This window comes from Chitinophaga pinensis DSM 2588, assembly GCF_000024005.1.
Classification (GTDB): Bacteria; Bacteroidota; Bacteroidia; order Chitinophagales; family Chitinophagaceae; genus Chitinophaga; species Chitinophaga pinensis.
This window is the reverse complement of sequence record NC_013132.1, coordinates 7,438,534-7,496,204: the sequence shown is the minus strand read 5'-3', so window position 1 is coordinate 7,496,204 and position 57,671 is coordinate 7,438,534. Positions and strand designations below refer to the sequence as shown.

The 57,671-nt window shown below is 45.5% G+C and carries 45 protein-coding genes and 1 tRNA gene (2 of these 46 only partly in view); 25 read left to right on the top strand and 21 right to left on the bottom strand.

What is annotated here, in order from left to right; all coding sequences use genetic code 11:
* Positions 1-326, top strand: partial view of a hypothetical protein gene (locus tag CPIN_RS29185; protein ID WP_012793484.1) — the 3' portion only. Its footprint begins 91 nt before the window's first position; 326 of the gene's 417 nt are visible here — the last part of the coding sequence; its start codon lies beyond the left edge, outside the window; the stop codon is at positions 324-326.
* An 87-nt stretch (positions 327-413) separates the two neighbouring features.
* Here the strand turns inward: CPIN_RS29185 and CPIN_RS29180 are convergent, their stop codons facing one another.
* Genes CPIN_RS29180 through CPIN_RS29155 form a run of 6 tightly spaced genes read right to left on the bottom strand, consistent with a single transcriptional unit; the run spans position 414 to position 9,982 of the window.
* Positions 414-1,529: a hypothetical protein gene (locus tag CPIN_RS29180; protein ID WP_148230667.1), complete on the bottom strand. Its 1,116-nt coding sequence runs from the start codon at positions 1,527-1,529 to the stop codon at positions 414-416.
* 24 nt (positions 1,530-1,553) lie between these two features.
* Complete coding sequence (locus CPIN_RS37470; RefSeq protein ID WP_012793482.1) at positions 1,554-5,447, bottom strand: PAAR-like protein; 3,894 nt, start codon at positions 5,445-5,447, stop codon at positions 1,554-1,556.
* A 7-nt stretch (positions 5,448-5,454) separates the two neighbouring features.
* Positions 5,455-6,237 carry a hypothetical protein gene (locus CPIN_RS29170; protein WP_012793481.1) on the bottom strand — a complete coding sequence of 261 codons (783 nt, stop codon included), beginning with the start codon at positions 6,235-6,237 and terminating at the stop codon, positions 5,455-5,457.
* A 6-nt stretch (positions 6,238-6,243) separates the two neighbouring features.
* The gene (locus CPIN_RS29165; protein ID WP_012793480.1) at positions 6,244-6,732 is read right to left on the bottom strand and encodes a hypothetical protein; all 489 of its coding nucleotides are present in this window, start codon (positions 6,730-6,732) and stop codon (positions 6,244-6,246) included.
* Positions 6,729-8,126 (bottom strand): DUF3289 family protein, encoded by a 1,398-nt coding sequence (locus CPIN_RS29160; protein ID WP_012793479.1) that lies wholly within the window; start codon positions 8,124-8,126, stop codon positions 6,729-6,731. Before CPIN_RS29160 ends, CPIN_RS29165 begins: the two co-directional genes overlap by 4 nt.
* Positions 8,127-8,140: 14 nt before the next feature.
* Entirely contained in the window at positions 8,141-9,982 is a 1,842-nt protein-coding gene (locus tag CPIN_RS29155) for a type VI secretion system Vgr family protein (RefSeq protein ID WP_187294704.1), read from the bottom strand.
* 187 nt (positions 9,983-10,169) lie between these two features.
* Here CPIN_RS29155 and CPIN_RS29150 point away from each other — a divergent pair, with 187 nt between their 5' ends.
* The gene (locus tag CPIN_RS29150) at positions 10,170-10,796 is read left to right on the top strand and encodes a hypothetical protein (protein ID WP_012793477.1); all 627 of its coding nucleotides are present in this window, start codon (positions 10,170-10,172) and stop codon (positions 10,794-10,796) included.
* Between the two features lie 424 nt (positions 10,797-11,220).
* Positions 11,221-12,276 (top strand): hypothetical protein, encoded by a 1,056-nt coding sequence (locus tag CPIN_RS29145; protein ID WP_012793476.1) that lies wholly within the window; start codon positions 11,221-11,223, stop codon positions 12,274-12,276.
* 59 nt (positions 12,277-12,335) lie between these two features.
* On the opposite strand, the gene CPIN_RS29140 is transcribed toward CPIN_RS29145, so the two are convergent.
* The 6 genes from CPIN_RS29140 to CPIN_RS29115 form a co-directional block, all read right to left on the bottom strand.
* Complete coding sequence (locus CPIN_RS29140) at positions 12,336-12,755, bottom strand: XAC2610-related protein (protein ID WP_148230666.1); 420 nt, start codon at positions 12,753-12,755, stop codon at positions 12,336-12,338.
* 329 nt (positions 12,756-13,084) lie between these two features.
* Entirely contained in the window at positions 13,085-13,591 is a 507-nt protein-coding gene (locus CPIN_RS29135) for a hypothetical protein (protein ID WP_012793474.1), read from the bottom strand.
* A gap of 44 nt (positions 13,592-13,635) precedes the next feature.
* Positions 13,636-14,259, bottom strand: a complete 624-nt coding sequence (locus CPIN_RS29130) for an FMN-binding negative transcriptional regulator (protein ID WP_012793473.1) — start codon at positions 14,257-14,259, stop codon at positions 13,636-13,638.
* Between the two features lie 3 nt (positions 14,260-14,262).
* Entirely contained in the window at positions 14,263-14,682 is a 420-nt protein-coding gene (locus CPIN_RS37170; RefSeq protein WP_012793472.1) for a 4-fold beta flower protein, read from the bottom strand.
* A 65-nt stretch (positions 14,683-14,747) separates the two neighbouring features.
* Positions 14,748-15,527, bottom strand: coding sequence for a (Fe-S)-binding protein (locus CPIN_RS29120; RefSeq protein ID WP_012793471.1), 780 nt, complete (start codon positions 15,525-15,527; stop codon positions 14,748-14,750).
* Positions 15,528-15,554: 27 nt separating this feature from the next.
* The gene (locus CPIN_RS29115; RefSeq protein ID WP_012793470.1) at positions 15,555-16,877 is read right to left on the bottom strand and encodes a 4Fe-4S dicluster domain-containing protein; all 1,323 of its coding nucleotides are present in this window, start codon (positions 16,875-16,877) and stop codon (positions 15,555-15,557) included.
* Between the two features lie 119 nt (positions 16,878-16,996).
* Here CPIN_RS29115 and CPIN_RS29110 point away from each other — a divergent pair, with 119 nt between their 5' ends.
* Positions 16,997-17,494 carry a phosphoribosyltransferase family protein gene (locus CPIN_RS29110; RefSeq protein ID WP_012793469.1) on the top strand — a complete coding sequence of 166 codons (498 nt, stop codon included), beginning with the start codon at positions 16,997-16,999 and terminating at the stop codon, positions 17,492-17,494.
* 79 nt (positions 17,495-17,573) lie between these two features.
* On the opposite strand, the gene CPIN_RS29105 is transcribed toward CPIN_RS29110, so the two are convergent.
* On the bottom strand, positions 17,574-19,298 hold the full coding sequence (locus CPIN_RS29105; RefSeq protein ID WP_012793468.1) for a phospho-sugar mutase: 1,725 nt from the start codon (positions 19,296-19,298) through the stop codon (positions 17,574-17,576).
* Between the two features lie 199 nt (positions 19,299-19,497).
* Between CPIN_RS29105 and CPIN_RS29100 the strand changes: the two genes are divergently transcribed.
* Positions 19,498-20,154 (top strand): protein-L-isoaspartate(D-aspartate) O-methyltransferase, encoded by a 657-nt coding sequence (locus CPIN_RS29100; RefSeq protein ID WP_012793467.1) that lies wholly within the window; start codon positions 19,498-19,500, stop codon positions 20,152-20,154.
* Here the strand turns inward: CPIN_RS29100 and CPIN_RS29095 are convergent.
* Together CPIN_RS29095 and CPIN_RS29090 are read right to left on the bottom strand one after the other, a co-directional pair.
* Positions 20,149-22,629 (bottom strand): TonB-dependent receptor, encoded by a 2,481-nt coding sequence (locus CPIN_RS29095; RefSeq protein WP_012793466.1) that lies wholly within the window; start codon positions 22,627-22,629, stop codon positions 20,149-20,151. The two genes, CPIN_RS29100 and CPIN_RS29095, sit on opposite strands and share 6 nt — an antisense overlap.
* A gap of 94 nt (positions 22,630-22,723) precedes the next feature.
* On the bottom strand, positions 22,724-23,284 hold the full coding sequence (locus CPIN_RS29090; RefSeq protein ID WP_012793465.1) for a DUF445 domain-containing protein: 561 nt from the start codon (positions 23,282-23,284) through the stop codon (positions 22,724-22,726).
* Between the two features lie 107 nt (positions 23,285-23,391).
* On the opposite strand from CPIN_RS29090, the gene CPIN_RS29085 reads away from it, so the two are divergent.
* The 5 genes from CPIN_RS29085 to CPIN_RS29065 all read left to right on the top strand — a co-directional run bounded on the left by CPIN_RS29085 (position 23,392) and on the right by CPIN_RS29065 (position 26,892).
* A tRNA-His gene (locus CPIN_RS29085) sits at positions 23,392-23,465 on the top strand.
* 91 nt (positions 23,466-23,556) lie between these two features.
* The gene (locus tag CPIN_RS29080) at positions 23,557-23,772 is read left to right on the top strand and encodes a hypothetical protein (RefSeq protein ID WP_012793464.1); all 216 of its coding nucleotides are present in this window, start codon (positions 23,557-23,559) and stop codon (positions 23,770-23,772) included.
* A 140-nt stretch (positions 23,773-23,912) separates the two neighbouring features.
* Positions 23,913-24,800, top strand: a complete 888-nt coding sequence (locus CPIN_RS29075; protein WP_012793463.1) for an OmpA family protein — start codon at positions 23,913-23,915, stop codon at positions 24,798-24,800.
* A gap of 161 nt (positions 24,801-24,961) precedes the next feature.
* Positions 24,962-25,582: a hypothetical protein gene (locus CPIN_RS29070; protein WP_044219963.1), complete on the top strand. Its 621-nt coding sequence runs from the start codon at positions 24,962-24,964 to the stop codon at positions 25,580-25,582.
* 413 nt (positions 25,583-25,995) lie between these two features.
* Complete coding sequence (locus CPIN_RS29065; RefSeq protein ID WP_012793461.1) at positions 25,996-26,892, top strand: glycosyltransferase family A protein; 897 nt, start codon at positions 25,996-25,998, stop codon at positions 26,890-26,892.
* A 55-nt stretch (positions 26,893-26,947) separates the two neighbouring features.
* Here the strand turns inward: CPIN_RS29065 and CPIN_RS29060 are convergent, their stop codons facing one another.
* Positions 26,948-27,286, bottom strand: a complete 339-nt coding sequence (locus CPIN_RS29060; protein WP_012793460.1) for a winged helix-turn-helix transcriptional regulator — start codon at positions 27,284-27,286, stop codon at positions 26,948-26,950.
* Positions 27,287-27,399: 113 nt separating this feature from the next.
* On the opposite strand from CPIN_RS29060, the gene CPIN_RS29055 reads away from it, so the two are divergent.
* The 4 genes from CPIN_RS29055 (at position 27,400) to CPIN_RS29040 (ending at position 30,718) form a co-directional block, all read left to right on the top strand.
* Positions 27,400-28,398: a YhdH/YhfP family quinone oxidoreductase gene (locus CPIN_RS29055; protein ID WP_012793459.1), complete on the top strand. Its 999-nt coding sequence runs from the start codon at positions 27,400-27,402 to the stop codon at positions 28,396-28,398.
* A 53-nt stretch (positions 28,399-28,451) separates the two neighbouring features.
* Positions 28,452-28,649 (top strand): hypothetical protein, encoded by a 198-nt coding sequence (locus tag CPIN_RS29050; protein ID WP_012793458.1) that lies wholly within the window; start codon positions 28,452-28,454, stop codon positions 28,647-28,649.
* Positions 28,650-28,681: 32 nt separating this feature from the next.
* Positions 28,682-29,206 carry a class I SAM-dependent methyltransferase gene (locus CPIN_RS29045; protein ID WP_012793457.1) on the top strand — a complete coding sequence of 175 codons (525 nt, stop codon included), beginning with the start codon at positions 28,682-28,684 and terminating at the stop codon, positions 29,204-29,206.
* A 366-nt stretch (positions 29,207-29,572) separates the two neighbouring features.
* On the top strand, positions 29,573-30,718 hold the full coding sequence (locus CPIN_RS29040; protein ID WP_012793456.1) for a glycosyltransferase family protein: 1,146 nt from the start codon (positions 29,573-29,575) through the stop codon (positions 30,716-30,718).
* A 49-nt stretch (positions 30,719-30,767) separates the two neighbouring features.
* On the opposite strand, the gene CPIN_RS29035 is transcribed toward CPIN_RS29040, so the two are convergent.
* The gene (locus CPIN_RS29035; RefSeq protein ID WP_012793455.1) at positions 30,768-31,298 is read right to left on the bottom strand and encodes a hypothetical protein; all 531 of its coding nucleotides are present in this window, start codon (positions 31,296-31,298) and stop codon (positions 30,768-30,770) included.
* 158 nt (positions 31,299-31,456) lie between these two features.
* On the opposite strand from CPIN_RS29035, the gene CPIN_RS29030 reads away from it, so the two are divergent.
* Positions 31,457-33,406: a heparinase II/III domain-containing protein gene (locus tag CPIN_RS29030; RefSeq protein ID WP_012793454.1), complete on the top strand. Its 1,950-nt coding sequence runs from the start codon at positions 31,457-31,459 to the stop codon at positions 33,404-33,406.
* Positions 33,407-33,624: 218 nt separating this feature from the next.
* On the opposite strand, the gene CPIN_RS29025 is transcribed toward CPIN_RS29030, so the two are convergent.
* Positions 33,625-34,863, bottom strand: coding sequence for an IS4 family transposase (locus tag CPIN_RS29025; protein ID WP_012792032.1), 1,239 nt, complete (start codon positions 34,861-34,863; stop codon positions 33,625-33,627).
* A gap of 129 nt (positions 34,864-34,992) precedes the next feature.
* A complete protein-coding gene (locus CPIN_RS29020) occupies positions 34,993-35,976 on the bottom strand; it encodes a fatty acid desaturase (protein ID WP_012793453.1) in 984 nt (327 codons plus the stop codon).
* 705 nt (positions 35,977-36,681) lie between these two features.
* On the opposite strand from CPIN_RS29020, the gene CPIN_RS29015 reads away from it, so the two are divergent.
* From CPIN_RS29015 to CPIN_RS28985, 7 genes are all read left to right on the top strand, one after another.
* Positions 36,682-37,875: a Gfo/Idh/MocA family protein gene (locus tag CPIN_RS29015; protein WP_012793452.1), complete on the top strand. Its 1,194-nt coding sequence runs from the start codon at positions 36,682-36,684 to the stop codon at positions 37,873-37,875.
* A 16-nt stretch (positions 37,876-37,891) separates the two neighbouring features.
* The gene (locus CPIN_RS29010) at positions 37,892-38,479 is read left to right on the top strand and encodes a phage tail protein (RefSeq protein WP_012793451.1); all 588 of its coding nucleotides are present in this window, start codon (positions 37,892-37,894) and stop codon (positions 38,477-38,479) included.
* A 59-nt stretch (positions 38,480-38,538) separates the two neighbouring features.
* Positions 38,539-39,129, top strand: coding sequence for a phage tail protein (locus CPIN_RS29005; protein WP_012793450.1), 591 nt, complete (start codon positions 38,539-38,541; stop codon positions 39,127-39,129).
* A gap of 6 nt (positions 39,130-39,135) precedes the next feature.
* Positions 39,136-40,299: an ABC transporter substrate-binding protein gene (locus CPIN_RS29000; RefSeq protein ID WP_012793449.1), complete on the top strand. Its 1,164-nt coding sequence runs from the start codon at positions 39,136-39,138 to the stop codon at positions 40,297-40,299.
* A gap of 9 nt (positions 40,300-40,308) precedes the next feature.
* Positions 40,309-49,992: an Ig-like domain-containing protein gene (locus tag CPIN_RS28995; protein ID WP_012793448.1), complete on the top strand. Its 9,684-nt coding sequence runs from the start codon at positions 40,309-40,311 to the stop codon at positions 49,990-49,992.
* Between the two features lie 20 nt (positions 49,993-50,012).
* Positions 50,013-50,936, top strand: coding sequence for a PorP/SprF family type IX secretion system membrane protein (locus CPIN_RS28990; RefSeq protein WP_012793447.1), 924 nt, complete (start codon positions 50,013-50,015; stop codon positions 50,934-50,936).
* 181 nt (positions 50,937-51,117) lie between these two features.
* Entirely contained in the window at positions 51,118-52,707 is a 1,590-nt protein-coding gene (locus CPIN_RS28985; RefSeq protein WP_012793446.1) for a hypothetical protein, read from the top strand.
* A 63-nt stretch (positions 52,708-52,770) separates the two neighbouring features.
* On the opposite strand, the gene CPIN_RS28980 is transcribed toward CPIN_RS28985, so the two are convergent.
* Positions 52,771-54,126, bottom strand: coding sequence for a right-handed parallel beta-helix repeat-containing protein (locus tag CPIN_RS28980; protein WP_012793445.1), 1,356 nt, complete (start codon positions 54,124-54,126; stop codon positions 52,771-52,773).
* 177 nt (positions 54,127-54,303) lie between these two features.
* Here CPIN_RS28980 and CPIN_RS28975 point away from each other — a divergent pair, with 177 nt between their 5' ends.
* Both CPIN_RS28975 and CPIN_RS28970 read left to right on the top strand, forming a co-directional pair.
* Positions 54,304-54,765 carry an NUDIX hydrolase gene (locus CPIN_RS28975; RefSeq protein WP_012793444.1) on the top strand — a complete coding sequence of 154 codons (462 nt, stop codon included), beginning with the start codon at positions 54,304-54,306 and terminating at the stop codon, positions 54,763-54,765.
* A gap of 140 nt (positions 54,766-54,905) precedes the next feature.
* Positions 54,906-55,346, top strand: coding sequence for a YbhB/YbcL family Raf kinase inhibitor-like protein (locus CPIN_RS28970; RefSeq protein WP_245552044.1), 441 nt, complete (start codon positions 54,906-54,908; stop codon positions 55,344-55,346).
* Positions 55,347-55,475: 129 nt separating this feature from the next.
* On the opposite strand, the gene CPIN_RS28965 is transcribed toward CPIN_RS28970, so the two are convergent.
* Entirely contained in the window at positions 55,476-56,000 is a 525-nt protein-coding gene (locus tag CPIN_RS28965; protein ID WP_012793442.1) for a YciE/YciF ferroxidase family protein, read from the bottom strand.
* Between the two features lie 203 nt (positions 56,001-56,203).
* Between CPIN_RS28965 and CPIN_RS28960 the strand changes: the two genes are divergently transcribed.
* Positions 56,204-57,671: the 5' portion of an SAM domain-containing protein gene (locus tag CPIN_RS28960; RefSeq protein ID WP_012793441.1), read on the top strand. 203 nt of this gene lie beyond the right edge of the window; the window shows 1,468 of its 1,671 coding nt (coding positions 1-1,468); the start codon lies at positions 56,204-56,206; its stop codon lies beyond the right edge, outside the window.

Below are 57,671 nucleotides of genomic sequence, written 5' to 3'. Positions count from 1 at the left end.
TGGAGGCAGGAACTAAGCGGATCATAACAGGGGAATTAATGCCAACTCGCGGTTCGTCTGATAAAATAGCCTATGTAATAAGAATTAATGCACCATTTGTGGGGAATTATTCTTTCAGCTTTTTAAAAATTGAACATAGTATAGCACTTTACCCTGTTACTGTATATAATATAGTCGAAGGGGTTACCTATAATTGTGCCAACGAATCAGAATTTAAAGCTGAGTTGAAGCATATTTTTAGTAGTGAAAGGGTTAAGGGGATTCTGACAAGTCTGTTGTCACAAAGCAGATCGTCCACGATCATATTTGATGAGCCAATGGAATAGGCAACAAAATATAAAACTCAGGACTGATTGACTGGGAAGGTCAATCAGCTCTGAGTTTTATATTTCAGATTAATAGAGCGACTGAATTTACAACCTCGCGCCTATTTCCTTCTTCAGATATTCCTTCGAGAAATAATTATTCTTAGCGATATATTCTTCCAGTCCCTGGTCATATACTTTCAGGTTATCTATCAGATTCGCTACTGACCATTTACCCGGATTCGCTGCTGCATATTTCTCATTTAATGGCATCCAGGTATTGATAATATAAGCAGCTATCTTCCGCTTTTGTTCCTTATCCCAATAGGTATTAGGATTGTTTTTCAGGCTACGTGCGGCGTCATTGCTATATAATGAGGTGGCGTAGTCATAAATAGCCAGCGCCATGCTGTTCTCATTCGCGTCTGAATGATCGGTGATCCATTGCAGCAGACCTTCCCGTATCTGCAATTGTCCTTTACAGTCTTTTACAAATATATATTCACAAACTTTCGCGATCTCCTCGTCATTTGATCTCCCGATGTCATTCATTGCGACATCATTCAGTTTCTGGTCGGCGGTATATCCGAAGCGCAGTACCAGGCTTTTGATGAAAAGGGTATCTTCTGCCAGGAGGTATGCCAGGTCCGCTTTGCTGTCATTCAGCAGGTAACGGTTTCTTGCTACCAGTACCTGGGAAAGGTTGATCTTATAATGTATATTATCAGTGAAAGTGACAAAATCACCCAGGAATGGCATCGAGAAGAGGAAATTGTTCTCTTTGGAGACCATGATATTGTCTTCCGTATAATCAAATTCATCTCCGTGCTCTTTCGCCAGCAAAGTATAGAATTTGTCGTGTTGCTTTACGCCACAATAGTTAGCCTGTAATACCTGATCGCCAAAGAGACTACGGATCTTTTGCTGAAACGCCTCATTGGAGGGCTGCACAAACTTCTTTTCTTTCAAGGCTTCAGCCAGGAGGGGGATGGCAATATCTACATCTGCGTCTGTATAATTGGTCCGGTTGTTTTCATCTTCCAGGTGCTTCTGCAGCTCCATGTGTTTTTTTATTGCCGCCACATTCATGTCATATAGTTTTTCGTCTGGCTTGATCGTGTCTACTAAATGAGTGTTGGCGGTACTGTCTGTATGAGTGCCAGTCCCGGCGGACTGACAACTTGCACAGTATGCCAGGCTCATTATGATTAACAATTGTTTCATATATCGTTATTGATCATTTATCTGCTATCTCAATCCAATATGGAAGTGGTTCTGGTGCACGCTATGCGCTGCATCTTTTGTGTTTTTGATACCTGATTTATAGGCATAGTTGGTATTAAAGCCCCACTTTGAAGCAATACTAAGGATATTTTCCAGCGCTTCCACAAATTTTTCTTCACTCGGGTAACTATCCTTCGCTTTCGACCATAATACTTCCCCGGCTTCATCAGTACTACCCGGATAACGGATATCAATGTCATCTCCGTTTACGTGTCCTTTATGCCCCAGATTACGTTGGTTGCTGGCAGACATGTCATTGAAGTACAATTTACCCGTGTAGCCATTCTTTGGCAATGAATAAAAGAAGCCAAGTGCAGCCGCAGCTACTTTCGGATCGGAGTAGTTATCATCTCCACCGTCTCTGCCGCCGAAACGACCCCAGTTAGGTCCGCTGTCAGGGAAAGGCAGGAGCTTCTTGTCATTGACATTCTTCAGGACGGTAGCCGTCAGTTTTCCCCCGATATAAATATCAAACTGATACTGTTTGGAAGCGTCGTTTTTCTTCACCAGTTCATATTTGAAAGCATCCACATCAATCTTGTAGAGATTGTTGTCTCCTTCGGGTACCAGACCGTAAGTACACTGTTTTACCTTAAAGAGTAAAGATGTGTTTTTATCAAACGCTTCTTTCTTTTCCGTATAGGCATCTGTACCGTCGGGGCGTGTCACATTTTTTCCGACTTTGGTACTGATCGGTTTTACTTCCATCTTGCCATTGGCGAGCTGCTGCAATCCTTTCCATTTCCAGAATGCCATAGACGAGAGTACGGCAATCCTGACATCAGATACTACCAGGTCCGGATTGGCCACAATATCTGCATTCTCCTTCTTGGTATAGGTATTGGCATACTCATAGGCCGTACGACCTGTCAGCTGTATCAATCCCTTTCCGCGGAAATCCCAGCCGTCATTAGCGCCGGTATTGCCAAGCTCCTTTCCTTTGGCAGCGTCAGGACCATAGGCGTAATTGGCGATGTTTTTCTCATTATCCTTTGTTACACCCGGAATGGCAGGTTTTCTTACTGCACGGCCCCAGAGTTGTGCTTTTTCTTGTCCGGCAGTAGTTCTGAATGGTGGGAAAAGACCGTCCAGATCTTCCCAGTAATAGTTAAAGCTTTCACCGCTTTTCAGGTGAAGAGACGGGCCGGATTCGACGAAGGTCTGTGCAAAGAAGTGCGCTTTGTTCCAGCAGGTGTTCATCCCGATCTCCCGCATATATTTATTGTAGGTATCTGCTACGCTTTTGAGGGTGGCATCGTCTGCCTGTTTGAAGACCTGTTTCAGCATGGCTGGCGTAATATCTTCATTACAACGCGGACAACCGGTTTTGTTTTCTTCCTTTTCAAGGGCTTCACCCAATACGGTAGGGGCGATATCCTTGGTCAGTTTATTCAGCGTGTCTGCTGATGCATTGGACAGCTTGATGTGCTGATAGAAACTGACATTCTTTGGGTCAAAAGTATTGGCGTCCGCTACTTCTTTCGGGAATTTGAAAGTGTCACCGTTTTTCTCTTTGATGAGGGCGAAGTAACTGCGCAGACCATCATCGATTTTTTTATTGCCGCTTTTCAGTTTATTGGTATCCAGTTCTACTTCCCATAATTCTTTGTCATCCGGTTTACCCTGGAATTCCAGGACCATCTTATCTTCCTGTTTATATCCATTGTGCCAGATCTGCAATGTCAGATCCTGCGCAGCCAGGTTACGGGTTTGTACACGGATCTTTATCTTTTCTCCGTATTTGTAGACCTTATATGCAGGGTAATTGGTACTGTCGATGAAATTGACACTGACTACCTCTTTTTCCGAATTGATATAGACATATTTGCCTAGTTCACTACCACGCTGGTTGCTCTGTTTTTGCGGAAAGAGGAAGGATTTGCCATCTGCCTCTACGGTCTTCATGCTGGCGAATTGTATTCCATTGGGCTTCGACTGGATGGCGAATAAAACATCATACTCCTTGCCTTCAAAATAGAGTTTATTCAGCATGGGTTTGATGTCGTTGGTATTCAGATCTGCTTTCAGTTCGCCGTTCGCATCAAATTTACAATTTGGTATTTCCTTGATGTAATTGAAGCTGGATCTGTCGGCTTCCAGTATGTGTACATTTACAGTTTCTCCGGCAGCGGCAGGGCAATTGATAATGAGCTTTAGTGTTTCATTCCAGCCGGCGCGTGGTTTATACACGCCATCTTTATCACCAAAATACCAGCGGGTGATTTCAGCTGTATCCGCCTCTGCTTCCAGGCTTTTAGTCTTTCCATTCAAGGTGGCTGTTACGGCTACCTTACCTTTATGTGTTGCATAGATGCCTGTGGCTTTATTGGTATGGCTACCAGCGGGGGACCAGGTGATAGGTCCATCCTGCGCTGCCTGGTAAGGCATCAGGGTCAGTGCTTCCAGGTTATAGCGTTTACCGACCACCCATTTAGCGCCACCGTTTTCTACTTTGATGGCGGTGACTTCGTTCTTCTTCACGGCGAAACGGCAATCATCTTTCTGGTGACGGGAAGAAGGAGCGCCTTTCTTTGCATCCCAGGCATCTGCTTTCATGACATAGGCTTCTATGACATAGTTACCTTCCCGTGAGAAATGTTCTCCACCGAGACTAATGGATTGTCCGGTGCCGACGTCTTTACCGTTCAGTTGCCATTTGATACCAGTGGTTTCAAACTCCTGCAGTTGTGTGAAGTAGGTCATTTCTGTTACCTGGAAGCTCATAGCGGTACCAGGTCTGACTACTTCTGCGGCAGGATTACTTTTGATAGCTACCACACCATTCCCTTCGGATGTCAGTTCCCTTGTAATGATCTGTCCATCCATACTGATGGTCACTTTATAGGTGGCTGCGCCGTTGGCGGGAGTGAAGGTGATGGTATCTTCTCCCTGTTCTCCGGCGGCCAGAATAGTGCCATTCATATCTGTGACCTGCATACTCACCAGCTGTTTTTCTTCCGCGAGGGCAGGTTCTATTTCATATTTCGCAGCGATGTTTACGGGTACGCCTCTTCTTACACGATAGTCTTTTCCCACGATACGACCCATACCAGCGCCGAGTTCGATATCACCTTTGAGTCTGTTTACTGTTACAGCAACGTCTATCGTACAGCGAACATCCGTTCCGTCCGTACCATAGGCCATCACGCGGTAACTGCCTACGGCATCGAAGTTCATCTGTAGTTCGGGACCTACTTCTTCAAAGGACATGGCTTCTGACTCAAAATTGTGTCCTTTGTAGATCTTCCAGCTGACTTTATCCTTGTCTGCTTTTGCGGTATTGTAGTAATCCTTTACGGTGAACTTCAGCTGTTCGTTGACACGGGCCGTCATCATTGGCACCACCTTACTACTCGGGATTTCCAGGGAAGGTCTACGTGTTTCTATTTTACCACTGATGGATTTTACTTTAGGTATTTCCTTGCCACTGGCAGGTTTAGGCGCCATCGGATTAAGGGCCGCCATTGTCTGCACTTCGACATTATCGAAGTGGGTGCTGGTGACGGCGGCTGTTTGTCCGTGGAAGGTGATGGATATACAAGGAGATCCGGAGACGGAACAGATCGCTTTACTTTCTTCTGTCAGGATCTTACCCCCGTTAGTCAGTGTTACTTTTTCATAAACGCTCTGCCATTGTGTGATAGAAGGGCTACAGGAGCTCCTGGTGATGGAACAGTTGCCGAAGGTTTTTGCCTCCAGCGGTTGTCCTAAATCTTTATTACTGGCAATGGGTTTGGCGCTGCCATCTCCATCATTGATATAATCGCGGTCGTTGGCGGATATTTTCAGTTTATCCGGGGCGCCACCGAAGTTGCATTTACATGCGGCTCCCTGTACAACAAAGTGTTTTTCGGCCATACTACAATTAGTTTATACGATGATCGTCGCTATTGATGCAGGAGGCTGTCAGCGTTATCTGAGCGGCCTGTTTTCCTCTCTCTGCGTCCAATTGCGCCTGCAATGACTGAATCAGACCATGTATTTTGTGAAAAGTGTATTTTATTTCGAGCTTACCGTTTCCTGTTTCTTCCTTTCCGGTTTGCCGGAGATTATTCATCATCCTGTTACCCGTAGGGATTACATCATATACAACAGGGGCTTCAAAAGGAAACAGGTAATAGGAAGTTTTGAAACTATCCCGGTTACCGGCACATTGCACCTGGAAGTAGGCGGAGAGGAAGATATCCTGTCTGATAGCGTTCAGCAAGGTATTTGCCTGTCCGAGTGTATCGCCGGTAGCGTCGATATAATCATGTGCTTCCGGTCCGGTGAAATATTGTTTTAACCGGATTTTCTTCTCTTCCCAGCGTTGCAGTATTTCAGGATGATTGAGGATGGACTGCATTGTACCATCTTGTCCGACTTGTACCTGCAGGGGATAGAGTACGTTACCACATTGAGCCGCCAGATCGGAAGCGATGTAATCAGCAGTATCTTCATCATTGACCCTGACATCAGACCGGGTGATCTGGAAATACTGAGTGGTATCATCGCCGACTGTCATCCGGCTGATCTCCGTATTGAATTTTAGGCGTGTATCGGCATCTCCGTGATAGGTTAACGTAACAGTATAGATGTTCGGGTCATGTACCGTTACTTTCTTCTCTGTCTTGCCGGTAAACATTTTTCTGACAGAAAACAGGGGCATATCGGGTTAGTTTTTGCAGTTATTCTGTAAGGTATCGCGTCTGAACACGTCGCCGGATTTTACTTCTACACTCCACACGCCTTTCAGGGTATCTGTCTGACAGGCTTCATAGCGATATTCTCCCCGGTAGTCTTCCATTTCCTGTGAAATGTCGTTGTGCAGGTCAAAGAAGTCGTCTTTTCCCTGCATATAACTTTTCGTTTTATCAGAATAGTTGAAGAACTGGATGAAGTAACGGGCATAACGTCCTTCTACATTTGATTTATGTACCATACTGTCGCAGTAGCGGACGATGACCTTTTGCAGACTATCTATATTTTCAGGAGGATTTTCCAGCAGGGCATACTGGTACCATACGGGTTTCAGTTGAAGGTCAATATCTGCAATGCCTTTGTGGTCCAGCTTCTCCAGGTAATTGACTTTTGTACTGTTGTTACTGTCTGTACAGCTACACCATAACAGGGTGCAGCATAATATAATAAGACTGATTCTCATTTTGTTCTTTTATTTTTCCTTTCCTGGGCGCCTTCGGTGATATTGCCGGTGAATTCCTTTTCAAATCTTACTTTGGTCAGAAAGGGTTTGTAACCTCTCAGGTGCTGCAGGAGGAACCATGCTCTGAAGCCTGCGCCATAGGAATAAAACTTCTCCATATCAGGCAGGTCTAGACCAAAGTGATCCCAGAGCTGTACCTCATATTTCGCCTTATAGTTATTGCCGGTGATCTTGAAATAGGTCATTGTGACTTTATAACACCATACGTCATTGATAGCGATGGTCAGACCTTTCACGAGGTTGTAGTCACGACTGTAAGGAAAGGAGGGATGGCCGTAGGTGTGCTTTTTATTGTAATCCGCTTCCTTGCCATAATAGATCTTCTTGTCCTCCATGGTGATCAGTTCACCAGCTGCTTTTTTGATACGATCGGCCATTTCATCCTCGATACCAGTACAGAACCGTATTGTGGATGGATTGGCCATCACGGCTGATGTCAGTTTCGCATTTTCATAGATACCGCCTTCGTTCCTTTCGAACTTGTCGATCATGTTGTGAATGTTGTCATTCAGGTCACTTCTCGCCATGAGATCCACCATATCCCTGAACTGCCGGAAGAGGCTATTGTTGTCGGAATAGGCATTGGAAAATTGCATTAATCTGCCGGTAGCGAGGATCTGTTTTTCATTATAGATACTCTTGTTACCAGCGCCGCTGTTGGCATATTTCGCATCTCTGGCAATGTCAAATCCTTTATCCAGGTAACTGGTTTTGTAGGAGGTGAGTTCGCCGGCGTTGTATACCGGTTTCGCGGTCGTTCCTTTACCATAAGCCATATCATTGGCAATATCCGAGCCGTCTTCATTCAGACCGGGTATGCGATAGGCGTCTACTACCAGCGGAAGGTAGATGACTTTAGAAGTGACTTTGACATTGGTATCCGGCTTGCGGAAATAGGCATATACGGTGACTTCTTTATCCACGGTATTGCCGTCAACGGTGATCAGTTTATATGCAATTCCCTTTTCAGCGCGGGTGGTACCGGTTTTAAAAGGTTCTATTGTTTTACCACCATCAAATGAATAGGCCCAGTGTACCAGCATCAGCTGGTTATCGGGTACTTTTTCGCTGAAAGCGGTAGCACTGAATTCGTAGGTATTATGATTGACTACGCTTTTGGGGCCTGTTACCTGTAGTACTTTGATGGGGGTAGCAGCATTCAGGTTGACAGGATCGTTTTTATGAAAGGTGACGCCATCCTGTTTGCCTGCCATCCGGATACGTTTACCTGATTGCAGATTTGTTTCACCCGCGCTGTTCCAGCGGATGTTCTCACCGTTTTCAGTATAATTTTTACTGATGATAACGAGGTTACCAACATTATTTTCGCTCATAGGACACGATTGGATCAGAACAATTTGGATTTCTCTGCGCTCTTGATGGCAACAGACTTGCCGGAGTTGATAGTCATCTCTTCTTTTGAGCTGTCTACCTTCATCTGCTCGGCGGTCTTCTCAATTTTCTTTGCCTGCACATCCATGTTTTCCATGGCGATTTTTGTAATGTTGGTAGCACTCAGCCGGTAGTCATTTACGGAGTACTGGCTCATGCTATCGCCTGCATTGTGCAGTATATTCATGCCTGCGGAGTGGGTCATATTCATACCGGCAGCATTCGTGATATGCATACCTGCATTGACGTCGATACTCTCTGTGGCCTGGAAGGTAATATTACGGGCATTGATGCTGATATGTTCCTGGGCAGAGATGGAGATGTTTTGTCCGTTGGTATCCATGACAATCGTATTACCACCTTTATCTGCAATTGTGATAAATTCCTGTCCGCTGGAATCATCCAGTTTGATGGTATGTCCGCTGCGGGTACTGATCACTTTTACATTGTTCATGGTATCACCGAAGTTGGTCTTCGCAGTGCCATTGTAAGCGGCGCCGGTGGCGAAAGGCGCTTCCGGATTCCCTCCTTCAAAATCTACCCATACTTCTTCGCCTACTTCGGGAATGAAATAGAAGCCTTTATCGCCGCCTCCATGTGGTTGCATCAGGCGGATCCAGGGAGAAGTACCATTCTGCCAGCTGAATCTTACGCGTATACGTCCCAATCCTTTCGGATCGAAGTTTTCTACGACAGTAGCGCTCTGGGCTTCCGCAAAAGGGTAGTTGTCCAGGTCCAGCGGAGGTACGGCTGCAGCTACAGGCGTTCCTTCAAAGAGGTTATGGTATTCACCGTTACCATCACAATAGTGTTCCAGGGCGGTGACCATATATTCGCCATGATCTTCGTTGGAGAAGATATTTTCCTGTATGCTGATGGTATCGCCTAATCGCAGGGCGGTACTCTTGCTTTTTCCCGTTACTACGACCATTTGAGACATCTGGGCCTGTTTCTGGCGTTTAGTCAGCAGTTCCAGTTCTTCTTTGGCATTGCTGCTGAAAGCGTAGGGGAGTTTATACTGGGAAGGTTTGGTATATAATTTATCGCTTTGTGCCTGGGCGTGTTGGGTCAGACTGTCTACACCGCCTTCGGCTATACTGCCGGTGTTGTTTTCCACGAAGGAGTACTGGCGGTATTCCATTCCTTTAAGGGCAATCCTGTTGGGAAGTGTGCGCAGGGTCAGACTGAAATCGACGAGATTGACCTGGTGATACAGAATGGTTTTCTGCGGGCTATATTTCCCGAAAATGATTTGCTGACCATTGTAGAAGAACCATTCACCATAGCGTTGAGCGAGGCGTTGCAGGAATTTGTAACCGGTTTCCCGGTACTGTACGATATACTTAAGTTTGCCGCTATAGGCGGGATTGATTTCCAGTCCGCCGGGAGAAGCGCTGCTGGATTTCGCCACGGCACCAGCGATAGCCGCAAGGTCCTGTTGTTCATAGGACTGTATATGCGGATTACCATCCAGGAGGACGGTCGGGCTGGTAGCGATGATGGTACAGTGTCCGTTGATGCCATTACTGGCTTTGCCAAAGGTCACTGAACTGACTATACCATTGAAAAAGAGCGGTTTAAGGTCATTACTACCCTCTATCGCCTGAACGGACATACGTAATTCCTTGCCTAAGAAGGACTTACCGGAGGATACAGGGTCTTTACCTGTTCTTAACAGCCAGTCGTAACCAATACTGAGTTTGAGTTCATGGTGTCCATCCATGGATTGTTTAAGAGACAGTGCATGGAATTGCTTGAATTCTTCATCCCCAATTGACACGGCGGTTTGAGTGTACAAGGCCATCGGTTTACTAATTGATATGGTACGCGGTTAACTAAATAGGTAATTAATACAAACAGGGGATGAAGATATAAAATTATCCTGAAATGGGTGTTGGAACTTTTAGTAGGTGCGAGCGTACATAAATACTTACTGAAATTTATTAATATTACATGGGTTGACATAAACCTACAATATCCAGCCTATGATTTTTGGTACCATGTTCCTCGGTGGCGTTAAACATTTTAAAGACCAGAAGATCCAGACCAAGTTTTTAATGGTCGGTATTCCGATTGCCCCGATAGAGGGGGATTCTATGTTGGTGACTAAGGTAGTTCCCGGTGGTCGTCAGGGAATCCCTTTAAAACTGCATATGCAAAGTGTGTTGGCAGGTTATACCCGTGTATTAACATTGGTAGGGGCTTTTATACTTATTATGCTCGGGTTGAATAATCATGTTCCGGTGATGACGGCAGTTGGTGTGTTGCTGGCCGGGCTGGCGGTTTATCTTTATTTCTTTCTTGGGCGGAGTACCGCGCAGGAGAATGAAATGCGGGAGATGGTCGGTGAGCTGACTGGTTTTTATGTGTTACCGGAATGGTTGGAATCGGCTATGGCGTATCATCTTTTTAATAGTGTGAGAGCTGTGTATGAAGAGGGAGGTCGTCTTTGGCAAAATGATGTGCTGAATGGGGTGAGGGTGGATGTGAAATGTACCTATGTGATAGCGTTGTTATATGCAGTGTATGATCCTTGTGAGGAGAGTGAAAGGTTAAGGGAGAAGGCGGAGGTGTTGTATAAGGGAGGAGGGAAGTTGGCGGTGGTGAGGTGATGTGGATGCCATTCAAGATCAAGATGTTGTTATGGTATATTGGGCTCATAATGCATTGAGAAGCCATCAGCGTCCATCTTCGATAAACTCAGAATTTTGGCTTTTAGGAGCAAATAAATGTATATAGAGAAAGTATCTGTTAAATGCCTTATTCTAAGCTCGTGCGATTTTTCACCGTATACGCGCTACAGGGCTATAAGCGCAGCCGCCTTGAAGTAATTTTTTATATCGATTGTTAGATGGATATTAACCAGTTGAAAAAAAATAAACTTAGCATCAGGGTGAAATGTGGTGGAAGCCCCGCTGTTTTTGGATTCTCTTCTTACCCTAAAAATACCAACTACTTGGTATTTCGGCTTTACAATACACCATTTACCTTTGGTCTAAGGTAATCCCAATTGTAACACCACTTCAAGGCTTTCATATGTATACCGCCAAATTATTATTCTTCAAGAAATTGAAGGTAGAAGGTTATTGCTTAGCTACAGCGATTTTTCTGTTGACTATATTTCCTACAGCCTTACTGTTTGCTCAACTGCGACCGGTTAAGGTGCATTTGGGCGAAGCGCCTAAACAAGGGGAAGAAAAGCCGTTAGCTTTTGATGATCGGGCAAAGCAGGAAATGAGGTTTGCTGTCTATACAGATTTTGAAGGTTTTCAACAGAGCAATCCTAATGGACTTATTCAGACAGAGTTTTATTTTTCATGGCCTGGTATTAACAAGCCTATTATTCGTATTCCTAAGAAAGGAAAGGAGACGGTGCACATTTATTTATTAAGGAATATGGTTATTCCTAATATCCAATTGAATAAATTAGAAGACAAGCTGAAATATCTGCCCCTTATTAAGGCTAATAGCCATTATTATGTCAGTACATTTGATCTCATTCAATATGCGAATCTTACGAACTATGTCAAGCTGAACCTGATTACGTTTGGATTTAAATCTAAGACGAGGCTTTACGCAGATTTGATGTTAAATCATGTTAATACTTTGGCGATCGATTCGGCGACTAATAATAAATTTAGTTTAAACAGTTTAGGCCCAGGTATAAGTTTTAAGTATAAAACGGAAGATTCCAATTCTCCTATAAATCTGATGACGGAAGTGTCGCTCTTCGGTTTACATTTATTGAATACGGAGTTCAGGCAACATGATGGTCCGCAGTACAGCAGCGTGCAAAAGGATATCACCGAACTGGATACTATCGTCAGGAAACATAACACGATGTGGCGTTTTCAGGCTGAGGTGACTATCGATCCTTCTAAGATAGGTAAGGAAAAACCTTCCAGTCAGTCAAGTAGCCTGATATTTTTAAGAACATATATTTATACTGAAAGAGTTCCATTTAATAAAAATCTGAAAGGGTCTAACAATAGTTTGTTTATGCTTCAGTTAGGATATAGACTGACATTAAATGATGTTTTAACAAAGAAGAATGCGGCAGCTGGTGCGGCGAATAGTGCTGCAAAAAATTGACGTGAATTTTTTCAGATGAATTTTACTGCTTAAAATAGGTTGCTGAATTCTCTCAGTGCTTATTCCAGGGATGTTTTACAGTCAATATTCGGAATCTGCTCAAAAACCGCGGTGTCCCAAAGTTCTTCCGCATTTTTGTCAAATGTTTTGTATGGTTTTTTATCTTTCCCTGTATAGAATGTCAATATGCTGCCTTCTTCAGGTGATACAATTTTAAGTGATGCCCCACGGATTAATCGCAGCGAGTCGTTTTCCCACGTATAGGTGTTTTTTGAATGCTCGCTATAAGCGCCACCTACATAAAAACTAACGACGTGTTTAGTGATCGTATCATAACATAGATTGAATATACTTAGGTCTGGTCTGTACCTTAATCTTCCTGCTTTATTGCTTAGAAAGACACGGGGATGCAGTTGCCCGTGCATATTCAGTGATTCATAAATCATCAGGTCATTGTAGCCATCCTGATTAAGATCCATGCTACTGTTAAAACCATACAGATAGTTCTCAAAAGCTATTGTGTCTGTTTTTTCACCTTCCTGTGAAAAAAGCAGTATAGAATCCGCGATGCAAAAGACTTCAATTATTAAACGAAAATGGTTGGCAGATAACAGCTGCATTCTTGAAGGGGATCGCTATATAAATGCTATCTATAAAAATGAAGATGAATATACGACAGCAGATTTTAATACATTCATATATACTATACTTGAGAAGTTTCCCGATATCAACCTGACATTGTCAAAGCTATAAAACAAAAAATCTCCCGGCATTACACCGGGAGATTCTCAATTATCTTTCCACCTCTTTACGCCAGCGAAAACTTTTTCGCCAGCCAGCTCTCTTTCAACGGCATCAACCATTTCTCTTCCATTTCTCCCTTCGTCAACACGGTATTATTCAAATACAAGGTATTTTCATCAATAAACCCTTTCTCCAGCGCATAAGGCACCTGCTGCATTGGTAACAACTGTACTTTCTCTTTCACAACAAATGCCAGCAACAGTCTGTCAAACATATTCACTTCATACTGACGCTCGATGCTTTTAATAATACGCACGGAGCTATCCGTACTGCAACCGCTGACAGCTGTCATGGATTCGTCCGCGATAAGTACAATCACCTGGTTGAACAGCAGTTTACCCCATCCTTTTACCGGGGCGCCATGTGCCTGCCAGTGTGCTACAAACTGATCCAGTTGCTCCTGTATCTCTAAGGCTTCCCTTTCCTGGAAAGGGCGGTTACTCTGATATATCCAGACCCGGGAGGACGGGTGAAAGTCCGCCGGTAATAAGTTGTTAATTTCCTGTTTCATCCTGCAAATTTACCAAAAAAATGATAGTTGTCGGCTGACTGCCGTCAGTCGATATCTTGTTCCAGCCTCTTCCGCATGTATTCAGCGGTGATCCGGGCTGTGCTATCAGTGTTAGCGGACAGATTTTCAATGATATTACGCTGCTCCTGCATGGTTTTATTCTGACTGAGCTTCTGTTTAGCTTGTAGGTCGTCGACTTCGATTTCAAAGGCAACAATGCCATTCAGGAGTTTGAGTTTGAAAGCGGCTGGTAATTCCTGCCATTGCTGCATGTAGGATGCCTCATAATCATGGATGCTGCTCTCCAGCAGGGCCATTACGGCGTCTGGGTCGGCAATGATACGGGCCTGGCCATAGGCATGGACAGAGATATAGTTCCAGGTAGGGACTTCCTGCAGCTTTTCGTAGTTCGTAGGCGAAATATAGGCATGTGGCTCACTAAAGATGACCAGCGACCGCGACCTTTCCAGGCATTCCCATTGGTCGTTGGCCCTGGCAAAGTGGGCGGTCAGGAATAATTTATCGTCACGAAAAGAAATGTGGAAGGGGAGGTGTGTGGCTACCGGTATGTTGTTGATGCTGTGTATAATAGTGGCAAAGCTGAAGCGTTGCATAAAGGCAGCGATTTCCTGCCGGTCTTCCATCACATTGAGCCTTGGGATATACATGGTTTATTTTTTTATGCCAGTCAGGAGTAGTTCTTCGAAGGAGTCGTCTGTCCAGTCGGACTGCCCGTATACTTTGTACGGCGGATAGCTTTTGTATGCCTTGTAAGGCTTATATTGTTTGTAGCTTTTATAAGGCTCATATTGTGTATACCTGGTGGTTGCTTCCTTGGTACTTCCGATGATTTTTCCTTCATGCGTTCTCACTGAGCCTTTGTCATACCATCCGAGGTGCTGACCGTTGAAGCCATATACATTATCCTTATCGATATAGGCGACTGCTTTGCCGTCATAGAGGTAAACAGACATTTCATCTTTGGTATCGATATATGCGATGGCTTTTCCATCTTTATTGAAAAGGGCGATTTCCTGTGCATGTACTGTACAGCAAGCAAAAAGGATGGCAAGGGTGTATAGCAGTTTCATAAGTAAAATATAATGAAAAATCCCCTGAAATGAGTCATTCCAGGGGATGAATATGATGATCGGAATTATTGCATCTGTTGTGCGATCATTTCCGCGATATCCAGTACCTGTACGCTGTCTTCTTTACCTTGTTCTTTCACACCGTCTGTCAGCATCGTCATACAGAAAGGACAATTCGCAGCAATCACAGACGCGCCTGTTCCTATTGCTTCTTTCCCACGTTCAAAGTTGATGCGGGTGCTGCCTTTTTCTTCCTCCTTGAACATCTGTGCGCCACCGGCGCCACAGCAGAGGCCATTGCTACGGCAACGTTTCATCTCTACCAGTTCTGTGTCCAGAGCTTCCAGTACCTTGCGGGGGGCTTCATAAATGTTATTGGCACGGCCAAGATAACAGGAATCGTGATAAGTGATCTTGCGGCCTTTGAAGGTACCGCCTTCCTGCATCCGGATCTTCCCTTCGTCAATCAGTTGTTGCAGATAGGTAGCATGGTGTATGACTTCGTAATGTCCACCCAGTTCAGGGTATTCATTGCGGAGGGTATTAAAGCAATGGGGACATGCCGTAACGATCTTTTTCACTTCATAACCATTCAGTATGGCGATATTGTTCTGGGCCATCATCTGGAAGATGAATTCATTGCCCGCCCTGCGCGCCGGATCGCCGGTGCAGCTTTCTTCCTTACCGAGTATTGCAAAACGGATTCCGACTTTATCAAGGATAGTGGCAAAGGCTTTGGTGATTTTCTGCGCACGTTGATCAAAACTGCCGGCACAGCCCACCCAAAACAGGATTTCAGGGGTTTCGCCATTGGCGAAGTATTCGGCCATCGTTTTTATTTGCATGTTATATCAGTTATCAGTTTAACGCTATTATCCATTCATTTCTACGGCCCATTTGTCCCTGTCGTCCGGACTCATTTTCCAGGGGGCCATATTGTTTTCGATGTTGCTGAACATCATATTCCATTCCTGCGGTGCATTGGATTCTTCCATCACCAGCTGACGACGTAATTGCAGGATGATATGCAGTGGATTAATACTTACGGGACACTCCTGTACGCAGGCATTGCAGGATGTACAGGCGCGGAGTTCTTCTTCAGAGATATAATCGCGGAGCAGGGTTTTACCATCTTCGCTAAAGGAGCCGTTCTTTGCTATCTGCAGACCGATTTCTTCGGCACGGTCACGGGTATCCATCATGATCTTACGGGGAGACAGCTTTTTGCCGGTAATGTTTGCCGGACAGGCAGCCGTACAACGGCCACATTCGGTACAGCTGTAGGCATCGAGCAGGTTCTTCCAGGTCAGATCTGGTACGTCTTTGGCGCCAAACTTAGGAATATCGGTAGCTGGTGCTTCATTAGCCGCCAGTTCCGGTTGTAACATGAGCTGTACTTCTTTCTGCACAGCCGGCATGTTCTCCATTTTTCCCTTAGGCCGCAGGTCCGCATAATAGGCATTCGGGAATGCCAGTATGATGTGCAGGTGTTTGGAGTAGGGGAGGTAGTTCAGGAATGCCAGGATGCCCAGTATATGCAGCCACCAGCAACCACGCTCTATAGCGACCAGGGTACTGTCGGATAATCCGCTGAATAATGACACAAAATTGCCGCTTACCCAGAAGGAACCGGTATTGATATAGTGTTCATGTCCATGCAGTTGTAATGCCTGATCCGCTGTATTCATGGTCAGAAACAATAACATGAGTACAATCTCGGTGAGCAGGATATAATTGGCGTCAGAACGGGGCCATCCATCCAGCTCATGCTGATTCAGCCGTTTTACCCGTACAACATTCCTGCGTACGAGGAATATCGCACAGCCGATCATCACCAGCGCGGCCAGTATTTCAAAACAACCGATCAATACGGGGTACAGTCCTCCCAGCAGGGGAGCGAACAGGCGGTGTTTGCCAAAAATGCCGTCCAGGATGATCTCCAGGATCTCGACGTTAATGATGACAAAACCCGCATATACGAAAAAGTGAAGGACAGCAACCAGGGGGTTACGAAACATTTTCTTCTGTCCGAATGCTAGCAGCAGTACATTCTGCCAACGTGCGGCAGGTTCGTCATTGAGTGATACATCCCTGCCAAGCAGTATGTTTTGCCTGATCTGGCTGGCCTTTCTGTAAAACAGGTATACAGCAACGCCAAAGGCAATTACAAATAAAAGCTCCTGAATTATATGCATACGTCAGATTTGACTTCCTAATTTATAGCAATGTAACGAAAAATAGATGATCATCCATCGTCCAGGTCTTGTTGACTATGGACTCTTTTTCCTAATTTTACTCCGCTTAAATGACCAATATGGAAACTAAGAACGTGATCCTGACCCAGGATGTGATAGAGAAGAAGATCAAACGTATCGCCTACGAGATCTATGAACATAACAGTGATGAACAGGAAATTATCATTACAGGGATCTGGGACAGGGGAATGATACTGGCGGAGAAAATTACAAAGATCCTGCAGGAGATATCTCCCTTGCAGATCAAATTACTGCGTCTGGACCTGAATAAACAACGTCCTGAGGGAGTAACGCTCTCCGAAGAAATAGATTTCAATGGAAAAGTGATCGTACTGGTCGATGATGTGGCCAACTCCGGACGTACCATGCTGTACGCCCTGAAACCTTTCCTGCAGTTCCTGCCCAGAAAGATCCAGACCGCCGTACTGGTGGATCGTAAGCATAAATCTTTCCCTTTATCAGTTGATTTCGTGGGTTATTCCCTGGCAACGACCCTGCAGGATATGGTGATGGTGGAAATGGAAGAGGAAGAGATCAAATCTGCCTATCTCGTGTAACTGACTACAAATCATTGCTACAATAAAAAGTCCCGGTACATCCTATCAGGTCGTACCGGGACTTCTTTTATGTGGAAGCTTATTTCAGCTTCATATCTTTAATGATATTCTCCACTTTCTGATCAAGCGCTTTGGTTGCAGCATCAAAACCAGCTGCATTTTCCAGTGCCTGGTTTACGCTGAAGTAGAATTTGATCTTAGGTTCTGTACCTGAAGGACGTGCAGAGATCTTGCTGCCATCTTCCAGTACAAACTGCAGTACGTTGGATTTAGGGAGATTGATCGGCTTCACTTCACCGTTGTTCAGTGACTTCACCTGCTGCAGTTCATAATCATATAAGGTAACTACCTTAGAACCGTTGATAGTGGTTGGTGGATTCTCACGATAACCACGCATCATGTCAGCGATTTCCTCTGCTCCTTTCATACCTTTCTTGGTAATGGAGATCAGGTTCTCTTTATAATAACCGTATTTTACGTAGATATCGATCAGTTGTTCATACAGTGATCTTCCCTGGCTCGCCGCATAAGCAGCCATTTCACAGATCAGGGCTACAGAAGCGATAGCGTCTTTATCACGTACGTTGTCGCCAATCATGTAACCATAAGATTCCTCACCACCACAGATGAACTGCTCTTTACCTTCTTTTTCTCTGATCAGGTCAGCGATCCATTTGAAGCCTGTCAGTACGTTATAGCATTTCACGTTGTTCTGTGCAGCGAATACGTCGATCAGGTCGGAAGTAACGACAGTTTTACAAACGTAGTCTGTGCTACCTGCCAGTCCTTTCTGTCTGCGGCCTTCTATAATATAGTTGAACAGCAATACCGCCGTCTGGTTACCATTCAGCAGTACCCATTCTCCTTTCAGGTCTTTCACAGCAATACCTACACGGTCAGAATCCGGATCCGTACCCAGGAGGATTGCCGCGTCCAGTTCTTTTGCTTTCTTCAGACCAATGCTCATGGCTTCAGATTCTTCCGGGTTAGGATAAACAACCGTAGGGAAGTTACCATCCGGAGTGGATTGCTCTTCTACCACATGTACATTGGTGAAACCATAACGTTTCAGGATCTCAGGCGCCAGGGTGATACCGGTACCGTGGATCGGGGTATATACTATTTTAAGATCGTGCTGTTCTTTAATAACATCCGGCTGAATGCTGAGTCCTTTCAGCATCTGGAGATAAGCTTCATCGACCTCTTTGCCTATCAGGGTGATGTTGGCTTCGCCGCCGGACCATTTCACTTCATTAATAGAAGCGATCTTTTCTACTTCACGGATAACATTTTTGTCGTGTGGAGGTACCAGCTGGGCGCCGTCGTTCCAGTAAGCTTTGTAACCGTTGTACTCTTTCGGATTGTGAGACGCTGTCAGTACGATACCACCATTGGCGGCCAGGTGACGGATAGCGAAAGACAGTTCCGGAGTAGGGCGGAGGCTTTCAAACAGGAATACTTTGATGCCGTTGGCTGCCAGTACATTAGCAGCTACTTCTGCAAAATAGCGGCTGTTGTTACGGCTGTCATGGGCAATAACGAACTTGATTTCTCCGGTGAAGGTCTGTTTCAGGTAGTTGGCAAATCCCTGAGTAGCCATACCTACCGTATATTTATTCATACGGTTTGTACCTACTCCCATGATACCGCGTAAACCACCTGTGCCAAATTCCAGGTTGCGGTAAAATGCGTCAGCCAGTTCATCGGGGTTCTCCTGCTGCAATTTTTTGACTGCGGCTACGGTTTCCGCGTCAAATTGGCCATCCAGCCATTGTGATACCTTACTTTCAATAATATTATCCATAGAACGATTGAGGTTTGTTTTCTTATTTATCAAAAACAAGTTTGTAAATTAAAGCTAAAATCCGGACAAAATAAAAACCGGGTAAAAGACTCAGCAATTTTCAAACCAACTCTGCCGCTCCGAAAAAAAGGGGATGTTGATAAATAGGAAATATTCCACACATAGTTAAAAATTCTGTCTATTGGTTAATTTTGCGCCTATGAGGCGGTTCGAAGATTCTTATAAGCAAAAAGGATTGCGCAGGCAGCTGGTCGATAGTATCCGACAAAAGGGCATTACTGACGAAAACGTATTAACAGCTATCAACAACATCCCACGGCATTTTTTCCTGGATACAGCATTTGAAGGCATTGCCTACGAAGACCGGGCTTTCCCCATCGGGGAAGGGCAGACCATTTCCCAACCCTATACTGTGGCTTATCAGTCCCAGTTACTGGAACTGAAACCCTATGAAAAAGTACTTGAAATAGGAACAGGCAGCGGCTACCAGGCTTGTGTGCTGGGTGAGCTGAAAGTGAATGTATTCACAATTGAACGTCAGAAGAAATTATTTGACCAGGTAAAGCAATTCCCGTTTAAGTCAAAATACCCGACCCTCCGCTTCTTCTACGGAGATGGTTATGAAGGACTACCTACCTACGCCCCTTTTGATAAGGTGCTGGTAACGGCAGCCGCCCCTCAGATACCTGAAAAACTACTGCAACAGATGAAAGTTGGTGGAAAAATGGTCATCCCGGTGGGTGGTCAGGAAGTACAGCGTATGCTGCGTATCACCAAGGTCAGTGAAACGGACTACGATCAGGAAATGTTTGATAACTTTTCCTTTGTTCCTATGCTGGCAGGTAAGACATTATAATCTGCTGTCAGCAGGTTTTCGATCTTTCTCCTTATCCTTGTCATCCGCTTCCTCTTCTGGTACCTCCTGTTTCTTCTTTTTCTTGAACATATCCGGATCCATTTTGCCAAAACGGTATCGTATGTTCAGACGGATGAAGCGGGTGGTTCTTTTACGGGTATAATCCTGTATGAAAGCGTCTGTTTCGTAATGCGAACTGTAATTCTGGGTATTCAATACATCCGTGATATTCAGAGAAATCGCTAACGCATTGTTTTTCAGCATCTCTTTCCTGATACCCATATCGACCCCGTTCATCGCTTTAAATGTACCCTGCGGCTGTACCCGTGGAGAACGGTAATGTCCGTTCACCTGCATACTTACCTTTCCTGGCAGTCTGACGTTGGAATTGACTGTAATACCATAAGTAACATACTCATTATTCACATTGGCTCCTGTCAGCTTGCTGTACTCCATATTCAGGTTGGTCGTCACATTCCAGCGCGGGATGATATGCAGGTTATAGGTGAAATTAGCGCCCCAGTCCTTGTCTGTCGCCAGGTTCATCGGACGGGTGGTGGTTACGCCGGTAGTAGTATCCAGTAAACTGATACGATCGATGTCGTCGTTCGCCTGCGAATAGTAAACGCCTGTGCTCAGGTAATCTTTGGTATTCGGGAAGTACCTGGAGTAGTTCGCTTCAAATTTATGTGTCAGCGAAGGCTTCAGTTCAGGATTACCTACCCGGATATTCTGCGGATCGGAATTGTTGACATAAGGCAGCAACTGATCGAATCCTGGTCTATCTACCCGGGTAGAATAGTTGAATATCAGGCTCTGATTCTCGTTATGCGGCAGGTTATATTTCAGGAACACACTCGGGAACACGTTCAGGAAACGGTTATTCACAGAGGTATCCTTTGTATAGGAGAAGCCATGGAGGTATGCCTGTTCCACACGTGCGCCTACCTGGTAGCCCAGGTTGCCGATCGCATTGGAAAAGTTGAAATAGCCGCCATAGATGTCTTCCTTATAATAATAAGTATTGGAAAGGCTCAGGCTTTGTTCAAACTGCTGGCTCGTCTGGTTGAATAATTGCGCAATGTAGTCATTGTCATTGCTCCGCAGGGTCACCTTGGCACCTGTCTCAAATTTACCTTTCTTGCCTACTGGCGTGGTGTAGTCGGTCTGTATGTTCCAGAACTGGTTCTTTGAATTGCCTACATTCCGCTGTATATCATTGTCATCGGGCGTGCCGTTGGCAAACTTATACAAGGTACTGTAGTTACTGTAATTCCTGCTTCTGTTATTGCTGTAACTGATGTAAGCCGTCCATTCCTCGTTTTGTTTGTCGGTGGTATGCCGGAAGTTCAGACTGGTATTGTTATTCGGACTACGATAATCGCTGCTGTTATGACGTTCTCCGTTTTTGATGGCCAGTCTTTTGGCATCGAGGTAGTCCAGCATAATGTCATCTGCACTGTTGCCGGTATTGAGATTCAGGCCCTGTGCGATGGTAAAGGTGTTATAATCATCGAGGAAATAATCCAGTCCGATACGGCCGCCATTGCCACCATTGCTGTTTTTATTCCGGCTGTCCTGTGTGAAAAATGCGGTACCTGCGCTATCCACGATCAGGTTCTGGCGGTTGCTGTAACCTGATCCTACCGTTCTTGCATAACGGCCGTTGTAGTTGGCGAAGAAGTTAAACTTCCGGATCCGCAGATTGGCATTGGCGTTGCCGGTTAGTTGTCCGCGGGTAGCTACCCCGGCGTTGAACATCACATTATAACCAATGGCTTTGTCCTTTTTCAGTACGATATTAATAATACCGCCACCGCCTTGTGCCTCAAATTTGGCAGAAGGGTTATTGATCACTTCTACTCTGTCAATGGTAGATGCAGGTATCATCTGTAAGGCCGTCTTAGCGTCTCCGAAAGGAGAGGGCTTGCCATCTACATAGATGGTTACGCTCTTACCCCGCAGTGTAATGTTATCATCAATGTCAATATCTACGCTGGGTACATTCTTTAATACATCAGTTCCTGTACCGCCTTCTGCAGTGATCATACTGCCGGCGTCAAATACCTGACGGTCGATCTGCATGGAGAATGCGGGTTTCTCAGATTTGATCTCTACTGTCGCTAACACCTTACCCGCAGGCTGCAATCGTACGGTGCCTACAAACTGTGTGGGTTTGTTGGGTACGACCTTTACGGCTTTCACGAGTTTATCGTATCCCATAAAAGTGACACGCAATACATAGTTGCCTTCGGCAACCTTGTTGAAGGTGAAATCGCCATCCGGCTGGGTATACATGCCTGTCACCACAGAAGAATCCTGTGGATGTAATAATACAACAGAAGCATATTCAACGGGTTTGCCGGTAACAGCATCTACTGCTTTACCAACAAGTTTTGTGGAATTAGGACCGGTTTGAGCAATAGCTGTACCGGCATAGCATAGTAATGCTGACAGCAGCAAACGTTTCAGCATGCAGGATAAGGGTGTTAATTGAGACCTAAATTGTTGAGACCAGAGACAAAAATATTTATCTCATATAGAAACTATTGCTATTTATGATGAATGGTCAGTTAGTGTGGTGTAGGGCAATCATTAACTGTAATAATCCGATTACAAGACCGAAAAGCGCGCCTGCCAGTTCAGCCATCCGCAGTTCTTTCCTGAGCGAACCTTTGATCTGTTCTTTTAACTGTTCGCCGGAGATACCCATTATTTTCCTGCTGATCAGCTGTCGTACATCCAGTTCTTTTGCGGTATGCTGCAGATACTGATCTATAATTTCAGGAAACATGTTATCCAGTTCTGCGACCAACACCTTCTTTACTTGCTGGATGGTGCTGTCTCCGATGAACATTTTAAATACAGGCATTGCCTCCGGTAATTTTTCCCGCAGAAAAGTATCCATATGTACTTCAACTACCGGAATCATACTTTTTATTTTCTCTGGTTCGGCTAATTGACGACGAATATCGTCGAAGGAAAAAAGTTGTTTTGAGACAAAATCTGCTACCTGATCAGCAAATTGTTGTTGCTTTTTTGAAAAAATATTCAACAGCAGAGAGATGGTTATTTTGTTTGTAAACCAGCCTGCTAGCGCGGTTAAGAGCGGAATGAAGTACACTGACATCAATGAGATTTTTAATTATTTTACAAAGAAAGAAGAAATTATTTGGAACTTAGAAAAGTATTTTGCTATCTTTGCATCCCGATCGAAACAAAACGGTCACACAAACGGTGGTTGTAGCTCAGTTGGTTAGAGCATCAGATTGTGGTTCTGAGGGTCGGGGGTTCGAGACCCCTCAATCACCCGGTTAAAAAGGCAGCTTGAAAACAGCTGCCTTTTTTTATGCCCGTAACTCTTGTTGGGCAAAGGTTTCAGCAGATAAAAAATAAAAACAGATGTCCTGGAATTACAGCGTAATAAAACGAAAAAGTGAATCCGGAGCGTATGAATATGGTCTTCACGAAGTGTTTTATAATGAAAAAGGAGAGATCAATTTCTGGACGATAGATTCATTAGTCCCTGTATGTCCTTCAGAAGAAGGTTTAAAGCATGAACTGCAGCTGATGCTGAAAGCCTTAAAGGAAGAGACGATCGTCTATGATGAACTGTAAGTTAACTCCTATCGTTCCGTGAAAGCTTTTAGTTTCACCAACCAATCAGTGTTCTGGACCCTTCATCCATAGGGCAGCAAAAAGCAACCTTAAATAGCTGTCTTTTGTTTATACCTTGTGATAAATTACACACCCAACCTATGTCCAGAATACTCTCTATTACCTTTCTTTTCCTGTCCTTAACTATATGCCTACACGCTCAGCAAAAGGTTTCCATCTACTTCCCATTTGGCAGCGCTGAACTATCCGATACGGCAAAACAGACATTAAACACCATTCCCGTTACCGGCACAGCTGATCTTAGCGGACATACTGATACCATAGGTGCTACTACCTATAACGTGCAACTGGCAGCTGCCCGACTGAAAGCGGTGAGTGTTTATCTCAAACGCCTTCATCCCCGGACAATCTTCTACCTGCATAACGAAGGGGAATTATCTCCTGTTGAGCATGTTGACTCGCTCAACCGTTGTGTGGTGATCAGCTGGCAGAAGAGTGCCGATAATACTTCCTCAATGCAACAGGGTGTTGAAAAAGGAGCCATCAGCCGCCAGTTGCCGGCAACAGAAGCATCTGCTGATAGTCCGGATGAAATGGACGCTATCGGGAGTAATACTACTGGTACCATCGATAGTCTGCATCCAAATGAGATCCTGGTGAAGAAATTTGCCTTACAGAATATCCTGTTTGAACCTGACAGGGCTATCCTGATGCCGCCATCCGTATATACCGTTGAACAGACAGCTAAGCTGCTGTCAGCGTATAATGGTTATTCCTTTGAGGTAAGGGGACATGTAAACTTTACTGCCGATCTTAGAGTGGAACCAGGTACCCCGCCATTTGAACTATCTATAAACAGGGCTAAGCTGGTAAAGCAGCTGTTGATACAATATGGGCTACCTGCCGATAAGATAACGGCAAGGGGTATGGGAAATAGTGAATTGATTTACCCGTATCCACAGAATTTAGAAGAAAAATTAAAAAATATGCGGGTAGAAGTATTAATTTATAAGCCGAAAAAGAAATAAAATAATCCGCCCCCTATGGATCCCGTAAACGAAACCTTGTTCCGCATTCTCCCATGTGATCAGGCCAGGAATGCTATGAAGCCTGTATCTGGAAAACACCATTGTGTGGATACACCGCTATCCGCTTAGCAAATATTAATAGTAAGATCCCCAATAATACCATGACAAGAGAAGCATTAAAGGAATCGCTTTACAGGCTGTTATATGAACAGGAATCAGCCCGGCAGAACATCTTCAGCCGCATACTCCGCCGGCAACCCAGTATCCGTTCAACCGCAGATATCGCGGGTGAAGACTATGAAGCGGTCAGGGCAGACGTAAACACAAGCAAGCTCTTTCTGCAAACCAGTACTTTCAGGATCAATCTGATACTTGGTATCATTATACCAGGTTTGTTGTTTTCCTTTTTCCTGTTCCAGCTATTCCGGGAGGATCACCTGGATGGCACTGGTATTGTGCTGGCCTGTTTGACTGGAAGTCTGTTACTGTTTATTATACTGGATAACCTGAAAGAGCTGTTTTCTAATACCCGTCTGGAGATAAAGGTGACCGGTATTATGCACAACGAACGCATGTATTCATGGGAAAATATACTGGATACCTATATCGTTATCAGGCGTGGGAGAGTGGTCAAATACCTGCTTGTACTGCTGCTGGAGGATGGTAAAATAGTCAGGATAAGACTGAACGAGTTTCATGCGGTACAATACAATCCGGCCCTGGACATCAGTTATTATATTGAACATTACAAACGTTTGCGGAACAGAACGGTGTTAACCTGATAAGAGGCTAATTCTATGATAATAAATGACATAGCTTTTCACGTCCTTTCATTACACTTTCCCGGTAAAAATATTCGGAGATTCAAACAGCGGAATCAGCTGATATATTGCGTACTTCGGAGGTATGCTGGTCCTATTCTGCACGACATTTCGTACATTTACTGCATTATAATAATCACTATTGACTTTAGTCTGCTGGAAATCAGCTTGTTATGTGTAGTTATGCCGGAGTTTCACTATGCCGGTTAAAGGAGGAGAAGCAGACAACGCTTACAGACTCTTACTCACGAAAAACTAAAGCCCGACAGCTTTTTAACACTATTCCCGGATTGGCGAACTAATATCGGAAGAAATCAACCATCTATGCCAGATCATGAAGTATCTGTCAACCGGCTTAATTTGTCACACGTTATATGACCATGATATCCAAAGAACGCAAAACCGTATCCTTCTTTACTATTTGTTATGAAGGTGATTGGGAGCGCATTCTAAAGGAAAACCGCCTGGAACGCATTATCCGGCAGTGTAACTATGACTTTTTCGAAAGAGGTCTGATCATTAATAATGTCAAAGACCGCCTTACTGTTGAACGGTATGCTAAAGAGGCGGTACAGAAAGGCATTATTGACGTCTACTATTTCAGCGAGGATTACAGTGAGGAAATCCTTAAAAAGTTCTCTATTACACGGAACAGTTTCCGACTCGATTTTTATGACGGCTACTACTATAGTATAGGTCCGCTCACTGCTGTATTTCTTGCAAAGGGTAAATACCTGGTTTATCTGACCGGCGACTGTCTTATCGAACCGCATTCCGTGCCATGGATAGATGAATCTGTGGAGCGTATGGAAAATGACAGGAACATTTTCGTAGCCAGTGCACGCGGCGTAGATACAAACATCGAATGTACCTGGTATACTTCCAGAGAAGATGATGAATTCTTCTATACACACGGTTTTTCCGATCAGTGTTTTATGGTGGAAACACAGCGTCTGCACGCTGATATCTATAATCATTATCACTACTATACGGAGCGATACCCGGTGTATGGCGGCCGCCTGTTTGAGAAACGTGTGAACAGCTACATGTGTGTGAAGCAGCTGGACAGGATCGTCAGAAAAGGGGCGTTTTATAGTCATGAAAAATTACTGAACGCCGGACTGGAGGAAGTACAGACCAAACCAACGTTGTCAAAAAAGCTGAAGCGTATGGCAGGTAATTCTTCCCGCAAACTCAGAAAAGCGATCAACAAAAGGATTTTTGGTCATACGACTAAAGTAGATGGAAAAGTAAAGAAATGGCATATCTGATCCGGATATGAAACGTATAAAAGCAAAGGGCAGCTGATTCAGCTGCCCTTTGCTTTTATACATCAGATTGTTGCTTTTCAAGGTGGATATATCCCCATTTGCGCATCTCCCGGATAATCGGATAAATCGTCTCTCCATAAGGCGTCAGAAAGTATTCTACCCGGGGCGGCACTTCCGGAAAACTCTCCCGGCGGATGATTCCGTCTTTTTCCAGTTCGTCCAGTTGTCTTGATAACATCCGCTCACTGATAGTGGGTAATGTCCTGCGCATTTCTCCAAACCTGTTTCTGCCTTTTTTGATCAGGACGATCAGGGTGGTTTTACACTTCCCTTTAATGATCTGCAAAAAGACATCTGAGGGACATTGAAACTCTGTACTGCCTATCTCTTCCATAAATAATATTTTGCTGATTATCAGTATTACGGCAATTTTTGTCCGGTACGGAACAAAATGTAACTACTTGTTTTTCTTCTTGTTTACGCTCAACTTTAATAAAAAATAAAAAGATGAACGAACTATTTAAGGCGCTATTGATCAACGAGCAGGAGAGTAAATTTACAAAAGAAATCAAAGCACTGCGTACCGATCAGCTGCCACAGCATGAACTGCTGATCCGTGTAAGTTACTCGTCTGTCAACTATAAAGACGCTCTTTCTGCCGCAGGTAATAAAGGCGTCACCAGAACATATCCGCATGTACCCGGTATCGATGCTGCCGGTGTAGTAGTGAATTCAAAAAGCGACTTGTTTACTGAAGGAGAGGAGGTGCTGGTCACCGGATGGGACCTGGGGATGAATACCTGGGGTGGTTTCGGTGAATACATCCGTATCCCTGCCGCCTGGGCATTGAAACTGCCATCCGGATTGTCTATGAAAGAAGCAATGTGTTTTGGTACCGCCGGACTGACTGCCGGACTCTCCGTCCATCAGCTGTTAAAAGCAGGTATTCAACCCGAAAATGGCGAAATAGCTGTCAGTGGAGCTACCGGAGGCGTCGGTAGTATTGCCGTCGCTATACTGGCTAAAAATGGCTTTAGCGTAGCCGCCATTTCCGGCAAACAGGAAACGGCCTTTCTACTGGATACGCTGGGTGCAAAACGTATCATCCCCAGAGATGAATTCTCAGCCACCTTCGATAAGAAACCATTGTCGGCGCCCAGCTTTGCTGCAGGGATCGACACTGTTGGCGGATCTATACTTTCCGGTATGTTAAAAGCCACGCATTATGGCGGTATAGTCACAGCCTGTGGTATGGTAGCCGCCGCAGATCTGCATACTTCTGTATTCCCTTTCATCCTGCGTAGTGTAACACTGGCAGGAATCGATTCGGTACAGGCGCCTATGGAGATCCGGAAGCAGGTATGGGAACTGCTGGGTACTTCCTGGAAGCCTGCGCAGCTCGATAGCATGGTGGAAGAGATCAGTCTGGATGCATTGCCTGAAAAGCTGGACGCTGTGCTGGCAGGAAAGGCCAGGGGCAGGTATGTGCTCGCGCATGCGCACTGATCGCTGCTGGTCACGGAATGCTTTTTGTCGGGTTTTTCTGTAAATAATATGCAATGACAAGGACAAAGAAAACCCGTGGGCGGAAGCGTACCACGCGCAAAAAAGGAAGTACGAAAAAGAATAAACTGGGTGTAAAGAATTCCCTCGTGAATAATATCAATGCCCGGAAGAAACGCGGACATTCCAGGTCAAGGAAGCACTCCACCGTCAGTAAGAAAAACTATCAGAAAATGGAAGAACACTGGGAATAGCTTCCGCCGTAAAATGACTACTTTGCAACGTCATGAAATTACAGGAAGCTATTCAGTTAATACAGCATAAGGATCTATCTGTTGATACACCTGTTACCTGGGCAGATCTCGGTTGCGGATCAGGTACGTTTACAGCGGCGCTTGCGCATTATCTTCCCGCAGGTAGTACTATCTATGCAGTAGATAAAGCAATGTCGCCTGATCTGCATATACCTGCTCCCTCAGTTGTAGAAGTCAGTCCTTATCAACTTGATTTTGTAAAACATGAGTTGCCATTTGCATCGTTGAATGGTATTATCATGGCAAATGCCCTGCATTATGTGAAAGACCAGGCAGCATTTGTACGTAAACTCCAGAAAGCTTTACGTCCTGATGGTATACTGGTGATGGTAGAATATGATACAGACACCCCTGTACCGGTATGGGTACCTTATCCGCTTAGTTTTACCCGTCTGAAAAAGTTATTCTCAGCAGCGGGATACGGACACATAGAAAAGATCGGAGAACGCCCTTCGATATATGGACGTGCCAACCTATATGCTTCACTTATAAAATAATAATATCTTAACTTTTGTAGAACCCTGATGTTAAGCATACCCAATACGGGAATCTTGAGATATATTATCAATTTAATATGATGGTATTATCACGGTCAGTGGAAAAATACCAGAAATATTTTTTTTTATAAATAGTAAATCATCTCTATCCATAATGGTGTCTGGCTCTGCCGTTATTTTAACGTGCTTTTAAAATAGGGGAGCTCTGCATGTGTTTGTTAGTTCGCCGACCGATGGCGTATTTTTTGTTATCCCTTTATTTGAAGTAATATTATCACATATTTCTTCTGCACAACGATGAGTCGTATTTGAACCAACGAAAGACAGGATAATGTTTTTGGTAACCTAACCCTTAATAATTGTAATGTGAAAATAGTTTTTCTCTGTGGTTCTCTGGAACCGGGACGGGATGGCGTGGGGGACTATTCAAGACGCCTGGCAAGTGAATTAATTCGTAAGCAACACGAGGTTGCAATCGTAGCACTTAATGATAGAAGAATCACAGCCGTTTATCACGGCAGTCAGGCGAGCAATGAAATGAATGTCCCCGTACTTCGTCTGCCTGCTGCTATGGACGAACGTAAGCGTTTTGATTACGCGAATGATTTTATTAAGCAGTTCGGACCTGAATGGGTTAGTCTGCAATATGTACCCTTCTCTTTCGAGAAAAGAGGATTGCCTTTCTCCTTCAGTAATCACCTGAAACGCATTGATGGCAATTTCCGCTGGCACATTATGTTCCATGAACTCTGGGTGGGGCTGTATGGTTATAGCAATTTCAAACTGAAGATGCTGGGGCTTTTACAGAAACTGATCATCAAACAGATGCTTGCTGCGATTAAACCGGAATCTGTGACTACTTCCATCGGTATCTATAAAAAGAACCTGGGCTGGAAGGATGTGAACCTGATCCCTTTGTTCAGCAACATTCCTATTGTAACGCCGCCTCCGATGCAAAATGATCGTTCCGGTAATATTACCGCGATTCATTTTGGCACCTTTACTTCTTCGCTGGAAGATTATAAGCGACAGATAGATTTCCTGACGGCTATCGGCGAGAAAACAGGAAAGACGGTTTGTTTGCAGGTGATCGGAGATGGAGGTGCACATAAGGAAAAAGCGCTGGAGATATCAAGGCAATTACTGGGCAAAGAGAACGTGACGGATTGTGGATTTCAATCAGAGGAATCTGTTTCCGGTTACATGCTGAAAGCCGATATTGGTATATCCCGTGCAGACTATGCCCTGTTTGGCAAGAGTGGTTCTTCTATGGCGATGCTTGAACATGGCTTGCCGGTATTGTTGAGAGGAGATCGTCCGGAAGATGATATGGTCGGACAGGATTTTCCTTTTAAAGAACAGCTGTTGTATACCGATGACGCGGACAAAGATCTGCATAAAAAAGAACCGGTCTACTTCCTCAATCAGGTGTCGGATATATTCCTGGACAGTCTGCATGAGAAAGATAAAGAACAGGATCCTAATACGCTTATACTGGTCACCAGGCCATAAGTTATAAAAGGGAAAGGCGTCTGCCACTGGCGGACGCCTTTGTTGTTTTTTACTTCAGTGCTTTGAAGTAAGAAACATTTCCCGCCATATCAACCTTCACAATTAACATCTGACCGTTCTTTCTTAATACAACAAAGTTGTTGTCTGCACCTTCAAAGGCCGTATCAAACATTGTCATATCCGTATTGTTAAATTCGTTGTCGTCGTAGTTGATCACTTCTTCCACTTTGTAATTGCCATACTTCTTCTGGATCTCACGTTGTGCATTTGCCGGCAGATCGGAGAAGGATTTGTCTTCGGTCGTACCTACCAGTTCATTGCGAATATCATAGTAAGCTCTCATCTGATGTGTACCTGCTGTAAAGGATGCTTCGTCGAAATATTTTGTTCTTTCAAAATTAATGTTGGTCGCATCCGGGAAGTCTTCGTAAAACTGCGTTTTCACAAAATCGTTGACTTGTGCTGTTTGTTCTTTACGTGCTGCTTTTTTACCTTTTTTGTTATCGCTGTTTGGGGTATTGTGAGCAAAAGTTGCTGTAGAAATAAGCAAAACACCCGCTGCGAAAAGAATCTTTTTCATGACTTGTTCATTTAGTGTTTTATGAGAATGCACTACAAAGTTACGTGCTCACTGAGGCGGGTCTGATCCTGAATCGGTCAACAGGCGTTTCCTGTCGGTCAGCAGGTAAGGAGTGTTGCCAGGCGGATAATAGTGGCAGCAAAGCTTATATTTGGCACATGAAGTATCTTTTATCCCTTTTGTTGCTGGTGTCGCTGAATAGTATAAGCAATCGCTCGGTAGCACAGGAACCCCGAAACATATTAAGTCATTTTACCCGTCCGCAACTGGAAGCTGCGCTCATACCTGCTGATCAATGGCATCCTTTTCCATTGGATGCTGCAGGCTGGAAACGTATATTACCTGATTCCGTGCAACAGAGTATACTTCGTCAGGCGGAAACCTATCTCAAGATTCCTTTTGTGGCTATACCTGCTTCCATGATGATGGAATACCAGAAGAACGGAGACCGTTCCCGTTATGAGGAAATGTCCTTCAGAAAGAGAGACCAGTTGTTTACTATGACAGTCGCCGAAGCGATTGAGCAGAAGGGGCGTTTTCTGACGGCCATCGTCAATGGTATCTGGTCGATATGTGAAGAGAGTTACTGGGGGGCGCCTGGTCACTTATACCTTCAGAAAGCAGGTATTGACCTGGTGGATGTGGAAGATCCTTCTGTGGATCTCTTTGTCAGTGAAACAGCGACTGTACTTGCCCTGACTGATTACCTGCTGGGTGCGCAGCTGGATACTTATTCCAAGCTGTTGCGAAAACGTATTTATTATGAAGTGAACCGTCGTATGCTGACGCCATTGGAGAAAGACAGTGACCGGTACTATTATCTGAAAAAGGGAACAAAGGAATATCCCGTTAATAACTGGAATCCCTGGGTGATCAGCAACTGGATGACAAGTCTGTTGTTGCTGGAAAAGAGTAATGAACGCCGTGTGTCAGAACTGGAACATGCCTTACATCTGCTGGACCATTATATCAATTTTATGGGGGAGGATGGCGCTGTGGATGAAGGCCCTGTTTACTGGTCGGGTGCTGCCGGCAGGGTGTTTGACGCCCTCACCGTATTAGAAAGTGCCACTGGTGGAAAAATAAAGGTCTATGACGCCCCGATCATCCGTAACATGGCGTCCTATATCTATAAAATGCATATCGCCGGTAATTACTATATCAATGTGGCGGATGCTTCTCCGGTGATTCCTACTGACGGACTTTTGTTATACCGTATGGGAAGTTTGATGGGAGATCCTGTGATGAGGGACTTCGGCGCCTGGGCATTTCACAGGTACCCGATCAGGACGCCTATTTCCGGTGATTTCGCCAAACCGAGGATGCTTTTCAATATGCAGGCCTGGATGGATTGCTCCCGCAGTGAAGGTAAGGAACCAGTTATAACGGACGTCTGGCTGGAAAGTATTCAGCTCATGGCAGCAAGCGCAGGAAACGGCCTGCTTGTGGCCAGTCATGGCGGTCATAACGGCGAAAGCCATAACCATAATGATGTGGGCGATTTCATCGTATATGCCGCCGGACAACCTGTTATTATCGATGCCGGCCTGGGGACTTATACGGCAAAGACATTCTCAAAGGAAAGATACCAGCTCTGGTATAACAGCTCTGCCTATCATAACCTGCCTACGATCAATAATATTCAGCAGAAGGAGGGACGGAAGTTTGGCGCCAGGGATGTACAATATCATCAGGACCAGCAGTCAGCCGTTCTGCAGATGGATATTGCGGGGGCTTATCCGCCGGAGGCGGGAGTTGTCCGTTGGGAAAGAGCGGTCAGGATGGATAAACAGCAGGGCCAGGTAACTGTTACGGATGAATTTACTTTAACAGGCAGCAGCACGTCGCTTACACAGACATTGATGACTGTTTGTCCGGTGGATGTCAGTCAGCGTGGGATCATTCTATTCAAAGTTCAGGGGGCTGCTCCTGTGCAGTTAACATACGACCCACAGTTATGGGAGGTAAAAACAGAACTGCTTCCTTGTAAAGCGCCGGATGAAAAGCGCCTGACGGATAACTGGTCACGGAAACCGCTGACCCGCATTCTGCTGATGTATAAGGAGGGGAGCAGCAGTGGCAGGTATACGTTTGTTATAAAGAATTAAGAATTAGGAATTAAGAATTAAGAATTGTAATGCAGCGGAGATGCCTTTGACCTGAAATTAAAATGCCACCTCACTATTATCTAGTGGGCGGCATTAAATATCTTAATTCTTAATTCTATAGTGTCCGGTTAAAATTGGGATTACCCCTTTATTCCTTTCAAACTCAATATAGATGGGAGGGGCTTACTGCTATTATAAAAGTAAGCCCCCCTCTTTTTTTAAAAGGAGAATAATTTCAATTGCAGGTTTATCTGATCTGGCCCCTTATTATGCTGTAAAAGTGCATACTCGGGTTCTGCCAGAAAATTCATTAGGTGGATATAAGTGTAAAGATGTAACCTTAGAAAGCCAGTTAGGTTACTAAAAGACCATTTTTTACTCCCTTTCTCTGTCAGCTTGTCTTTTACGATCTTTGTCAGTAAATCCTTTATTAGCGTGCACCAGAGCTGTATACTTATAGCATTCTTGTTTTCACCTAAAAAATTGTTTAATTGAGAGTTCTGCTTAATTCTTTTAAAAAGCATTTCGATTGCCCATCGCTTTTGATACAATTTCCTGATCGTTGTCGGCGTATAAGTAAAATTGTTTGTTAACAGATGTATTTTCTTTTTTGTATTTCTATCGTAAATGCTGATTACACGCGCCGTCTGTACAGGACTTTTCTCCTCTGTTAGAGGGTTACCTAGTTGAATAACCCAATCTTTTAGGATACCTTTTCTTTTATTGAGTATTTTTAATCTGTTTCGTGTCAATAATTTTATTTTCATACTCTTGGTTACACGAGTTACCCACGTGATCTCTTTTTCAGTCCATTCCTTCATGAGTTTATAGTTCACATAAGCTCTATCCATGGCTATTATAGAACCTGGCAAGAGCTCTAACTGTGGCATAATGATTCTATCATTTTTGGCAGCTTCCGTCAGAATAGTAAAGCTTGGTAGTTCTGTTTTGGCCGTCATCAATACGTGCGCCTTTATTCCTCCCTTCTTTCTGCCGTCCATTCTAATTACACCTGCCCCCTTCATTACATTAGAAAATAGGCTGACCGTCGTCGAGTCCACTATGAATAACCGGTCAACCAACGATTTTCTCTTTCGGCTGTCCGGGGAAAACGCTTGATAATGATGGTTATATAGACGATGATAAAGCTTTTCAAAAAACGCCACCGGACGCGTCCTGTTAGCATCGGAAATAGTGCTTCGACGCGGGGTATGTTTAATGCCCAAATGGTGAAGCCGATGCTGGTTGGCTAACAATCCTGTATGAAGCTCTCGTAATGAAGTACACTGATGAAAACTACTAAATAGCATTGTTACCAAATGGTCAAAAGCCTTAAAATGCTTATAATAGTAATCTGCGTTTGTCTCTCTACAGACTTTATCTATCAACGTGGTTGGTATAAAAGAAAGTAGTTGATTAAAAATCGGCTGTCCGGAAAAAAATTTACTTTTGCTCATAAGTAAGTTCTAGTGTGGTAACTTAAACTTACTGAAAAAGGAGGCCTCGGCCTCCTTTTTTTATGACTTAATCCCATATTTTTACCGGACACTATAGATTCTTAATTCCTAATTCCTAATTCTTAATTCCTAATTGGCTGTTGCTTCTGTTTCCTTCACGATTTTCACTTTCTCTTTTCTCAGTACACGTGAATAAAGAGACAGTTTAGGATCGAATATAAACCAGAAGAAGAGTTTGGTCCAGGACTTATGAGACAGCAGCGAATCATAGTAAGAAGGTGCTGTATTCTTAATCTGTGGCAGTTTATTCCACGGAATAGATGGGAAGTCATGGTGCTCATTGTGGAAGCCTACGTTGAAGGCCACTGTGTTCAGCGGACCATAGTAGCTGTAAGTTTCCTGTACGGGGTCCAGGGTCAGGTAGTGTTCCTGGATCCAGCGTGCGCCCAGTGGGTGCAGACCAACGGACAGGCAGAAGCTGATCAGCATATAGATCAGTGCTTTTGGTCCGAAGAAAACAAAGATGGCTACATCGAAAGCCAGCTGGATGATCCAGTTGATCGCTACCCAACGGTCAAACAGTGAGATGTTCAGTCTGGCAGTACGGGTGATCTGGAAGATCGGGAAGAACAGGAACCACAGCATTTTACTGAATGGGTTGTTACTAACCAGTCTCGCTTCCCAGAAATCCGGCAGATCGGCATCCAGGTCATGTTCACCCTGGTGAGCGTGGTGCTTCAGGTGATAACGCTGGAAAGACACGGAACTGGCGAAGATATGCGGCAGATTGGCGATGATACCTGCCAGTAAGTTGGGTACTTTACCTTTAAATATAAGTCCATGGCTGGTTTCGTGGATCATTACCCACAATGCATGGCTGATGAACGCACCTGCCACATAAGACATCAGGATAATCAGCCACCAGGAAGCATCACGCAACCAGTAAGAAAGACCTACCTGTGCTGCCACGAGGCCGACGATCACCAAAAATGTATAGGGATTTTTCCCTATAAGACCCTTCACTTCGGGATGTTGTTTAAGAATCTGCCTAACGCGGACGTGATGCGGATTCGGCTCATTACTCCACGTAAAATCAGTCGGTTTGTTACTCATATTATAGCTGTAATTCTTTTTTTGTTGAACGGTTTCATAGCAATTGGCAGGCTCTCCTATTACAGTGTCAGCTCGCTTCAATAGATTGACAAATTCCTATACAAGGTTAGGAAAATATCTTTAACAAGGTATAGAAATAGAAATTCAGAGAATAAAATTAAGATTTTTTTATAAAACAGCTTAAAATGTTAGTACCGAGTAAGTAGCGGGAGGGGAGTAGTTTGTTCAGTTAACAATTGTATACCAGGGAAATTCTGGTAATGGAGGGCGATTGCAGCATTTTGTACGTTCTAAAGGTCTGAGCCGCCGTATTATACCGTTATTACGCCGTTATCAGGGCCATATCTGTCCGTTCCGGAACGAAGAAATAAGGGGATAATAACGGTGTAGTGGCGGTTTAATGGTACAACCTGGTAAAATACGCCCTCGTATTAAGCTTCAGGCTATTATCCGATCAAATAAGTAGCGCTCCTAACCGGCCAGACGCGCTCATATACAGGTAAATACTCATTTAAAAATTATTTGCTTCCTAAAAAAAAGAACATATATCTTTGTCTGAGCATTTTTTGTATACGTAATTTTGACCCTAATCTATTGAAAACCTTACATTTCTAGGGACAACTAGAGCACGAGCATCACTTTCTTCATTTTTTGGAACCTAACAGACTGTTACAAACGAAGCCCTAAAAACAGGAATAGTTCCTTATGCATACAACCAGTAGAAGGCATTTTTTGAAGAATGCCGCCATTTTATCCCCTGTACTTACCTTTCTGCCATCATATCTGACGGCAGGGACAGGTTCCCGCTTACGTACCGGTTTTATTGGTCTTGGTCCCTGGGGACAACAATATCTTGCGCATGCCCTGCAGCATAAAGATGTTGACGTCAGGGCTATCTGTGACACAGATCCGGCAGCTATCCGTCAAAGCCTGCACTTGTTCAGCGAAGCAGGTTATAGCCGTCCGGAGATCTTTAAAAACAGCTACAGCGACTTATTATCCCGAAAAGACATTGATGCTGTGATCATAGCGGCCCCCTGGCAACTGCACTACGAAATAGCCAAGGCAGCGATGCTGGCAGGCAAACACGTAGCTTGTGGCGCCATTATGGGTACGACACTGGAAGAGCACAAGGACATTGTCCGCATCAGTGAGCAGACCGGCTGTCAGTACTTCACTTTGGAAGAAGACAGCTATCGTTCTGATCTGCAGGCTGCGGCCAATATGGCGAAAGCTGGTCTTTTCGGTGAATTACAGGCTGTTCGCGCAGGCGCACGTTACGATGTACTGCCAGCTGTCCATGAAGGCGAAGCTGCTCCTTATCCTGTTTATCCCGCACTGGCAGCCACCAGGATGCTGGGCGTGGGAAAAGACAATCCTTTTGTGTCATTGGAGATAGTAAAGCAAACGCAGACGTTTGCCGTTAACAAGCCACATGCAAAGACAGGAGAAGCGAGGCTGATGTACCAGTCAGGTGAGGTCAGTACCATCCGTTTAACGACTAAACAGGGACAGGTTTTATCCTTACAGATGGACCGCGGTCAGCGGCAGCCAGTTTCAACGGGATTCAGGATAACGGGAACGGCAGGTTCCTGGGTAGATACATTCAATAGTATTTATTTAAAAAATCAGCTAACTTGCAACCAACTTTGGAATGCAGGGAAACCCTATATCAAGGAGTACGCACAGCCAACTGATACACGACGTTACAAACGTCTGACAGCCAATAAGGAATGTGCCCTGGCCCTACAGGAGTTTATCGACCTGGCAAATCAACCTGCCGAAGCGTTATCCGTCTATACCGCTGCTACCAATAGTATGATCGGCCCTTTAGCCGCACTTTCTGCGCAACATAACCACACGATGAACTTTCCCGAGTTCAGCAATTCAACTATTTAAATAAACATAATCGACTATGGATTCATTCATGGGAATCATTTTCCTATTTGGCGAAAGCTTTGCGCCGGTGAACTGGCATCTTTGCGATGGCACGCAGATGGCGATCAGCGGAAACGAAGCTTTGTTTAGCCTCCTTGGGACCACGTATGGCGGCGATGGTATGACCACATTTGCGCTACCCGATCTTAGAGGACGTACACCTATCGGTACAGGACAAGGCCCTGGTCTATCCTCCTATGTGCAGGGCCAGATGGCAGGTACAGAGCAGCGTACGCTCATCATGACAAACCTGCCTGCGCATAACCACGTGACGGTAAGCAACCTGACGATCAATCCTGCTGCTTCTACAGCAGCTGCTACTACCAATATCCCTGGCAGTACCCTGGTAGAGGCGACCTTGCCAAATATCGGCAGCGGCCCTGCGGCGCAGCCAATCAAAGGTTATGCAGTAGGCGATAGCACCGCCATACTGGCGCCATCAGCAGTATCAGGTTCTGTAACCATTGGCATCGCCGGTGGCAGTCAACCGTTTAGTATTCAACGCCCATATCTGGCTATGAACTATGGCATAGCGCTATATGGCATCTATCCAAGCCGGAACTAACAGGCAGACCTTATCACAATTCATTATTCTTCACTCACAATAATCAAAACCACAAGACTATGGACGTTTTTATGGCACTCATCGCAATATTCGGGGGAAATTTCAACCCGAGAGGATGGTATTTCTGCCAGGGACAAATCATGTCAATTGCACAGAATACGGCGCTTTTCTCTTTATTAGGTACTACATATGGTGGTAATGGCCAGACTACCTTCGCCCTGCCAGACCTGAGAGGCCGTGCACCGATCGGAGTAGGCCAGGGACCAGGACTGCAGCCATATGCATGGGGGCAGTTAGGCGGCTCCGAAACACATACATTGATTATCACCGAAATGCCTGCGCATAATCATACTGCACTGGTAAACTCGTTGACTGTAAATCCTGCTGCGTCAACAGCAGCTGGTACAACCAATATTCCTGACGCCACCATGGTTCCTGCAAAACTGCCTAATATCGGTAGCGGTCCTACAGCGCAGCCGATCAAAGGTTATGCGGTAGCTGACAACACGACTACATTAGCTCCTGCAAAAGTGACTGGTAGTGTTACAGTAGGTATCGCCGGTGGCAGTCAGCCATTCAGCATCCAGAATCCTTACCTGGCGGTTAATTATATCATTGCCTACGAGGGTATTTACCCAAGCCGTAACTAATATACTATGCCATCAACACTTTCCATAGGATTTCTTACTCCCTATTCCGGTGTATATCCTTATTATTCAGCGCACATCGTCACAGGATGGTTGTTGGGTATGGGACTTGACCCCGCGCGGCAGAAAACAGTGCAGTTTGTATCAGAGTATACCCATATGGGAAGTGCTGAGGCATCTGTTAGTGCAGCCCGCAAACTGATTTTCTTTAATAATGTGGATGTGCTTTCTGGTCTGATCAGTTATAAAGCGACACCGGACGTCATTCCTGTTATAGAAAACAGTAAACGCCCTGCCTTCTTCTTTGATATGGGTGAATATATTCCGCACTTTCCTTACCTGAGCCCAAACGTCTTTTATGCATCTCACCAGCTATGGCAGTCAGAGTTTGCATTAGGTAAATGGGCACAGGGACATTTCGGAAATGGCGGAATGATCGTCGCTCCTATTTATGAAGCAGGCTATCACCTGCATAGCGCCTTCAATCAGGGCGTCAGTGCAGCAGGCGGTGCGGGTACCCGTATGGCTGTATTACCGCACAATCCGGACGATCCGAAGAAACATGACCTGGACTCATTCTTTGCAGCACTGGAAAAAGCCACTCCCACTTATGTACATGCCATCTTTGCCGGCAGTCTTGGTCTGGAATTCATGATAAAATGGATTCAAAGCGGTTATCATAAAAAGATACCGCTGCTGATCAATGAAACAATGGCTTACGATGACATACTGGACGACATCAGACACATCGACATGGAAGTCTATACCTCTATGATGTGGATGAGAGAAGATCAGGGAAAGGCGAATCAACAGTTTGTAAAGAAGTTTGAAAGCACTGCAAAACAGCCGGCTAACATTTATGCCTTAATGGGATACGAAGCCGGCTTAATGTGGCGGGACCTCTTACCCCATGCATTAAAGAAAGACTGGGACACAGTAAAACAAAAACTCCAAACAGCTATAATCGATGGCCCCAGAGGAGAAAAGAACTTCTACCCCGCTTCCGGATTTGCCCTGCCTTCAGCAAACATTCTAAAGATCAGTACGGCCGGTAATAAAATAAACAAACTAATTATTGATCAGGGGACAGGGATGCGCTTTGATGCGCAAGAGTTTGAAGCGATTCACAACGAGTCGCAATCAGGCTGGCAAAATCCTTTTCTCTGTATTTAACAGTCTCATATGAGTGACACATTTACAAAAAGTATCGGCAGGCTACTGTTGGTACTATTCTTCATTTTAGCCGGTTCGTCGGGCTACGCTCAATACACGAAGAGCACGCTCCAGACCGGCTATGGCTTCACTGGAGTGACGAGCGACCAAAATGGCAACGTCTATGCCATCCGGTACAATACGACATCAAAGAAATATGATGTTGTAAAATACTTTGGCGGTACCAGTAGCGAACAGGTAATCTACTCAGGTCTGTTCCCTTCCTATAATGATCCTGATGATCCTGCTGCCGGGTTTATATCTCCTTATGGAATATGTGTAGACGCCATTGGTAACGTATTCGTTACCAATATGGATGTGACAATAGGCTGGGATGTCGTAAAACTGGCCTACCCCAGCTATTCGCCGACGCATATACTGGCCGGCAATTTTATTTCCGGTCTCACCAGCAATGCAGACAACGATCTGATTACACTGGAATACGATGGAACCAGTAATAACTATGTTGTAAAAAAGTATCCTTCAACAAACCTTACTGTAGGTGCAGGTGTTACTATTTACAACGGGCTTGTGCTTCCTTCAGGACTATCTACACGCTATCCCAGTTCGATGGCAGTGGATTCTCGTGGCAACATTTATGTCACGGATTTCACTGAAACAACTACTGAGGGACGTATCATAAAACTGAGAGCTCCTTTCTACGCAACTGATACCGTTTTTGCCGTAGGCAGAAAACCTATTGCTGTTAGTGTCGATGCATTTGACCGTCTGTACGCTATCGAATCCAGAAATCCGGCTACACCTACCGTAGCTGCTATCTACCAATATACAGACTCCTCATTCGCTTCATCTACCGCAGTTTACAGTAACCTGCACAATGGTGATCCAGACGTATCCTATCCTGGAGGCCTCGCAGTACTGGCAAGTGGCCAGATTTTCGCAGCCGATGGAACAGATCCTGAAATTGTGAAACTGACGCCAACGACGACGCAGATCATGGAGGTTAAAGGTCTGTCTGCCAATCCGACGCCAGCTACTTCGATCAACATCCAGATCACCTACAGTGGTGCAGTAAGCGGCGTAGCTACAAATGCTTTCTCGCTGACCACCACAGGTGTAACAGGCGCCAGCATTGCCAGCATCACTCCAATGGCGGAGCCTTACAAGTATACGGTGAACGTCAATACCGGTAGCGGTTCAGGTACGATCAAACTGGTTGCCAACGCCGGTAGTGTCACACCGCCAGTCACCAATGCACCAAAAGAAAGTGAGGTGTATATCATTGACAAAGACTCACCATCAGGCACTATCCTTATCAATGGCGGCGCTGCGTATACTAATAATACCAATGTAACGCTGACACTGACCGCTGCTGATGCAACCAGTGGAGTTGGTAATATGAGATTCCGGATCGATGGAGGTGCATTCACCACACCAGAACCTTTCGCTACTACCAAGAGCCTGACGATACCAGCAACAGAAGGCCCTCATACAATTGATTATGTAGTGGCCGACAAGGCTGGTAACGCCTTGCAAGCAAGTGCAACGATCACTTATGATGTGACGCCACCGCCGGCGCCTATTATCACAGCAGGTCCTCCGGCGCTGACCACTTCAACAACGGCTAACTTCACGTTTGCTGGTCAAACCGGCGCTACTTTCCAGGCATCCCTTGATGGTGGTCCATATAATGCAGCAACGAGTCCGTTCTCTCTTACCGGCCTCGCTGAGGGTGCACATACCCTCAGTGTAAAAGCGGTTGACCAGGCAGGCAACGTTTCTGCTACGGCAGCTACACATACATGGACAATCGATACGCAGGGACCAATAGTTACCGGCGTAACGGCTCCTAATCCAGCCTACTACAAAGCGGGTCAGGTCCTTACCTTCAAAGTGAAATACAATGAAGTTGTCAATGTGACTACCGCTGCAGGTACGCCTTATATCAATATCATTATCGGACTGGACGCAGTACAGGTACCATACCTGAGCGGCACAGGCACCGACGAACTGACCTTTACTTATACAGTACAGGCGGGTGAAACTGATATGGATGGCATCCAGATACAACCACTGGTACAAAACAACAGCGGCACAATCCGTGATGCCGCAGGTAACAATGCCTCTACTACACTGAATGGCATACCTGGCACAGGGAACGTACGGGTAAATACCTCTATTCCTTCTGCAACTATCACCAGTACTGCACCAGCAGTAGTGAATGCACCGTTTAATGCAACCATTAACTTCAGCGAATCAGTAACAGGTTTTGCACCAACTGACATTACTGTTGTGAATGGTGTAGTACAAGGGTTCACCCAGATCACCGGTAGTACTTATATCATTCAGATAGCACCATCTGTCGACGGAACAGTAAGTGTGACCGTACCGGCAGGCGCCGCTGACAATATCGGTGGTAACCCGAACACGGTGTCCAATATGCTTACCCGTACAGCTGATATGACCGCGCCAACGGTAACATCGGTAGATGTACCTGCGGATGCATACTACAAAGCAGGTCAGAACCTCGACTTCACCGTAAACTTCTCCGAAGCAGTGAGCGTCTCTGGTACGCCAACGCTCAGACTGAATATCGGTGGAACGGTAGTTTCAACCAGCTATCTCGGAAAATCTGCTACCAACAGCCTGCAATTCCGTTATACCGTTGTTGACGGTGATAATGACGCAGATGGTATCCAGGTGACCGCATTTGCACTGAATGGTGCAACGATCGCAGATCAGGCAAACAATAATGCCGACGTTACACTGAATGGTGTTGCCAGCACAGCCGACGTAAGAGTGAACACCAACAAGCCTTCTGTAACCCTGTCATCAGCAGTTACACTGGTGAATGGTTCCTTCGAAGTAACAGCCACCTTCAGCGAATATGTAACTGATGTTACAGAAAGCGACTTTGTTGTTACAAACGGCACGGCTTCCGATCTGGAAACGGCAGACAATATCACTTATACAATAACTATCTCGCCAAGCACAAATGGTGCAACCTCTGTTAATCTGCCTGCAGCTGCAGCAGTGAACATCGGTAACAACGCATCACTGGCATCTAATACAGTGTCTGTTACAGCAGACTTTACGCCTCCGGTAGTAACTTCTGTAACAATGCCAGCTAATGGTTATTACAAAGCGGGTACGACGCTCAACTTCACTGTTAACTACAGCGAGGTTGTTGACGTAACAACTACAGGTGGCATGCCATATATCGCTGTAAACTTGACCAGCGGTGTTGTACCGGCTACTTATAGCGGAGGTACAGGTACCACCGCATTGACCTTCTCCTACACTGTAGTTGATGGCGATGATGATATGGATGGTATCCAGCTGGGTGCCGGCGTATCACTTGGTGGTGGCGGTTCCATCCGGGACGCTGCGGGCAACAACGCGGTCAACGTACTAAACAGTGTTGGTAGCGGTAGCGGCGTGTTTGTAAACACTACACACCCGACCGTAACACTCACCAAAACGGCTACCAGTCCGACCAACGCACCATTCACTGTAACGGCAACATTCAGTGAAAACGTAACAGGTCTGACAGCAGGCGACTTCACTGCTACAAATGCAGGCGTCAGCAATCTGACCCCTGTCAGCGGCAGCACCTATACCGTACTGGTAACTCCAACTGCGGATGGTACTGTTTCTGTCACTTTACCGGTTGATGTTGCTGTAAACATCGGCGACAACGGTAACCAGGCTTCCAATACCCTCAGCCTCACTTACGATGTGACTGCTCCGGCAGTGGCTTCTGTAGCTGTTCCGGCAAATGGTTATTACAAAGCAGGTCAGACACTCAACTTCACCGTTAATTTTAACGAAGACATTACGATCAATACAACAGGTGGCAATCCAACCCTGAGTCTTACAATAGGTTCGACTAGCGTAAACGCTACTTATACCGGCACTAATGGCACAAATGGTCTGAACTTCAGTTACACTGTAGTAGCTGGCCAGCAGGATATGGACGGTATCGATGTAGATGATTTAACGCTTAATAGCGCGACCATTAAAGATGCAGCTGCCAACAATGCGGACCTGACACTGAACGGCATTGGTAACACGACCAATGTAAGAGTGAACACAACGCATCCGACAGTAACTCTGTCTACGGCTGCTGTTTCACCGATCAATGCACCGTTCAATGTGACAGTTACCTTCAGCGAAGCTGTAACAGGCTTAACTGCAAGCGACTTCACCACAACGAATGCCACTGTTGGTACACCAACAACTGCTGATAACATCACCTACACCGTACTGGTTACACCAGCCACGGATGGTGCAGTTAGCGTAAGCATTCCTGCTGATGCAACTGTAAATATCGGCGACAACGGTAACCAGGCTTCTAATACCGTAAGTGTCACTTACGATGCTACACAACCAGTTGTTACTTCCGTAACAGTACCGGTTGACGGGTATTATAATGTGGGTCGGATAATGGGCTTCATCGTAAGATTCAGTGAGAACATCAACATAAACACTGCTGGCGGTATCCCAACCCTCGGTCTCACAATTGGCTCAGCGACTGTAAATGCGACCTACATAAGTGCTGATGGCACAAATGGCATGTATTTCAGTTACATCGTTGCAGACGGCGACCTGGATATGAATGGTATCGAGGTAAATGGCCTTTCAATGAATGGCGCAGTTGTACGCGATGCGGCTACCAACAACGTAGACGTGACACTGCATAACGTAGGTAATACTACCGGCATATTTGTAAACACTACCAAAGCTACCGTTACACTGACAACACCTGCTACACTCGTGAACGCTCCGTTCACCGTAACAGCGACCTTCAGCGAAGCGGCAACATTTTTGGATGCAGCGGACTTCATCGTTACAAACGGTACAGCTTCCGCATTGCAGACTACCAACAATATTACTTACACAGTTACAATCACACCGGCGGCGGATGGCGCTGTGAACGTTCAGTTGCCGGCAAACGCTGCTGTAAACATTGGCAACAATGGTACACAGGCGTCCAACACACTGAATGTTACTTATGACGCTACCGCTCCGACAGTGACTTCCGTAACAGTTCCGGCAAATGGTACCTACAAAGCTGGCCAGGCGCTGAACTTCGTAGTTACCTTCAGCGAAGGCATCAACCTGAATACAACAGGTGGTACTCCTTCCATAAGCGTAACCATTGGTTCAACTACCGTACAGGCAACTTACAATGGTACCGCAGCTCCTAATGCACTTCGCTTCCAGTATCTGGTAGCACCTGGCAACCTGGATCTGAACGGTATCGAAGTAGGTACGCTGGCGCTGAACGGTAGTACTATTAAAGACGCAGCAACCAACGATGCAAACATCACACTGAATAGCATCGGTACCACTACCGGCGTATTAGTGGATGCAGTTGCTCCAACTGTTGCTTCCGTAAGCGTACCAGTGAATGGTTATTATAAAGCAGGTCAGACACTGAACTTCACCGTAAGATTCAGCGAAGACATCACCCTGAACACAACAGGTGGTAATCCAAGTCTTTCTCTGACAATCGGTGCTGCTACCGTAAATGCTACCTACACAGGTACAAACGGTACAGATGGTCTGAACTTCAGCTACACCGTAGTAACAGGTGATCAGGATATGGACGGTATCGCAGTAGGTACACTGACACTGAATGGTGCAACCATCCAGGATGCAGCCACCAACGATGCGAACCTGACACTGAATAACGTTGCTCCGACTACTGGCGTATTTGTAAATACGACCACCGCTACTGTGGTACTGACAGCTCCGGCTACACTCGTGAACGCTCCGTTCACTGTGACGGCTACCTTCAGCGAAGCGGTAACTGGTCTGACAACCGGCGACTTCACCGTTACAAATGGTACAGTTTCAGCTCTGCAGACTACAGACAATATCACTTATACGGTAACAGTTACACCAATTGCCGGTGGCGTTGTGACCGTTCAGTTACCGGCAGCAGCTGCTGTTAACATCGGCAACAACCCGACACAGGTGTCTAACACCCTGACGGTTACTTATGATGCAACCGCACCGGTTGTAACTGCCGTATCTGTTCCTGCCGACGCTTACTACAAAGCAGGCGACGTACTGAACTTCATTGTAAGATTCAGTGAAAATATCAATGTGAACACTACAGCTGGTAATCCTACCCTTGGTGTGATCATCGGTACTGCAACAGTACAGGCAACTTATACTGGTACCAACGGTTCTGACGGTCTGAACTTCAGCTATACAGTAGTTGACGGCGACATGGATATGGATGGTATCCAGGTAGGTACATTAGCATTGAATAGCGCAGTTATCAGAGACCTCGCAGGTAACAATGCGAACACTACGCTAAACAATGTCAATCCGACTAACAATGTGTTTGTGAACACGGCACATCCGACAGTAACCCTGTCTACTGCTGCTGCTGCACCAACCAATGCACCATTCACCGCTACTATCACTTTCAGTGAAGCAGTAAGTGGATTTGCAATCGGAGATGTGACTGCTACCAATGCAACCCTGAGCAGCTTACAGACTACCAACAACATCACCTTTACTGTACTGGTTACACCGGCAGCAGATGGTGCGGTAAGCCTGAATGTTCCGGCTGACGTAGCTACCAACATCGGTAACAACGGTAACCAGGCTTCTAATACCCTCAGCCTCACATACGATGCGACTGCTCCGGCGGTAACTTCCGTAACTGTTCCGGCAAATGGTTATTATAAAGCAGGTGACGTACTGAACTTCACGGTTCATTTCAACGAAAACATCATCGTCAACACAGCAGGCGGTACACCACAACTGAGCCTGACTATCGGTACAAGTACCGTAACTGCTGCCAACAGTACAAACGGTAGCAATAGTCTGAGCTTCAGCTACACTGTCGTAGATGGCGATCTGGATATGGACGGTGTTACCGTAGGCGCCCTGACGCTGAATGGCGCAAGCATTAAAGATGCTGCGACCAACAACGCGAACCTGGCGCTGAACGGTATCGCTCCTACCAATAATGTGTTTGTAAACACAGTTCACCCGACAGTGAATGTATCTACAACCGCCCCTGTATTAATCAATGCACCGTTCACCGCGACGATCGTCTTCAGCGAAGCTGTAACCGGCTTCACCGCTGCTGATGTTAACGCAACCAATGCAGCAGTAAGCAACCTGCAGACTACAGACAACATCACTTACACTGTACTGGTTACACCAGCGGCAGATGGTACGGTTGCTGTAAACGTTCCTGCGGACGTAGCTACCAACATCGGTAATAACGGTAACCAGGCTTCTAATACCATCAGCCTCACTTACGATGCAACTGCTCCGGTGGTAACATCCGTAACTGTACCAGCTGACGGTTACTACAAAGCAGGCGATGTACTGAACTTCACTGTTAAGTTCGGCGAAAACATCAACCTGAACACTACAGGAGGTAATCCTTATCTGACAATTGCTATCGGTGCTACGAATGTAAATGCAGCCTATACAGGTCTTGCAGGCACAGACGGACTGAACTTCAGCTATGCTGTAGTAGATGGTGATCAGGATATGGATGGTATCCAGCTGGGCGTACTGGCCATCAATGGTGCAACCATCAAAGATGCAGTAGGCAACAACGCTGATCTGAGTCTTCATAATGTAGGTAACACCAGCAATGTAAAAGTGAACACCACTCACGCTACCGTTGTACTGACTTCCGCTGCTACACTGGTGAACGCACCGTTCACTGCGACTGTAACATTCAGCGAAGCAGTAACCGGTCTGACGGCAGGTGACTTCACCGCTACGAATGCAGCTGTTTCCAACTTGCAGACTACCGACAACATCACTTACACCGCAACAGTTACACCTGCTGCGGATGGCGCTGTGACCGTTCAGTTACCGGCAGCTGCTGCTGTAAACATTGGCAACAATGCTACACAGGCTTCCAACACCCTGAACGTTACTTACGACGCTACTGCTCCTGTGGTAACTTCCGTGGCAGTTCCTGCGAATGGCTACTATAAAGCCGGCCAGACACTGGAATTCACGGTTAACTTCAACGAGGCGATCACCCTGAACACAACAGGTGGCACACCAGCCCTCAACATCACCATCGGTACGACCACCGTACAGGCAGCATATAACCGTGCTGCAGGTGCAAATGGTCTGATCTTCAGCTACACAGTACAACCAGGCCAGATGGATCTGGATGGGATCACTGTAGGTACGCTGACACTGAATGGTGGTACTATTAAAGATGCAGCTACCAACAACGCGAACCTGGCACTGAACAGCGTAGGTAACACTACCGGCGTGTTTGTTCATACCGCGTCTCCGTCAGTACAGCTGTCTACTAACGCTCCTGCCCGTACAAACGCACCATTCACCGTAACGATCGTGTTCAACGAAGCAGTAAGCGGTCTGGCAGCAGGTGACTTTAACATCACCAATGGTACAGGAGGTACCCTGTCTACTACAGACAACATCACTTATACCCTGCAGGTAACACCGGCTGCAGATGGTACCGTAACTATCCAGCTGCCTGCCGGTCAGGCCGTGAACGTAGTATCTAACGGTAACACTGCTTCCAACACACTGACCCTGACCTACGATGCGACCGCTCCGGTGATTACTTCCGGTCAGTCCTTCGATGTGATCGAAAGAAGTGCGGTGGGTACCCTGGTAGGTAAAGTGATCGCTACTGAAGCAGCAGGTACTTTACAGACCTGGACTATCGTAACAGATAATTCAAACGGCGCGTTCTCTATCGACGCAAACGGTAACGTACTGGTACTTGACCAGGCGAAACTGAATGCTAAAGTAAACAGCACCGTAACGCTGACGGTAACAGTGAGCGACGGACTGAATACCAGCGTAGCAGTACCGGTATCAATCAATGTGAAGGAAAAGAACCTGGCTCCGACCCTGGATCCGATCGGTAACGCGACTATCTGTCCTGAGGGATCCGTACACACGATCCAGCTGACAGGTGCATCTGCAACCGAGGCTTCACAGACTTATAGCTTCTCTATCATTACTGACAAACCAGGCAACTTCGATCAGCTGAGCGTAAGCGCAGCAGGCGTGGTTACCTACCAGCTGAAAACAAGTGCAAGCGGCACAGCCAAAGTAACTGTTACCATCAAAGACAACGGTGGTGTAGCAAATGGTGGTGTCGATACACTGCAACGCTCATTCAATATCACTGTGGCTACCCTGGGCCAGGTAACTATCACCAGCGATAAAGGTGCTACTATCTCCAAAGGAGATATCGTACACCTGACAGCAACCGGTGGTACTATCTTCAAATGGGATGATGCAGACGGTATTATCAGCGGACAGCAGAGCGCAGTACTGGAAGTAAGACCAATGGAGAACACTACTTATCACGTGACAGTAAGCAATGCTGCAGGCTGTAGCAATACCGCCGACTTCACCGTGAACGTAATAGCGGACTTCAAGGTGGATGCGACCAACCTCCTGACGCCAAATGGTGATGGTAAGAATGATAAATGGGTGATCCGTAATCTGGATAGCTATCCTGATAATGAAGTGAAGATCTTCGATCGCACAGGCCGTCTGTTATATACCCGCAGAAATTACAGCAATGACTGGGATGGTACATACAACGGTAGTCCGCTGGCAGAAGGTACTTACTACTATATCTTAACGATAGAAGGTGGTGCTAAAACAGCGAAAGGTTATATCACAATTATCAGAGACAGAAGATAACCCCCGTAACAACAAGTATTATGAGCTATAAACTTAAAATACGTTCGTTCATCGTCAGCAGCCTTTTATTGGCTGCTGGCATGAACCAACATGCTGATGCACAGTCTCTCAGTGATGCACAGGCATTGCTGGAGCCTTCAGGCACACAGTATTTTCAGAATCAGTACCTGGCAAACCCTGCTATGGCTGGTCTTGAAAAAGGAGTCCACTTCAACGGCGCTTACCGTCGTCAGTGGGGCGGTATCGAAGGAGCGCCGGTAACAAAGTTCTTCTCAGCAGACGCTGCCATGGGTAACAGGGTCGGCGCCGGTTTACACGTTTTCAACGATGTAGCTGGTCTGATCAACAGAACCCGTGTAGCGTTAACATATGCGTATCACCTGCCGCTGACAAATCCGGATCAGCAACTGCATTTCGGATTATCGCTGGCATGGAACGTACAGCGTATAGATTACAAAAACCTGAACGGAGATATAAACGATCCTTCCGTAGGCGCCTTTAACCGTCGCGATAACTATTTCGAGGCGGAATATGGTATGGCTTACACGGATACCAAACTGACTTTACAGGCATCCATTCCGAACGTGAGAAGTCTCTTCACAGGCGATAACAAAGCCGTAGATGGTGGTGGTATCTTCTTTACCGCTGCATCCTACCGGTTTGCCGTAGATGAGACGATTTCCTCTATCGAGCCTAAAGTATGCTATCGCGGTGTACGCGGATATGACAATATCCTGGACGCCGGCGTGAACGTATCTTTCCTGGATGATGTGGCTAACGTAATGGCCGTATATCATACTTCGAAAAGTCTGACAGCAGGTATTGGTGTTAACATTCTGAAAACCGTAGGTATACAGGCAATGTATACTACGCAGACAGGTGGTATCAAAACCTATGTTGATGGCACCTATGAAATAGGCGCAACTATCAACCTGTTCAAATAAGTAAGATTCAATGAAGAAGGCCGTCCGCCGTAAGGCAGACGGCCTTTTTTATGCCCGTACGGGAATAGGTATATTCCCCATTCTACTCAAGTAGAAGTACGGAATAATTGAGTAATCAACCTGAATAGTCTCCCAACCCCTCTGTTCCCCTTTATCTTCGCAGCACATAACCTAATATACCATGAAAACAAGATCCCTTTACCTGGCGATCGGCACGATGTTGTTATCTGCCTTTCAGCAGAGCAGTGCCCAGACTGTCAGCTACCAGGAGTTTACTGCTCCTGTTTACCGCTTTGCGGAGGACCAGCATTTCAGCGAACACAAAAAGATTTTCTACCTGGCAGACCTCGACAAAGGTTTACTGGAAAATCTGTTGAATTCTTCGGCCAATAAAGAAGCGGCTGTTGACCAGTTCCGCGTGAGTATCATGCAGGAACTGTCTAAATCAGGCATCCGGTCTACTGCCGATGCAGGCGACCTCACAGTGGCTTACCTGGTGGATAAAATGAGCATTTCTGCTGTTAGCAATGGCTTCAGCCTTGCCTATAATGTGGAAGGCATTATCAGGGAAGTGGTGATGAACAGGAAAGGAGAGCCTTATTTCAATAAAACACATAAGATCTCCGGACAGGAAACACTGGCTACTGCTGACCAGATTACCAATGATTTCACCAAACTGCTGGCTAATCCGAAATCAGTGGATGTCTACCGCATTGTATTTAAAAATGTGAGAAGACTGGCGGGCGATGCAGAGAAACGGTATGTGGATGGTTATCAGACACAGACCATCAATCTGCCTTTCATTGCCAAGGCGAAGAAGAAATACCCTGAATTCGTAGTGATCGATTCACTGAACGAGGCACTGATAAGTACCCTGAAAAAGAAGGAGACCACTGATTACAGCAATGTGATCAAACCTTTTGAGCAAAGCTTCCTGCAGATGGCGAATCAGCAATACCCTGCTGAGTACAATATCAAGCCGATCAAGGTGGCTGCTTACTCAGAGCTTTCTTTCCTGTATTATCTGGCCTATGATACCGCTAAACTGAGAGATGCGCTGGATACCCTGTATGCGAATTCCGGCAAATTCCTGGGTGTGAGAAGCGACTACGAGATCCGCGGTTCACTGACGAAAGAACTGAAAGGTTACTACGCTACCGCGAATGACCGTAAATATCCATTGGATTCTTCTTCCGGAGAGATCAGAAGCGATATGTTTTCTACGGAGAAGCTGTCTGAAGGGTGGGTACTGCTGTCCCAGGGCGATACTATCAAAGGCCGCTATATCGACGAGCATTTTAAAGGTTCTATCGTTGACCTGGATGCCGGTAAATATGTGAAATTTGAGATCATCGAAAAGGAGAAACCAAGACGTAAGAGCTATAAACTGTCTGAAGTAAATTCATTTGGTTTCCTGGGCAAGACATACGAGGTTCATAAATTCAAGCCGGTGTTCGAACAGAACAACTCGGTAAGCCTGGATATGATCCGTACCAAAAATTACCCTTTACAGGTGATTTACAGTTCTCCGAAGATCAGGATCCTGAAAGAGAATTTTGGAGAAGACGCGACTAATGCGATAGTGTTTATCCGTCCGAACGAAGAAGAGGTGGCAAACCAGGGACGTGACTGGTTTAAAAAGAGAGATGAAATGATGAAGGACTATTTCAAAGATTGTCCTGAAATGGTGGCAAAGCTTGGTAGCTATGACTTTAAAACAGAGGCCGCTTATATTAAGATGGCGGAAGATTATACAAAGAGTTGCAAGTAATTGCTGATCAGGCAGCCGGAGCATTCCGGCTGTCTTACCCTTATGCTGTATTGAAAAGAATGATTACTGTTTTCTGTAACCGGCTGTATTCACTGTGGATCCCTCCACCGGTTTATAATAGTTTTCGGCATTTAAACCTGCAGCTGCTACCGTAGCAAACTTCTTGTTTTCTTCTCCGCCGGTACCTTCTACCGCATCACCGCCTACTTCTACATATACATAGTTACGGCTGCCGATATTCATGCCGCCGTTAGGGGCGACAAAGACATTGGCATTGACGATCTGTTTGCCCTTCATACCGGTATACCCGTTGATACGAAGGCTATTTCCCTTCGTTCCTGCAATGGTATTGTTGACGATTTTTACGATGGCATTCTCCGTACCGCGCATGCTGATACCATCACTCTGGTTGTTGATGAAAAGGTTGTTGCTGATGACATGCGTTGCATTGTTCTCCCCGGAGCCATAGAACTGACACATTTCCCCCCAGCCGTCATGTACATAGTTGTCGTGGGTATTGGTGTTTGTCGTTCTGCCACCGATCAGGATACCGCCATTATGCGCAGCATTATGCTGCGTACCCCAGTTGGTCACTTCGTTATTATAGATCTCCAGTCCGTCGATAGCCGCCGTCTGGATACCATCCAGTCCGCTGTTCCTGACCAGGTTATTATAGATCTTCACATTGCGCCATTTGATCGGCTGCACATAATCATGCCCGGGCGTAAACTTGGAAGGAGAGTTGTAATAAGGCTGATTCAGCGTATGGTCCCAATAGGTTGCTGTATGACCGATATACATCGCTTCATTCTTTGTATCTGTGATCGTCAGGTCGTGAATAGAGAGATTTTTGATAAAGCTGTTGGGATAAGTGGTGCTGGCGTTTCCTTTTATAGGATCCGTTTTGGCAACGATGCCGTTTCCGCCGTTGCGGATGGTCAGGAAGCAGACTTCCATATTATCTGTCTTATTGCCCATATGCAGGTCGTGATAAGCCTCGCGGGCTGCCTGTACAGAACCGCTGATGATCAGCTGATTTCTGTCCGACATACTACCGAAACGAATGTAATGGCAGTTGTTGAACTCAAAGGCGACCGACCAGGCGCCGCCGTTCCAGTCAGGTTCTCCGACTTTGACAACAGAATTCTGGTAGTTACGGACAATAATAGGTTTCTTCTCCGTACCACTCATATTTGTGATAAATACGGATTTGAAATTTCCCTTCAGATTGAGAATATCTCCCGGTCTGTAGGTATTATTCCTGTTATCGATGACTAGTCTTCCATTTTTATCAGCGACCAGGGTATATTCTCTGGAAGCGGCTGATAACGTGTCGATAAGGGGCGTATAGTGTCTTGGCGTTAGTACTGTTTCTGAGGTGTAACTAAGGGCCAGAGCGAGAAAGGCTGCTACAATCATGAGAATTCTAAGTTAGCGTAATTTTTAATCTGATATACTGAGTCCTGTCTAAATAGTGCTGATTTCTCATGCAGTCGTGAATACCTGCTTCGTTATTAACATGATACGTGCTGGTCGTACAAAGTTATTTTATTATTACTTACGACCGGAATCAGAATTGCTATATTTATTTCAGAGATGGCAAAACAAAGCGCAGGTATCTTATTATATCGCCGGCAGGCTAAAAGGTTGGAAGTCTTTCTGGGGCATCCCGGCGGACCATTCTGGGCCAAAAAGGATCAGGGTAGCTGGTCTGTGCCCAAAGGAGAGTACCTGGAGGGGGAGGAGCCCTTACAAGCAGCCATCAGGGAGTTTGAGGAAGAGACCGGTTACCGTCCCGACGGCGATTTTATCCAGCTTACCACTATCCGTCAGAAAGGGCATAAAACGGTGCATTGCTGGGCTGTTGAAGGTGATCTCGACCCTGATAAGCTGGTCAGCAATGACTTTGAAATGGAATGGCCACCCCGTTCCGGTAAAATGAAATCGTTTCCTGAAATAGACCGGGGCGCCTGGTTTTCTGTTGAGATGGCCCGGAAAAAGATCCTGGAAAGACAAGCCGCTTTTATAGATGAGCTGGTACAACTGATTGATGAATAGTCTCTACAACATCTCCACAGTGTCAGCGTGAATGTAGCACGCATACCCCCCCTTAAGCGTTATTTATACACTATTTGCATCACCTGAATCTGGCTTGATTTTTTTGCTTCATGGGTATGGAAAACAATACAACAAAAACCTTGAAGATCTCAAGCAGTGCTTTCGATCATGAAGGTGTGATCCCTTCAAAGTATACATGTGAAGGAGAAGAAGTCAATCCACCCTTACAAATCGACCAGATTCCGCCTGAAACACAGACACTGGCTATCGTCATGGAAGATCCGGATGCGCCAAAGGGAACTTTTGATCACTGGTTGGTATGGAATATTCCTCCTGCTACGAATATCATTGGCGGAGACAGTGTACCGGGTATCTGCGGGAAGAATGGCGGCGGACAAACAGGTTACTACGGACCTTGTCCACCTTCCGGCGTACATCGTTATTATTTCTATGTGTATGCGCTGGATACGACACTCGACCTGGATGGCGGAGCAGATAAAGCAGCATTGAAAGCTGCAATAGAGGGGCATGTGATTGCGGAAGGCGTTTTAATGGGGAGGTATGAGAAGAAGGGACTTTAAACAATTAGAAATTAAGAATTAAGAATTAAGAATTAAGAATTAAGAATTAAGAATTAAGAATTAAGAATTGGGATGCCGCGAAGATCGTCGCGATCATTCTTAATTCTTAATTCTTAATTCTTAATTGACTTACATCGTTTCCTCACTTGCCTGCGCATTGATCTTACTTTCTGCAATAATCGTCAATGTCGCATCAGTTTCTTTTTCTTCCGCCAGTACAGTTCTCAGCAGGTCTGCTACATCAGTTTCTCCGAGTGTCGCCGCTAGGGTTACCAGACTGCCATAGCAGGCAATCTCGTAGTGTTCTACTTTCTGTGCGGCAATGATCAGGGCCACATCCCGCTGTGCAGATCCTTCGTCGGTTTCGTCTATCACCTGCCATCCTTCATCAAAGAGTCCCTGTAATCCCATACTTGGTTCTGCTTCTGCAGGTAATCCCAGTATTTCAAATGCCCTTTCGACAATCTTTACGTGTTCCTCGGTTTGTTGTTTGTGCTGGTCAAATGCCTGAATCAGTTCATCATTGGTGGCTGCGCCTGTCATGGTGGAAAGTACATTGACAAGATGCTGCTCCGACCAGTACATTTCCTGGAGCATAGTAACAAAGAATTGCTCCAGTTTAGAGTTGGTAAAAGTGTTAGATGCTATCTGCATAACCCGATGTTTTAGGTGTGATGATGTTGTTGAATATTAACTGTTTTTAATAGCCAAATTCTGTACCGCAGGTAGTCTCTTTGGGTGATCAATAATAGCGGCGTTTTTCTGTAGATAATTGTGCTGGAAATAGGGGAAATATTCTACGGATACTATGCTCAGTACGCTAAAAAAATCGTATCTTATATAAAATTATCGCACCTATGCGCAATAGCGTTTTGTTAGCCATTATCTGCATATTGTTACTGCCCCTTATGATGAAAGCCCAGGAACCCGCAGTTACCCGTAGTGCAGCTTTTGATGACCCGGAGTATGGCTCCGGCCGTTTGCTGCTGGCCACTAACGGCAATACGCTTTACTTTCAGTTTACGCGCAGAAAAGGCATTGCGGTGACGGTATACGACCGGCAGCGTCAGAGAACGCCTATAGTGTATAATCCGATCCGTTCCTGGAGTAACTGGCGCATGGATGAGGCATCCCTGAAAGGGGTATTTGAGATGAATGGCCAGGCGGTTGTTTTTATGGAGAAAGAAATAAAAAGAGACCTGAACCTTTACCGGTTCATCTTTGATATACAATCCGGTAAACTCTTACAGGAAGACCTGGTTGAAAGTATACACATGCCGGGGCTGATATTAATGCCTACAGGTGAGTTTTTGCCGAAGTTTTATGTCAGGAAAGATCCGGCTTCTGAATATTATGCCATTGCCATCTTTAATGAGCGTAGGGGGCCGGATGGACAGCGCATGAAGGTGATGCACTATACACCCGCACATCAGGTGATCAATACGGGGGAATACATATCTACGGAAGACAGGTATCATCATGTCGTATTTCTTGATATGTATGTTGATAGGGATCGTTTTGTAAGTCTGGCGTCCTATCACTACCGGGAGAACGCGATCAGTGTGAAAAATGCGGAGATCAGGTTGTCATCATTACAGCCAGGCAGGGTAGGATTCGGTCATCAGTCACTAGACAGTACCGGTGATTACAGAGATGTGAAAGCAGCGTTGAAATATAACCAGGAGGAGGGGCGCTTATATCTGCTGACAAGTGTACATGCAAAAAGTGTAAAGGAAAATAACATCATGCAGCAAAGTAAGTTTGCGTTTGATTATGCCTTACAGATGACGATTTTCGATCCCCTGTCATTACAGATAAAGCGGCAGTATTTTGTAAAACATCCGCAGCTGGATGACTATGTAAAAGATCACCTGAAATATAAGAATCCCTATTACGGCCTTATCCAGGATTTCTATATCAATCCGGATAAAAGCGTCAACCTGCTATTCGAAGAAATCTATATTTCAGAAGATAATATGAGCTCAGCAGATTCTTCGCTGGTCAATATTACGGGTAAAAAGTACAGTACCCGTCTGGGAGAGATTGCTGTGGTGAAACTGGATTCCAGCGGACGGGAGATCAACAGCTATGCTATTGCCAAAGCACAGCAGGCCGGTGTAAAAATGGGGATGTATTATCAGAACAGGGGAGGGCTTGGCAAGATCAGTTTTCTTGGCCGCCGGCCCTACTTCAGTAGTATACCCGGATTCTATTCCTATCGGTACCTGCCCGCCAATGGCGCTATTATTTATAATGACTATGCCGTGAATATGAACAGCATGGATGAAGATTACCGGACAAAAAAAGATGTGTATTTTATGAGTG

What these genes read in the sequence shown, in the direction of transcription:
- CPIN_RS29180 (WP_148230667.1), bottom strand. Translation starts at nt 1,529, where the DNA reads ATGAAACAATTGTTAATCATAATGAGCCTGGCATACTGTGCAAGTTGT.
- CPIN_RS37470 (WP_012793482.1), bottom strand. Translation starts at nt 5,447, where the DNA reads ATGGCCGAAAAACACTTTGTTGTACAGGGAGCCGCATGTAAATGCAAC.
- CPIN_RS29170 (WP_012793481.1), bottom strand. Translation starts at nt 6,237, where the DNA reads ATGCCCCTGTTTTCTGTCAGAAAAATGTTTACCGGCAAGACAGAGAAG.
- CPIN_RS29165 (WP_012793480.1), bottom strand. Translation starts at nt 6,732, where the DNA reads ATGAGAATCAGTCTTATTATATTATGCTGCACCCTGTTATGGTGTAGC.
- CPIN_RS29160 (WP_012793479.1), bottom strand. Translation starts at nt 8,126, where the DNA reads ATGAGCGAAAATAATGTTGGTAACCTCGTTATCATCAGTAAAAATTAT.
- CPIN_RS29150 (WP_012793477.1), top strand. Translation starts at nt 10,170, where the DNA reads ATGATTTTTGGTACCATGTTCCTCGGTGGCGTTAAACATTTTAAAGAC.
- CPIN_RS29145 (WP_012793476.1), top strand. Translation starts at nt 11,221, where the DNA reads ATGTATACCGCCAAATTATTATTCTTCAAGAAATTGAAGGTAGAAGGT.
- CPIN_RS29140 (WP_148230666.1), bottom strand. Translation starts at nt 12,755, where the DNA reads ATGGATCTTAATCAGGATGGCTACAATGACCTGATGATTTATGAATCA.
- CPIN_RS29135 (WP_012793474.1), bottom strand. Translation starts at nt 13,591, where the DNA reads ATGAAACAGGAAATTAACAACTTATTACCGGCGGACTTTCACCCGTCC.
- CPIN_RS29130 (WP_012793473.1), bottom strand. Translation starts at nt 14,259, where the DNA reads ATGTATATCCCAAGGCTCAATGTGATGGAAGACCGGCAGGAAATCGCT.
- CPIN_RS37170 (WP_012793472.1), bottom strand. Translation starts at nt 14,682, where the DNA reads ATGAAACTGCTATACACCCTTGCCATCCTTTTTGCTTGCTGTACAGTA.
- CPIN_RS29120 (WP_012793471.1), bottom strand. Translation starts at nt 15,527, where the DNA reads ATGCAAATAAAAACGATGGCCGAATACTTCGCCAATGGCGAAACCCCT.
- CPIN_RS29115 (WP_012793470.1), bottom strand. Translation starts at nt 16,877, where the DNA reads ATGCATATAATTCAGGAGCTTTTATTTGTAATTGCCTTTGGCGTTGCT.
- CPIN_RS29110 (WP_012793469.1), top strand. Translation starts at nt 16,997, where the DNA reads ATGGAAACTAAGAACGTGATCCTGACCCAGGATGTGATAGAGAAGAAG.
- CPIN_RS29105 (WP_012793468.1), bottom strand. Translation starts at nt 19,298, where the DNA reads ATGGATAATATTATTGAAAGTAAGGTATCACAATGGCTGGATGGCCAA.
- CPIN_RS29100 (WP_012793467.1), top strand. Translation starts at nt 19,498, where the DNA reads ATGAGGCGGTTCGAAGATTCTTATAAGCAAAAAGGATTGCGCAGGCAG.
- CPIN_RS29095 (WP_012793466.1), bottom strand. Translation starts at nt 22,629, where the DNA reads ATGCTGAAACGTTTGCTGCTGTCAGCATTACTATGCTATGCCGGTACA.
- CPIN_RS29090 (WP_012793465.1), bottom strand. Translation starts at nt 23,284, where the DNA reads ATGTCAGTGTACTTCATTCCGCTCTTAACCGCGCTAGCAGGCTGGTTT.
- CPIN_RS29080 (WP_012793464.1), top strand. Translation starts at nt 23,557, where the DNA reads ATGTCCTGGAATTACAGCGTAATAAAACGAAAAAGTGAATCCGGAGCG.
- CPIN_RS29075 (WP_012793463.1), top strand. Translation starts at nt 23,913, where the DNA reads ATGTCCAGAATACTCTCTATTACCTTTCTTTTCCTGTCCTTAACTATA.
- CPIN_RS29070 (WP_044219963.1), top strand. Translation starts at nt 24,962, where the DNA reads ATGACAAGAGAAGCATTAAAGGAATCGCTTTACAGGCTGTTATATGAA.
- CPIN_RS29065 (WP_012793461.1), top strand. Translation starts at nt 25,996, where the DNA reads ATGACCATGATATCCAAAGAACGCAAAACCGTATCCTTCTTTACTATT.
- CPIN_RS29060 (WP_012793460.1), bottom strand. Translation starts at nt 27,286, where the DNA reads ATGGAAGAGATAGGCAGTACAGAGTTTCAATGTCCCTCAGATGTCTTT.
- CPIN_RS29055 (WP_012793459.1), top strand. Translation starts at nt 27,400, where the DNA reads ATGAACGAACTATTTAAGGCGCTATTGATCAACGAGCAGGAGAGTAAA.
- CPIN_RS29050 (WP_012793458.1), top strand. Translation starts at nt 28,452, where the DNA reads ATGACAAGGACAAAGAAAACCCGTGGGCGGAAGCGTACCACGCGCAAA.
- CPIN_RS29045 (WP_012793457.1), top strand. Translation starts at nt 28,682, where the DNA reads ATGAAATTACAGGAAGCTATTCAGTTAATACAGCATAAGGATCTATCT.
- CPIN_RS29035 (WP_012793455.1), bottom strand. Translation starts at nt 31,298, where the DNA reads ATGAAAAAGATTCTTTTCGCAGCGGGTGTTTTGCTTATTTCTACAGCA.
- CPIN_RS29030 (WP_012793454.1), top strand. Translation starts at nt 31,457, where the DNA reads ATGAAGTATCTTTTATCCCTTTTGTTGCTGGTGTCGCTGAATAGTATA.
- CPIN_RS29025 (WP_012792032.1), bottom strand. Translation starts at nt 34,863, where the DNA reads ATGAGCAAAAGTAAATTTTTTTCCGGACAGCCGATTTTTAATCAACTA.
- CPIN_RS29020 (WP_012793453.1), bottom strand. Translation starts at nt 35,976, where the DNA reads ATGAGTAACAAACCGACTGATTTTACGTGGAGTAATGAGCCGAATCCG.
- CPIN_RS29015 (WP_012793452.1), top strand. Translation starts at nt 36,682, where the DNA reads ATGCATACAACCAGTAGAAGGCATTTTTTGAAGAATGCCGCCATTTTA.
- CPIN_RS29010 (WP_012793451.1), top strand. Translation starts at nt 37,892, where the DNA reads ATGGATTCATTCATGGGAATCATTTTCCTATTTGGCGAAAGCTTTGCG.
- CPIN_RS29005 (WP_012793450.1), top strand. Translation starts at nt 38,539, where the DNA reads ATGGACGTTTTTATGGCACTCATCGCAATATTCGGGGGAAATTTCAAC.
- CPIN_RS29000 (WP_012793449.1), top strand. Translation starts at nt 39,136, where the DNA reads ATGCCATCAACACTTTCCATAGGATTTCTTACTCCCTATTCCGGTGTA.
- CPIN_RS28995 (WP_012793448.1), top strand. Translation starts at nt 40,309, where the DNA reads ATGAGTGACACATTTACAAAAAGTATCGGCAGGCTACTGTTGGTACTA.
- CPIN_RS28990 (WP_012793447.1), top strand. Translation starts at nt 50,013, where the DNA reads ATGAGCTATAAACTTAAAATACGTTCGTTCATCGTCAGCAGCCTTTTA.
- CPIN_RS28985 (WP_012793446.1), top strand. Translation starts at nt 51,118, where the DNA reads ATGAAAACAAGATCCCTTTACCTGGCGATCGGCACGATGTTGTTATCT.
- CPIN_RS28980 (WP_012793445.1), bottom strand. Translation starts at nt 54,126, where the DNA reads ATGATTGTAGCAGCCTTTCTCGCTCTGGCCCTTAGTTACACCTCAGAA.
- CPIN_RS28975 (WP_012793444.1), top strand. Translation starts at nt 54,304, where the DNA reads ATGGCAAAACAAAGCGCAGGTATCTTATTATATCGCCGGCAGGCTAAA.
- CPIN_RS28965 (WP_012793442.1), bottom strand. Translation starts at nt 56,000, where the DNA reads ATGCAGATAGCATCTAACACTTTTACCAACTCTAAACTGGAGCAATTC.